This is a genomic window from Microbacterium sp. NPDC055442 (assembly GCF_053644215.1).
In genome coordinates this window covers 483304-540974 of sequence record NZ_JBSHLF010000001.1, presented here as the reverse complement: position 1 = coordinate 540974, position 57671 = coordinate 483304, and the positions used below count along the sequence as shown (strand labels likewise).

The window sequence follows — 57671 nt, the reverse complement described above, 5'->3', positions numbered from 1 at the left end:
CGAGGGTCTCGCTCTTCGGCATCCGTCTGAGGGTGGAGAGGTGGATGCTGTGCCAGTCGAACGTCGCGACCGAGACGACGATCATCACCGCGACCAGCGCGGCCATCGGGATGATGGCGACGATGTCGCCGAGGACGAGCACGAGGATCAGCAGGAAGACACCCGCGAGGAACGTCGAGATGCGGGTGCGGGCGCCGGATGCCTTCACGTTGATCATCGTCTGGCCGATCATGGCGCAGCCGCCCATGCCGCCGAACGCGCCGGAGAGGACGTTCGCGACACCCTGGCCCCACGCCTCGCGCGTCTTTCGGGAGTGCGTGTCGGTGATGTCGTCGACGAGCTTCGCCGTCATGAGCGACTCGAGCAGGCCGACCACGGCCATCGCGGCGGAGAAGGGGAAGATGATGCTGAGCGTCTCCCACGTGAGAGGAACGTTCGGGATGAAGAGCTCGGGCAGACGCTGGGGGAGTTCGCCCTGATCGCCGACAGTCGGCACGTTGAGCCCGAAGACGACGGTCGCGCCCGTGAGAAGGACGATCGCGACGAGAGGTGCGGGGATCACCTTCGTCACGAGCGGCATCAGGTACATGATGAGCAGGCCCGCCACGACGAGGGGGTAGACGAGCCACGGCACGTCGATGAGCTGCGGGAACTGAGCTGCGAAGACCAGGATGGCGAGCGCGTTGACGAAGCCCACCATGACGCTGCGCGGGATGAACCGCATGAGCTTCGCGACGCCGAGGACGGCCAGGACGATCTGGATGACGCCGCCGAAGATGACCGTCGCGATGAAGTAGTCCATGCCGTACTCGCGCGCGACGGGCGCGATGACGAGGGCGACCGCGCCCGTCGCCGCAGTGATCATGGCGGGCCGGCCCCCGAGGAACGCGATCGCCACGGCCATCACGAACGAGGAGAACAGGCCCAGGCGAGGATCGACGCCCGCGATGATCGAGAACGCGATGGCCTCGGGGATCAGTGCGATCGCGACGACGAGGCCGGCCAGCACCTCGCGGGTGAGGATGCGGGGGCTGCGCAGGGCCTGCAGCACGGTCGGTTCGATCCGGTAGCGGCTCGCGGGGTCCTGCGCAGGGGCGACAGCAGTCATGCGGGCTCCGTTCGGTGCGGCCGAGACGAGATTCACTGGGTGGAGCGCACCCTTGCGCATGTTCTGGGTGGTTCTGCTGAGGGGCAGATGGCGGCCGGCTCGGTGCGGCCGAATGGACTCTACCGTCAAGCTATCCGGCCGGAGCGACGGCGGGGCGTGCGCTATCGACCGAGTGGTACCATATCCGGTACGGCTTTGAGGAGGCGCCATGGCAATCACGACGAGCGAAGCGCGGCGGGACCTGTTCGGCCTCATTGAACGCGTCAACCTGGACCACAGCGAGGTGGAGATCATCTCGAAGCGCGGCTCCGCGGTACTGATCTCCAAAGATCAGTACGACTCGCTGGTGGAAACCAGCTACCTGCTGCGTTCACCGGAGAACGCCCGCCGACTGCTGAACGCGATGGAGAGCGCTCGCTCGGGTGAGGTGGCAGAGCGCGAGCTGCTCGAGCCGTGACCGAGCGCAAACTCGTGTGGACGTCCGAAGGCTGGGAGGACTACCTCTACTGGCAGACTCAGGACCGAAAGACGCTGAGACGCATAAACACACTGATCGGCGACATCCTTCGAGACGACCCCTTCGAGGGGATCGGTAAGCCCGAACCCCTCAAGTACGCGCTGGCCGGCGCTTGGTCGCGACGAATCGATGAAAGCAATCGGCTCGTTTACGTCGCCGACGAGCAGCACGTCACGATCTTGCAGGCCCGGTACCACTACTGAGGCCTGCGTCGCGACTCATCACACTGGCGGAGGATAGGGGATTCGAACCCCTGAGGGCTTGCACCCAACACGCTTTCCAAGCGTGCGCCATAGGCCACTAGGCGAATCCTCCAGGGCCCCGGAGGGCCACGGGCTATCCTACCCTGCGCGCGCGACCCCTGATGCGTACACGCTCCCCGGCCGCACGACGAGCGATCGCGGGGCCACGGCGGCGAGCAGCCGCCGCGACGGGGGCGCAGCCGCGAGCAGCGCCGCGCGGACGGCGGCGGCGGCCTCGGTCACCTCATCGCCGTGCCAATAGCCGGCGACGCGAGCGGGCGCGTAGCTCGCCCGCTCGATCGCACGCACGAGCACCTCGATGGCATCGGCGGGGGCGCCGTACTCCGCGACGAGTCGCGCGGCGAACGCGCGCGGCGACTCGCTCGCCGGAACGGGCGCGCCGACGTCGATCGCGGCATCCTGCATCATCGCCCACGCCGCGGCGGTGTCACCCGCGCGCGAGGCGGCGACCAGCCGACGACGGCGCACTTCGCGTGCGAGAGCGGGCATCGCGAGGAGGAGCAGCACGCCGAACACGACGACGACCGTCGGGACAGTGCCGGCCGCCCCGGTGCCCGCCCCGGGCAGCGCTTCGTCGCGCGGGTCCAAGCGCGAATCGGGGGCGGGTGTCGTCGACGCGCTCGCCGACGCCGACGGCCGCGGCTCCGCCTCGTCGTCGGCGTCGACACCGGTCGGACTCGACGCGGACGACAGGAACGCCGTGGGGGAGCCGAGACCGCTCGTCGGCTCGAACCCGATCCACCCGATGCCGTCGAAGTACACCTCGGGCCACGCGTGCAGCAACGAACTCGACACCGAATACACCGTCTCGTCGTCCTCGACGTCATCGGTCGCGGCGCCCGGCAGGTAGCCGACGACGATGCGGCTCGGCATGTCGAGCGTGCGTGCCATCAGGGCGAACGCCGACGAGAAGTGGATGCAGTAGCCCCGCCGCACCTCGAGGAACCGCTCGACGGCCTCGACCCCCGTGCCGTCGAAGCCGTCCTCGACGGGAGCATCGAGCGAGTAGCGGAAGTCGGGTCCGCGGAACCAGCGCTGCAGGGCGATGAGCGCGTCGTAGTCGTTCGTCGCGCCCGCCGTGATCTCGGCGGCGAGTTCGGCGACGACGGGGGGCACGTCGCCCGGCAGCGCCTGGGCGTCTTCGAAGGCTTCGCCCGACCCCGTCGACCGCGCGCGGATCTGCTCGAGCGTGGGGCGCGGCACGCTCGCGACGACCTCATACCGCTGCCCCTGCGTCGACCCGGTCTGCGCCACGACGGTGCGGTTGTAGGGCACAGCGGCCCACTCGCCCTCGAGCCCGTTCACCTCGACCGCCGGGAACGTGATCGGCGCCCACACCGACGCGAGGTTCACGACCTCGACATTCGCCGTCGTCTCGACCATGCGGATGTCCTCCCCGACGCCGAGTGCGCCCAGACCGAACGCACTGTCCAGCGGCACGGTCCGCACGCGGTCGGGCAGCCACACGTCGCCGTCGAAGCGGGACAGCGTCGTGGCGCGCAGGTACGGCGCGGTGGATTCCGTCGAACGCATCCGCAGCACCTCGATCTCCTGCGGCCGGCGCAGGTCGTCGCCCAGCTGCAGGCTCGCGTCGATGCCCGGTCCGCCGCCCAGGCCGCCGCCGGTCTGCACCGCGGGCGTCGGCAGCAGGGGAGCCGCGACGACGGCGACGACGAGGGCCACGGCGGCGATGCTGAACGCCGTCGCGGGCACACCGGCCCGTCGCTCGACGACGCGCTCGGCCGGCGCCTCGCGCGAACGGGTTTCGGCGCGCAGCAGGAACAGCACCGCCGCCCCCAGCAGCACGAAGGCCGTGACATCGATGCGGCCCGGCACGGCGATCGCCGGAATGAGCGAGACCGCGATGATCCCGATGGATGCCAGCAGCGGCATACGCGCCGTGAGCACGACGTGATCCACGAGCACCGTGAGCAGCCCCAGGGCGCCCACGATGAGGAACGAGAGCGCAGGCGTCGCCGGGAGCGGAGCGGCACCGACGGCGATCTCCTCGAACGCCTGCGCGACGAGCGAGGGCACGACCCCGATCGTGTCGGGCGTGGGGATGACCCACAGGAAGGCCGTGTCGCGCAGGAAGAGTCCCGTGAGGCAGAGCACCCAGACAACGGCCTCGATGAGCGACACGGCGACGGCGGGCAGGCCACGTCGCCGTGCGACGTGCCCCGCGCCGAGCACGATGACGGCGACCCCGACGGATGCCGCGAGCCACCAGCTGCCCTGCACCATGGGCAGCACGGGCACGAGCGCGGCGGTGAGCGCGGTGAGCAGCGCGACCGTGGTGAGCAGGTCGCCGCGGCCGACGGGTCGTGCCTCAGCCGACACGGCCGGCTCCTCGTCCGACGGCGGCGCGCCACGGGTCGGTGACGTCTCCACCCGCCTCGAGCGCGCCCGTGTGCCAGCCCGCGTCGGCGGTCCGCTCGAGGGCGTCTCCGACCGGCGCCGTCGTGAGCAGCACGGGAAGCGCGCTGTGGTGGGCGACGGCGGCCAGGGCCGTGGCATCCGCGGGATCGAGGCGTCCGACGATGACGACGACGGGCCCCGTCATGACCCCCGCGAACAGCTGCGCGACGCGCGGGAGATGGTCGTCGCGCCGGGCCATGATCGTCGCGAAGCGCGTGAGCAGTTCCTCGATGTCGGAGGGGTCCGCATCATCGAGCCGCTCGATGAGCACGGCGCCGTCGGAATCGAGCACATCGACGGCATAACCGTCGCGCACGAGTCGGGCGACGACCGAGACGCACGCCGACACGCCGGTCTCGAAGCCCGGGTCCGCTCCCGTCTCGACGAGCGCATCTGCCGACCAGCGCAGCACGCTCCGGTCGAGCACGACGGTCGCCTCGGGGGTCGATTCCTGCTCCTCCTGCCGCACCATGAGCTCGTCGCGGTGGGCCGTCGCACGCCAGTGGATGCGCCGCATCGAATCGCCCGGCGCGTAGGGCCGCGCGATGAGGTTGTCGGCGCCCTGCCCGAGCTGGTCGACCGCGGTGTGCAGCATCCCGCCCGATTCACCGGCGAGGTCGGTCAGCGCCGGCAGATCGACGAGGGCCGGTGCCACCGTCACGACGGTGCGCTCGCGCAGACGGATGCTGCGCCGGGCCAGCCCGAACGGGTCGCTGCAGCGCAGCGTCAGCGGTCCGATCGAATGGATGCCGCGCCGCGCGCCCGTCGCGACATACGTCAGCTCCAGGGTGCGGTTGCCGCCGTGCACGCCGCCGATGAGTCCCGAGCCGAGCGCCGCGAAAGCCCCCTCTGCGGGACCCGTGAGCCCGGCCGGAAGCTCGTCGCGCCAGGTTCCCGCCGGCGTCGGGACGACGCTGCGCAGCCCGACGCGCACGTCGACGTGCGTCTGGGTGCCCACCGTCACGACGTCGGGGTGCAGCGAGCGCGCGACGGCGTCGGTGCGGCGCAGCAGGTGCAGGCTGCCGACGCTCGCGACGAGCACCGCGATGAGCAGCATCCCGAAGTACTGCAGCTCGGTCACGCCCAGTTCGCTCGCGAGCACGAAGCACGCGATCGCGAGCACGAGCGCGCCCGTTCCCCGAGGGGTGAGCGGCCACAGGCGTCTCATGGTCTCGCCGTCACTGCCGCGCCGCGATCGGCACCCGCACGGTCGCCGCGATGCGCTCGAGCACGGCGGTCACGGTCTCGGTCGCGTTGCGCGCTCGTCCGGCCGACCGCGCCGGGATGAGGCGGTGCGCGAAGACGGGAGCGAGGAGGTCGGTGAGATCGTCGGGGATGACATAGCTGCGTGAATCCAGCGCCGCCCACACCTTGGCGGCGCGCACGAGCTGCAGCGTCGCGCGCGGGCTCGCGCCGAGGCGGAGGTCGGCGTGGCCACGGGTTGCGTGGGCGAGCCCGACGGCGTACTCCTCCATCGCGGGGGCGACGTGCACGGCCCGCGCCGACGCGATGAGCTGTGCGACGGTCGCGCTCGAGGTGACCGGAGCGAGCGCGTCGAGCGGGTTGGCCGTCTCTCTCTGGCGCAGCATGAGCGCTTCGGCGCGGGCATCGGGGTAGCCCATCGAGATGCGCATCATGAAGCGGTCGCGCTGCGCTTCGGGGAGCGCATACGTGCCCTCCATCTCGAGCGGGTTCTGCGTCGCGACGACGAGGAACGGGTGGGGGACGAGGTGCGTGCGACCGTCGACGGTGACCTGGCGCTCCTCCATCGCCTCGAGCAGCGCCGACTGCGTCTTGGGGGAGGACCGGTTGATCTCGTCGGCGATGACGATGTTGGCGAAGATCGCGCCCTGCTTGAACTCGAACTCGCGCTCGATCGGGTTGAAGACGCTCACGCCGGTGACGTCTCCGGGGAGCAGATCGGGCGTGAACTGGATGCGGCGCACGCTCGCGTCGACGGATGCCGCGAGGGCGCGGGCGAGCATCGTCTTGCCGACGCCGGGCACGTCCTCGATGAGCAGGTGCCCCTCGGCGAGCAGGCACACCAGCGCCGAGCGCACGGCCTCGGGCTTGCCGTCGATCACGGTCGTCACCGACGACACGACGGCGTCGGTGATGCGCGTGAACTCGTCGCCCGTGAGGACCTCGGCATCGGGCATGCGACCCCCTGGGATGCGGTGAAGCGGGCCGCGGCGCCCGCACAACGATGGTAACCGCGCAGACCCGGGGGCGGGCCTGCGCGGCGAACGCCGGATTTTGCGGCACCATGAGCGCATGAGCGAAGAAAGCGCACCGGCCCCGACGCCGGGCCGCGGCCCGCGTGCCGCCCTCATCACCCTCCTCGTGCTCGTCGGGGTCGTCGTGGTGATCGCCCTCGTCACCGTGCTGCTGCGCGGCGGTCCCACGGCGCTGGACGAGACCTCGCCCGAGGGCGTGGCGCAGCGCTACACGCAGGCGCTCATCGACGGCGACGTCGAGGCCGCCGTCGAGCTGCTCGCTCCGGGCGACGACGACTGCGGCTACTTCATGCCCGACGGAACGGAGTACCGCGTCACTCTGGCGGGAACCACCGTCGACGGCGACACGGCCCGAGTGCGCGTCGTGGTCACCTACTCGTACAGCGGCGGCCTCTTCGGCGGGGGCGAGTCGCAGTCCGAGGAGGTCTTCCGGCTCACCCGCACCGACGGGGACTGGCTCATCGTGTCCGCGCCCTGGCCCTTCGTCGAGTGCATGCGGAGCGCGCAATGAGAGGTCAGACGGTGGTTCGCCGCGTCATCGTCTTCTTCGTCCTGTTCTCGCTCGTCACCGTCGCCGCGATCGGTCTGAGCGGCCTTCTCGCCCGGCTGCTCGACGTGGGCACGGTCGTCGTCGATGTCGGCGGAGGCGACATCGCCCGCTCGCTCGCCTTCACCCTCATCGCGACCCCGCTCGCCGTGGCGCTGTGGTGGTGGGAAGCACGTCGGCTGCGCACCGATCCCGAGGAACGCTCCTCCATCGGGTGGGGCCTGTACCTGCTCGTCGTCACGCTGACGTCGCTCATCGTCGCCACGGTGGGGATGGGGGATGCCGCGGCCGCCGCACTCGCCGGTCAGTGGCGTCCGGGGGCGTTCGCGACCGGCGTCGTCTGGGCGGCGGTGTGGGTGCTCCACCGCGCCCTTCATCGCAGCCCGTCGTTGTCGCCGACACGGCTCGGGATCCCGACCGTGTCGCTGTCGGCGGTGTGGGGTCTCGTCGTGGGAGCGTCCGGCGCGATCGCGGCGCTCGCGGCGCTCGTTTCCGACGCGCTCGATGGCGCGTCGGTGCTCGTGGCGACCAACGGAACCGCCGTCGCCGTTCTGCAGGGACTCGTCTGGGCATTCCTCGGCGCCGCGGCGTGGGCATGGCACACCTACGGTGAGGGCGCACGTACGGCAAGAGGCGGCTTCGCCGAGATCGTCCTCGTGGCCGTCACCGCCGGCTTCGCGGCCCTCGCGCTCGTCGGCGCGGGGGTGCTGCTGCAGAGCATCCTGCGCCTCCTGTTCGGAGACGGGGATGCACGCGTCGTGCTGACGTCGGTCGATGTCGCCCTCGCCGCGGCGCTCGTCGCCGGCATCATCAGCACCTATCACGGGGGTATCGCGCATCGGGCCTCATCGAGGGTCCGGCAGGCGACGAGGCTCGCCGTGGCGGGGATCGCCGTCATCGGCGCCGCGAGCGGATTCGGTGTCGTGGTGAACGCCCTCCTGGCCTCGCTGACGGCGCCGATCGTGGCGACCGCGCCCCTCACCCTGCTGCTCGGCGGACTCAGCGCCCTCGTCATCGGCGCCCCGGTGTGGTGGCTCGCGTGGCGGCCCGCCCATCCGAGCCCACCGGCCGTCGCTCCGCCCGCCGACGCACCCGTCGACGATCGCGCGCGCCGCGTCTACCTCGTCATCGTGTTCGGGACGAGCGCGATCGTCGCGATCATCGCGCTGCTGATGATCGGGTCGCGGCTGCTCGCGCTCGTCTTCGACGCGTCTTCTGCCGGCGGCGCCATCGACGTCCTGCGCGCACCGCTGGGCGTGGTCGTCGCGACGGGACTGGTCTTCGCCTACCACTTCGCGGTGTGGCGGCGCACGCGCGGCACCGCCGCCGACACTCCGAAAGCGACGATCGGGAGGATCCTCCTCGTCGCGGGCGGTCCGGAAGGGGAGTCGCTGGCGGCGGGGATCCGAACCGGTCTGGGGGTGCCCGTCACGCTGTGGCGCACCGCCGATGCGGCCCCCTCGGAGCACCCGGCCGCGTTCTCCGATGGCGCGCTGTCCGAGCTCGTGCAGTCGCTCCGCGGCATCGTCGCGCAGCGTGTGCTCGTCATCGCGGATGCCGCGGGCCCGCGGATCATCCCGTTGGCGGAGTGAGCGCCCGAGGCGGGTACACTGGAGCCAGCTCTCCGCGAGGCGGCATCCAGGCCAACTCCCCCAGGACGGAAACGTAGCAAGGGTAACCAGGCTCTGCCGGGTTCGCGGAGAGTCTTACTTTTCCCCGGTGGATCCGGTGCGCGCCTAGGGTGGACGAGTGGCGCAGAGCATCTACATCACGTCGGCCGAAGGTCACTCGGGTAAATCCACGATCGCCTTGGGCGTTCTGGATGCCATGAGCCGGGCGACTCCCCGGGTCGGGGTCTTCCGCGCGATCGCCCGCTCGACGGACGAACCGGACTACGTGCTGCAGATGCTGCTCGATCACGACGGCGTCGATCTGCCCTATGAGGACTGCGTCGGCGTGACGTACGACGACGTGCGACTCGATCCGGATGCCGCCCTCGCCACGATCGTCGAGCGGTTCAAGGCCGTCGAGGCGCGGTGCGATGCGGTCGTCATCGTCGGGTCGGATTACACCGATGTCGCCAGTCCCGCCGAGCTCGCCTACAACGCTCGCATCGCCGCGAACCTCGGCGCACCCGTGCTGCTCGTGCTGAGCGGCCGCGCCGGCCAGGGCGAGCAACTCGGCGCGTCGACGGCGCGGACACCCGAGCAGGTCGGGCAGATCGCGTCGCTCGCGCTCACCGAGCTCGCGCACGGGCGAGCGGGTCTGCTCGCCGTGATCGCGAACCGCGTCGACCCCGACCGCCTCGCCGAGACCGTCGAGGCCGTGAAGGCCGTCGTCGAGACGGCGCCGCACGCCGGACGCGCCAGCGCCGAGCACCCGACTGCCGTCTGGGCGCTGCCCGAGGACCGGTTTCTCATCGCGCCGTCGGTGCGCGGCGTGCTCCGGTCGGTCGAGGGCCGGTTCGTCAAGGGCGACCCCGACCTGCTGACGCGCGAAGTGCTGAGCGTCGTCGTGGCGGGCATGTCGATGGTCAACGTGCTGCCGCGCCTGGAAGAGGGCGCGATCGTCGTGGTCGCCGCCGACCGCACCGAGGTGCTGCTGGCGACGCTGCTCGCGAACGCCTCGGGCACCTTCCCCTCGCTCGCCGGCATCGTGCTGAACGGCCCGTTCCCGCTGCCCGACCCGATCAACCGGCTCATCGACGGCCTCGCCTCGTCGCTGCCGATCATCACGACCGACCTCGGGACGTACGAGACCGCGCTTCGCGTCATGCGCACGCGCGGGCGGCTCGCCGCCGACTCGCAGCGGCGTTACGACACGGCGCTGGCGATGTTCGAGACGCACGTCGACACGGCCGAACTGACCGAATCGCTCGGCCTCGCGCGATCCACGGTCGTGACGCCGCTCATGTTCGGGTACGAGCTCGTCCAACGCGCTCGCAGTCACCGCAAGCGCATCGTGCTGCCCGAAGGCGGCGACGACCGCGTGCTGCGAGCGGCGGCGCGCGTGCTCTCGAGAGGCATCGCAGACCTCACGATCCTCGGCGACGAGACCGAGGTGCGCTCGCGGGCCATCGAGCTCGGGGTCGACATCGAGCAGGCGCACGTCCTGTCGCCCTTCGACCCGGGCCACGTGGACATGTTCGCGCGCGAATACGAGCGCCTGCGCGCGCACAAGGGCGTGACGTACGCGAAAGCTGCCGACACGGTGACCGACGTGTCGTACTTCGGCACGCTCATGGTGCATCTGGGCCTCGCTGACGGCATGGTCTCGGGCGCCGCCCACACGACGGCGCACACGATCCGGCCGGCGTTCGAGATCATCAAGACGCGGCCCGACGTCTCGGTCGTCTCGAGCGTGTTCCTCATGGCGCTCGCCGACCGCGTGCTCGTCTACGGCGACTGCGCCGTCATCCCCGATCCGACGATGGAGCAGCTCGCCGACATCGCGGTGTCGTCGGCCGCCACCGCGTCGCAGTTCGGGATCGACCCGCGCATCGCGATGCTGTCGTACTCGACGGGGGAGTCCGGTTCGGGAGCCGACGTCGAGAAGGTGCGCGGCGCGACGCGACTCGTGCGCGAACGCGCGCCCCAGCTGCTCGTCGAGGGCCCCATCCAGTACGATGCCGCGGCCGACGTCGCCGTCGCGGCGGCCAAGATGCCCGGCTCGCAGGTCGCCGGCCGTGCGACGGTCTTCGTCTTCCCCGACCTGAACACGGGCAACAACACCTATAAGGCCGTGCAGCGCTCCGCGGGGGCGATCGCGATCGGCCCCGTGCTGCAGGGGCTCAACAAGCCCATCAACGACCTCTCGCGCGGCGCGCTCGTCGAGGACATCGTCAACACGATCGCGATCACGGCGATCCAGGCGCAGGGAGAGGATGCCGTATGAGCACGGTGCTCGTCGTCAACAGCGGGTCCTCGTCGTTCAAGTACCAGCTGATCGACATGCAGACCGAGTCGGTTCTCGCCTCGGGCCTCGTCGAGCGGATCGGCGAGGCCGTCGGCCGCGCGGTGCACACGGTCGAAGCAGCCGCGCTGGCCGACCCTCGCGGTCCCGCACCGACCGTCGTCGAGGCGACGTACGAACGCGAACTCGCCATCCCCGACCACACCGCCGGTTTCGCCGTCATGCTCGACGCGTTCGCCGAGCACGGGCCCTCGCTCGACGAGCGGCCGCCGGTCGCCGTCGGTCACCGGGTCGTGCACGGGGGCGCGCGCTTCTTCGAGCCCACCATCATCACGCCGCTCGTCGAGATCAACATCGACGAGCTGTCCATGCTCGCGCCGCTGCACAACCCCGGGGCGCTGCAGGGCATCCGCGCCGCCAGACTCGCGTTCGCCGACATCCCGCACGTCGCGGTCTTCGACACGGCGTTCCATCAGACCCTCGCGCCCGCCGCCTACACCTACGCGATCGATCGCGAACTGGCCGCCGAGCACCGCATCCGCCGCTACGGCTTCCACGGCACGTCGCACAAGTTCGTCTCCGAAGCCGCGGCGGCCTTCGTCGGCCGCCCGCTCGGCGATCTCACCCAGATCGTGTTCCACCTCGGCAACGGTGCATCCGTCACGGCGATCGACGGCGGACGCTCCGTCGACACGTCGATGGGCATGACACCGCTCGAAGGCCTCGTGATGGGCACGCGATCGGGTGACATCGACCCGGCGGTGCTGCTGCAGCTGGGGCGTCGCGCGGGCATGTCGATCGACGATCTCGACACCCTGCTGAACAAGCGCTCCGGCCTGCGCGGTCTCGCCGGCGTGTCCGACATGCGCGACGTCGTGCAGCGTATGGAGAAGGGGGATGCCGCGGCGACCCTGGCGTTCGAGGTGTATCTGCATCGCCTGCGCGGTTACGCCGGTGCATACCTGGCGCAGCTCGGCGGCGTCGATGTCATCTCGTTCACGGCCGGTGTCGGCGAGAACTCCGCCCTTGTGCGGGCGGGCGCCCTCGCGACACTCGGCTTCGCCGGCGTCGAGATCGACCCCGCCCGGAACGAAGAGCGGGCACGGGGGACCCGTCGCATCTCGACCGACGCGTCGCGTGTGACCGTGCTCGTCGTGCCGACCGATGAAGAGCTCGAGATCGCGCGTCAGACGCTGCAGGCGACGGAAGCCTGACGGCGGGTGTCGCTCGCGGCGCGCGCCGATTACGCTTGCATGACGGCGCGAAGGTGGGCCGAGCCCGTCTGCCGTTCCTCCGTCGAAGGGAACCCGTGACCACCGAGCCGCACCCCGATCTCTCCGCGTACGACGCCGTCCTGTTCGATCTCGACGGCGTGCTCACCCCCACCGCCGACGTGCACATGCACGCCTGGCGGACGATGTTCGAAGAGCTGTTCGCGCAGTGGAACATCGAGCCGCCGTACAGCGACGCCGACTACTTCGCATCGCTCGACGGCAAGAAGAGGTACGACGGCGTCGCGAGCCTGCTGCGCTCGCGCGATGTCGAGGTGCCCTGGGGAGACCCGTCCGACCCCGTCGAAGCCGACACCGTGTGCGGCATCGGCAACCGGAAGAACGTCGTGTTCGAGCGTGTCCTGCGCGAAGACGGCATCGCGCCCTACCCGGGCTCGGTCGCCGTGCTCGACGTGCTCGACGCCGCCGGCACACCGGTCGCGGTCGTCTCGAGCTCGAAGAACGCCGAAGAGGTTCTGAACGTCGCCGGCATCCGCGGGCGATTCCCCGTCGTGATGGACGGCGTGATCGCCGAACGCGACCATCTCGCCTCCAAGCCCGCGCCCGACGTCTTCATCGAAGCGGCCCGGATGCTGGGGGTCGATCCCGCCCGTTCGGTCGCCGTCGAAGACGCCATCAGCGGCGTCCAGTCCGCCGTCGCCGGCGGCTTCGCCCTCGTCATCGGCGTCGACCGCGGCGTCGGCGCATCCGCTCTCACCGACGCCGGGGCCCACGTCGTCGTCGCCGACCTGCAGGAGCTCGTCCCGTGATCGATCGCGACCGCTTCCCCGTCGACCCGTGGCGTCTCGTCGAGAGCTCGTACTCCGACGAAGACGCGGGCGTGACCGAGACGCTGTTCTCGCTCGCCAACGGCTACCTCGGACTGCGCGGCAATCACGCGGAGGGGCTGCACGCGCAGGAGGACGGCACCTATATCAACGGGTTCCACGAGACCTTCCAGATCCGTCATGCCGAGCAGGCGTACGGTTTCGCCGAGGTCGGTCAGACGATCGTGAACGCCCCCGACGCGAAGGTCATGCGGGTCTACGTCGACGACCAGCCGCTCACGCTCGACATCGCCGATCTGCGCGAGTACGAGCGCAGCCTCGATCTGCGCGACGGCGTGCTGCGCCGGTCGTTGCTGTGGGTCACGCCGTCGGGCAAAGAGGTACGGGTCGAAGACGAGCGGCTCGTCTCGTTCGACCAGAAGCACCTCGCGGTGCTGCGCTTGGATGTCACGGTGCTCAACGACGACGCTCCCGTCACGATCAGCTGCCAGGTGATCAATCGCCAGGACGGCGAGAACGTGTACGGCGGCAATCCGATCGTCACGAAGAAGGCCGGCTTCGATCCGCGCAAGACCGAGAAGCTCGAGGAGCGCGTCCTGCAGCCGCAGGAGTACTGGCAGGAGGAAGACCGCTCGGGCCTGTCGTATCGCGTGAGCGAGTCGGGCATGACGATCGCCGTCGTCGCCGATCACATCGTCGAGACCGCGAACGAGTTCGAGACGCGACGCCTCGTCGACGCCGACATCGCCAAGAACGTCTATCGCGTCCACGCGAAGGCGGGCGTGCCGATCCGCATCACGAAGCTCGTCGGCTACCACACGTCGCGCGGCGTGCCCGCGCGCGAGCTCGTCGACCGATCGCGTCGTACGGTCGACCGCGCCCTCGCTCTCGGCGTCGACACGATCTTCGCCGACCAGAGGACGTGGCTCGACCGGTTCTGGGAGCGTTCGGACGTGCGCATCGGCGGACACGACGACCTGCAGCAGGCGACGCGCTGGTGTCTCTTCCAGCTCGCACAGGCCGCCGCTCGGGCCGACGCCCACGGCGTGCCGGCGAAGGGCATGACCGGCTCCGGATACAGCGGGCACTACTTCTGGGACACCGAGATCTACGTGCTCCCGTTCCTCGCCTACACGACGCCGTTGTGGGCGCGCAACGCACTGCGGATGCGCTACCTCATGCTCCCCGCGGCACGGCGTCGCGCCTTCCAGCTGAACGAGGCGGGCGCGCTGTTCCCGTGGCGCACGATCAACGGCGAAGAGGCCTCGGCCTATTACGCCGCCGGCACGGCGCAGTTCCATATCAACGCCGACGTCAGCTACGCGCTGGCGAAGTACATCCGAGCGACGGGCGACATGGACTTCCTCCACCGCGAGGGCGTCGACATCGCGGTCGAGACGGCGCGCCTGTGGGCGACCCTCGGGTTCTGGCGCGTCAGCGACGGCAGCATCGACGTCGAGTCGTTCCACATCCACGGCGTGACCGGTCCCGACGAGTACACGACGGTCGTCAACGACAACCTCTTCACGAACGTCATGGCGCGCTTCAATCTGCGCTTCGCGGCGCGGACGGTCCGCGAGATGCAGCAGAACGCTCCCGAGGCCTACCGGCTCATGGCCGAGCGCCTCGATCTCGAGCCCGACGAGGCCGAGGCGTGGGATCGTGCCGCCGAGGCGATGCACATCCCGTTCAGCCCGGCCCTGGGCATCCATCCTCAGGACCATGTGTTCCTCGAACGCGAGATCTGGGATCTCGAGAGCACGCCTCCCGAGAAGCGCCCGCTGCTGCTGCACTTCCACCCGCTCGTCATCTACCGCTACCAGGTGCTCAAGCAGGCCGACGTCGTGCTCGCGCTGTTCCTGCAGGGCAATCACTTCTCGGCCGAGGACAAACTCGCCGACTTCGAGTACTACGACCCGCTGACGACGGGCGACTCGACGCTCTCGGCGATCGTGCAGGCGGTTCTCGCGGCCGAGGTCGGCTATCAGGACCTCGCGCTGGAGTACTTCCGCCAGGCGCTGTTCGTCGATCTGGCCGACCTGCACGCCAATACCGCGGACGGCGTGCACGTCGCGTCGGCCGGGGGAGTGTGGACCGCGCTCGTGTCCGGTTTCGGCGGCATGCGCGACCATTTCGGCGAGCTGACCTTCGACCCGCGGCTTCCGGTCTCGTGGCCTTCGCTCGAGTACGTGCTGCACTGGCACGGCACGCGCCTCGAGGTGAAGGTCACGCGCGACGAACTGCGCGTGCGCGCGTCGGACGGCGACCCGGTCGGATTCAGCGTGCGCGGCACGGGATACGTCGTCGGATCGGACGAAGAGGTCGTCGTCCCGCTGCGCGGGCAGGGCCCCGTCATCGCCGGCCGGCCGTCGCTGCAGGAGCTCGGCGAAGCGCGGCGGGAGGACGGCTCGATCCTGTCGGCCTCGGTGCCGACGGTCACCGCCTCGATCCCGGTCATCGGGATGGCGGCCGACGTCGAGCACGGCGTCGACGCGTGAGATCGGATGCCGGTGCCGCACCGGCTCCGGTGTCCGAGGCACGCCGTAGGCTAGGCGGGTGACCACAGCCCTCTATCGTCGGTACCGACCCGAGTCCTTCGGCGAGATGATCGGGCAGGCGCAGGTCACCGATCCGCTCATGACGGCGCTGCGCGGCGACCGCGTCGGTCACGCCTACCTCTTCTCGGGGCCGCGCGGCTGCGGCAAGACGACATCGGCTCGCATCCTCGCGCGCTGTCTGAACTGCGCGCAGGGGCCGACCGACACCCCGTGCGGCACGTGCGACAGCTGCGTCGAGCTCGGTCGGGGCGGGGGCGGGTCGCTCGACGTCGTCGAGATCGACGCCGCGAGCCACAACGGCGTCGACGATGCGCGTGATCTGCGCGAGCGCGCGATCTTCGCGCCCGCGCGCGACCGGTTCAAGATCTTCATCCTCGACGAGGCGCACATGGTGACGCCGCAGGGCTTCAACGCGCTGCTCAAGCTCGTCGAAGAGCCCCCCGATCACGTCAAGTTCATCTTCGCGACGACCGAGCCCGAAAAGGTCATCGGCACGATCCGCTCGCGCACGCACCACTACCCCTTCCGGCTGGTGCCGCCCGCCGCGATGCTCGACTACGTGCAAGAGCTGTGCACGAGCGAGGGCGTCGAGGTCGAAGCCGGTGTTCTGCCGCTCGTCGTGCGCGCCGGGGGCGGCTCTCCGCGTGACACGCTCTCGCTGCTCGATCAGCTCATCGCCGGCTCCGATCCTTCGACGGGCTCAGGAACCGATCCTTCGACGGGCTCAGGAACCGGTGCAGCCAGTGTGATCGTGCGGTACGAGCGCGCCGTCTCGCTGCTGGGCTACACCCACGCCGAGCTTCTCGACGAGGTCGTCGACGCCTTCTCGGCGAACGACGCCGCCGGGGCGTTCGCGGCGATCGACCGCGTCGTGCAGACGGGGCAGGATCCGCGACGCTTCGTCGACGACCTGCTCGAACGGCTGCGCGACCTCATCATCATTGCGGCGACGGGCCAGGGCGCTTCCGCCGTGCTGCGCGGTCTCTCCGAAGAAGACCTCGCACGCATGACCCGTCAGGCCGATGCGTTCGGCCCGGCACGGCTGTCGCGCACGGCCGACATCGTCATCGCGACGCTCGACGACATGACGGGTGCGACCTCGCCGCGCCTGCAGCTCGAGCTCATGGTCGCACGCGTCCTCGCGAGCGGACCGGCGGTGGCCGAGTCGCCACGGGCGACGACCGAAGCACGCACCCCGGTTCCCACCGCTGGCGCTCCCGCGCCCGCTGCTCAGGCACCGGCCGCTCCCGTCGCTTCCGCGCCGGCACCCGCTGCTTCCGTGCCGGCTCCGGCTGCTTCCGCGCCGGCACCCGCTGCGCCGGCTCCCGTCGCTTCCGCGCCGGCACCCGTTGCGCCGGCTCCCGTCGCTTCCGCGCCGGCACCCGCCGCGCCGGCACCTGCATCTCCTGTGTCGGCACCGGCGGCCGAGCCCGTCGCCACGGGTCCGGTCACGCTGCAGCGCATTCAGGATGCGTGGCCCGAAGTGCTCTCGCGCCTCGAGCAGATGCGGCGCTCGTCGTGGCTGCTCGCCTCCGCGACGCGCGTCATCGAGCTCGACGGCGACCCCGCGGCGCCGAACATCACGCTCGCGTTCCGCAGCGCGAGCGACCTCGAGCGGTTCAAGCCGCGTGCCATGGGCGGCACCGACGCCCATGTCGACGTGCGTCAGGCGATCGCCGACACCCTCGGCGTCCAGGTGCGCTTCCGGACGCGGCTCGACGGCCCGCCGCCGGCGGGACGTGACGAGGCACCGCCGCCGTCCGACGACCCGCCGCCGCCCGACGACGACCCTTCCGATCGCCCCGGTCCCTCGCGCCCAGCTCCCGCATCCGGCCTCTCGCCCGACCCGGTGCCGCGCTCGCCGGCGCCCGAACGCACGGCGCCCGCTCCCGGGCGCGCATCGCCGTCGGCCTCGCCCGTCACCGAATGGGCCGTCGCACCTATTCCGGCGACTCCCGACGCGCCGGCGGCCCCCGATGCGCCGGCACCGGGGGCGGCCTCCGCACGGGGGACAGGCGTTGTGGCGGCATCCCTCGCCGTCGACGACGAACCCGAGGATGCGGCATCCGCTCACTCCCGCACGATGACCCTCGCGCACGACGGCGCCGTGCTGCCTCCGGCCGATGTGACGCCGTCGATCGAGCCGGTCGATGACGACGAGATCGATGCCGAGCAGCTCGACCCCGTGCCGGTGCCGCCCGTCGTGGCGCCGCGGATCGCACCCCCGCGTCGCGCCGACGGCGTGCAGCGCTACGGCGAGGCGGTCGTGCGTCAGATGCTCGGCGCGACGTTCGTGCGAGAAGAGCCCTACACGCCCGCGACGAAGTTCGGATAGACCATGTACGACGGCATCGTCCAAGACCTCATCGACGAGTTCGGCCGGCTTCCCGGCATCGGCCCGAAATCGGCGCAGCGCATCACGTTCCACATCCTGCAGTCGCCGTCGTTCGATGTCTCGCGCCTGGCCCAGCTGCTCAGCGAGGTGCGTGAGAAGGTGCGCTTCTGCGATGTGTGCGGCAACGTCTCCGAGCAGGACCGCTGCAGCATCTGCCGCGATCCGCGACGCAACGCGACGCTCATCTGCGTCGTCGAAGACGCCAAAGACGTCGCGGCGATCGAGCGCACGCGAGAGTTCCGCGGTCTCTACCACGTGCTGGGCGGCGCCATCAGCCCGATCGCCGGCGTCGGCCCCGACGACCTGCGCATCACGCAGCTCATGCAGCGACTCGCCGACGGCACGGTGCAAGAGGTCATCCTCGCGACGAACCCCAACCTCGAGGGCGAGGCGACCGCGACGTATCTGAGCAGACTGCTGCACACGCTCGAGATCGCCGTGACCCGGCTCGCGTCGGGTCTGCCCGTGGGCGGCGACCTCGAGTACGCCGACGAGGTCACGCTCGGTCGCGCGTTCGAAGGGCGCCGGTCGGTCGGATGACCGCCGTACTCCAGCGGTTCACTCCGCGAGCCTGGGTGCTGTTCGGTGCGATGTGCCTGCTGTGGGGCATGCCCTACCTCTTCATCAAGCAGGCGGTCGACTCGTACTCACCGGCATCCGTCGTCGCCGGGCGCACGCTCATCGCGGCCCTCATCCTGCTGCCGTTCGCGATGCGGCAGGGAGCGCTGCGGCCCGCGTGGAAGAAGCTCGGCTGGGTGCTCGTGTTCGGGGCCGTCGAGATGGCCGGGCCCTTCCTGCTCCTGAGCCACGCCGAGCAGACGCTGCCCTCGGGGCTCACGGGACTCCTCGTCGCGACGGTGCCGCTGTTCGCCGCGATCGTCGCCTTCACGGCGGGGGACCGGTCGGTCCTGAAGCCGTCGAGGGTGATCGGACTCGCGATCGGCTTCGGCGGGGTCGCCGTCATCGTCGCCGGTCCGGGCCTGGCCGTCGGCGGTCCGGGCGCCCTCATCGCCATCGGAGAGCTGCTGCTCGTCGCCATCGGGTACGCGATCGCGCCGTTCATCGTCGCGCACAAGCTCAAGGGCATCCCCGCGCTCGGGACCATCACGATCTCGCTCGCCGCCGTCGGCATCTTCTATCTGCCGATCGCCCTGCTCACGCAGCACGAGATGCCGACGCTCGAGAGCACGACGGCGCTCGTCCTGCTCGCGGTCGTGTGCACCGCGGTCGCCTTCATCGTCTTCTTCGCGCTGATCGATCTCGTCGGGCCGTCGCGCGCGCCGCTGTTCACCTACGTCAACCCCGTCGTGGCGATCATCCTCGGCGTCATCATCCTCGGCGAGCAGATCACGCCGGGGCTGATCGTGGGCTTCCCGCTCGTGATCCTCGGATGCTGGCTCGCGGCGACCGGCGGCGCGCTTCGCGCCAAGAAGCCGCCGGGCGACATCCCACCCGTCGCACTCGGCTGAGCCGCCCTCGACCGCGCCGCTCAGCGCAGCACTTCGACCAGCGCGACCCAGGAGACGAGGATCGCGCCGACGATCGCGAGGAGGGCGCCGGCGGCGGCCACCGCAAGAGCGGCCGGCTGCGCCGCGAGCGCGAGCACACCCGCGGCGAGATAGGCGACCGCGGGAACGAACCCGAGGAGCGACTTCGCCCATCGTGCGCCGTCGCGCGGATCCCGGTCGGCGGCGAGCACCCGCGCCGTGGCGATCTGGAATCCCAGTGCGATGAGGGCTGCCGCCACGACGAGACCGCCGAACCACAGCCCGTCGATGCCGGGCACGAGCCCCAGGGCCGAGGCGATGAGCGCCACGACGAGCATCACGATCGCCGACCCGAGCCGAGCCGTCAGGGGGCGGGAGGCGACGATGTCGCCGATGTTGACGCTCGCCGCGACGATGACCAGGCCCGCCAGAGCGGCCGTGGCTCCCGTCATCGCGACGTTGAACTCGCTCCACTCCTGCAGGAACCCGCTCATGACGTGCACTCTAGCGACGTCGTCACATGAGCGGGAGGGCATGGCCGGCTCCGTAAGATGGAGGTCTGTGTGCGGCATCCGTCCGTGCATCCGGGGAGTTCCATCGTGGCGCTGATCGTCCAGAAATACGGCGGGTCGTCTGTCGCGGATGCCGAGGGCGTCAAGCGCGTGGCGAAGCGCATCGTCGATACCCGCCGCGCCGGCCACGACGTCGTCGTCGCCGTGAGCGCCATGGGCGACACGACCGACGAACTGCTCGAACTCGCGACCGAGGTCGCGCCCATCCCCGCCCCGCGCGAGCTCGACATGCTGCTCTCGAGCGGCGAGCGCATCTCGATGGCGCTGCTGGCGATGGCGATCCATTCGATGGGCTTCGAGGCGCGATCCTTCACGGGCAGCCAGGCGGGCATGATCACCGATGCCACGCACGGCGCGGCGCGGATCGTCGATGTGACGCCCGTGCGCCTGCGCGAGGCGCTCGACGAGGGCGCCATCGTCATCGTCGCGGGCTTCCAGGGGTTCAACCGCGACACGCGCGACATCACGACGCTCGGCCGCGGGGGCACCGACACGACAGCCGTCGCGCTCGCCGCGGCACTGGATGCCGACGCCTGCGAGATCTACAGCGACGTCGACGGTGTGTTCACCGCCGATCCGCGCGTCGTGCCGAAGGCGCGCAAGCTGCGGGTGGTCACGAGCGAAGAGATGCTCGAGCTGTCGGCAAACGGTGCGAAGGTGCTGTACATCCGCGCCGTCGAATACGCGCGTCGGCACGGCGTGCTCATCCACGCGCGCTCGACCTTCAGCTCGGGCGTCGGGACCTACGTGCTGGGACCGGGAATGACGCTTCCCGACGGCGAAAAGGGAGAACAGATGGAAGAGCCGATCGTCGCGGGAGTCGCGACGGACCTCAGCCAGGCCAAGGTCACCGTCGTCGGCGTTCCCGACGTGCCGGGCAAGGCCGCCGAGATCTTCAAGGTCGTCGCCAAATCCGGCGCCAACGTCGACATGATCGTGCAGAACGTGTCCGCGGCGACCACCGGACGCACCGACATCTCGTTCACGGTCCCCAAGATCGAGGCGAGCGTCGCGCTGCGCGCCCTCGCCGCGGAGCAGGCCGAGGTCGGATTCGAGAACCTGCTGCACGACGACCAGATCGGAAAGCTCTCGGTCGTCGGCGCCGGCATGCGCACGCACTCGGGCGTCTCGGCGACGCTGTTCGAGGCGCTGTCGATCGCCGGTATCAACATCGAGATGATCTCGACGTCCGAGATCCGCATCTCGGTCGTCGTCAGCGGCGACGACCTGGCCGAGGCCGCTCGCGCCGTGCACACCGCCTACGACCTCGACGGCGAGATCGAAGCGATCGTCCACGCCGGAACCGGTCGCTGAGCCACCCGAGAGGACCCGACACCATGACCCGCATCTCCGACTCCGGAGTATCCCTCGCCATCGTCGGCGCCACCGGACAGGTCGGCACCGTCATGCGCGAGATCCTCGTCGAGCGCGACTTCCCGATCCGCGAACTGCGCCTGTTCGCCACGGCCCGCTCTGCGGGCACGTCGATCGACTTCGGCGGCACGACCGTCATCATCGAAGATGTCGCGACCGCCGACCCCGCAGGCATCGACATCGCGCTGTTCTCGGCGGGCGCGACGGGCAGCCGCGCGCACGCCCCGCGCTTCGCGGAAGCCGGCGCGGTCGTCATCGACAACTCCAGCGCGTGGCGTCTCGACCCCGACGTTCCGCTCGTGGTGAGCGAGGTCAATCCGCACGCGATCGCCGAAGCCACGCGCGGCATCATCGCCAACCCGAACTGCACGACGATGGCCGCCATGCCGGTGCTGAAGGCCCTGCACGCCGAGGCCGGGCTCGAGCGCCTCATCGTCAGCACGTATCAGGCCGTCAGCGGCTCGGGTCTCGCGGGTGCGCAAGAGCTGCTCGGCCAGGTCGAGGGCGTCCTCGCGCAGGGCGATACGCTCCGGCTCGTGCACGACGGGTCTGCCGTCGACTTCCCCCAGCCGGAGAAGTACGTCGCCCCCATCGCGTTCGACGTCATCCCGCTCGCCGGTTCGATCGTCGACGACGGCGAAGACGAGACCGACGAAGAGAAGAAGCTGCGAAACGAGAGCCGCAAGATCCTCGAGCTGCCCGAGCTGCGTGTGGCGGGCACGTGCGTGCGCGTTCCGGTGTTCACGGGGCACTCGCTGAGCATCAACGCCGAGTTCGCGCGCGACATCTCGCCCGAGCGCGCCCGCGCCGTTCTCGCCGAGGCGCCCGGTGTCGCGCTCGACGAGGTGCCCACGCCGCTGCAGGCCGCCGGCAAGGACCCCAGCTTCGTCGGCCGGATCCGCGCCGATCAGTCCGCGCCCGAGGGCAAGGGGCTTGCGCTGTTCATCAGCAACGACAACCTGCGCAAGGGCGCCGCGCTCAACACCGTGCAGATCGCCGAACTCGTCGCCGCGTCGCTCCGCGACGGCGTCGGAGTCTGAGCGGTCGGGGCGTGCACGCGGGCGCGCCTAGAATCGTATGGTGACCGAACCCGTGGATGTCGTTCTCGTCGGCGGTGGCATCATGAGTGCCACCCTGGGCACGCTGCTGTCCGAGCTGCAGCCTGACTGGAAGATCGTCGTCGTCGAACGACTCGGCGACGTCGCCCTCGAGAGCTCGAACGCGTGGAACAACGCCGGCACGGGCCACGCCGCGCTGTGCGAGCTGAACTACATGCCCGAAGGGCCCGACGGCACCGTCGACCCCGCCAAGGCGATCGCGATCAACGAGCAGTTCCAGCAGAGCCGGCAGTTCTGGTCGACGCTCGTCGATGAGGGCGTGCTCGATGCCCCCTCGACGTTCATCAATCCCGCGCCGCACATGACGTTCGTGCGGGGCGAGAAGGATGTCGCCTACCTCAAGAAGCGCTACGAGGCGCTCAAGGATCAGCCGCTGTTCGCGGGGATCGAGTACAGCGAGGATTCCCGCGTCATCAACACGTGGGCTCCGCTGCTCATGGACAAGCGCGTCGCCGGCGAGCCGTTCGCCGCGACCCGCGTGCCCGCCGGCACGGATGTGGACTTCGGCGCGCTCACCCGTCAGCTCTTCGACCACCTCCGCGACCGCGGCGTCGATGTCGTCACGAATCACGAGGTGCGCAGCATCCGTCGCCGGAAGGACGGCACGTGGCGCCTGAACTGGCGCAACACGATCGGTCACACGCCGGGCTTCACCGATGCGCGCTTCGTGTTCGTCGGGGCGGGCGGCTGGGCGCTGAAACTGCTGCAGTCCTCGGGCATTCCCGAGATCTCGGGATACGGCGTCTTCCCGATCGGCGGACAGTTCCTCAAGACCACGAACCCCGCGATCGTCGCGCAGCACAAGGCCAAGGTGTACTCGCAGGCCTCGGTCGGTGCGCCCCCCATGTCGGTGCCGCACCTGGACACGCGTGTCGTCGACGGCGAGGCATCGCTCCTGTTCGGCCCCTTCGCGACCTTCAGCCCCAAGTTCCTCAAGAACGGCCGCATCACCGACATCGTGGCGCAGGTGCGCCCCGGCAACCTCTGGCCCATGATGAAGGTCGCGATCGACAACCCCTCGCTCATCACCTATCTCGTCGGCGAGCTGATGAAGGACCACGCGAAGAAGGTCGACAGCCTGCGCACCTTCATGCCCACCGCGAAGGACGAGGACTGGACGCTCATCCAGGCCGGCCAGCGCGCACAGGTCATGAAGAAGGACCCGAAGAAGGGTGGCGTCCTGCAGTTCGGCACCGAGGTCATCACGGGCGCGGACGGCACGATCGCGGGTCTGCTCGGGGCGTCGCCCGGAGCGTCGACGGCCGTCTCGATCATGCTCGGACTGCTCAAGACCTGCTTCCCCGAGCAGCTGCCCGCGTGGGAGGGCCGCCTGCGCGAGCTCGTGCCCAGTTACGGCGAGACCCTCAACACGCGACCCGACGTGGCCGAGGCATCGATCGCCGAGACGGCCGAAACGCTCTCCATCCTGGCCTGACACCCGCACCGTGAGGCTCTGGTCGCTGCACCCCGAGATGCTCGACCGGGTCGGCCTCGTCGCGTGCTGGCGTGAGGCGCTTCTCGCACAGAAGGTGCTCACCGGCGCGACGGTCGGCTACACGCGGCATCCGCAGCTCGAGCGCTTCCACGCGTGCGCCGAGCCGATCGATGCGATCGGCCACTTCCTGCAGGCGCTGTGGGCCGAGGCGACCGCCCGCGGATACTCGTTCGACCGCACGCGGATCCTGCGCCCGGATGCCGCCACGCCCGGCATCACCGTGACCGACGGCCAGCTCGCCTATGAACACGGGCACCTGCGTGCGAAGGTCGCGATGCGGGATGCCGCGTGGCTGCCGCGCGTCGGAGAGGTGCCGCGCCCCGCGCCGAGCTTCCGCGAGGTGCGCGGGGGCATCGCGTCGTGGGAGCGCCCGTAGGGGATCCCTGCGTCGACCGTCGCGTCGCGAGGCGACCTCGGCGCGACTACGCTCGGCACGTGGCGAAACTGTACTTCCGATACGGGGCGATGAACTCCGGCAAGTCGACCGCACTGCTGCAGGCGGCGTACAACTACGAAGAGCGCGGTCAGCGCGTGCTGCTGGCCAAGCCCGCGATCGACACGAAGGACGCCGACCACGTCTCGTCGCGCCTGGGGATGTCCCGGCCCGTCGACTTCCTCATCCGTCCCGACGACGACCTCCGGGCGCTGTTCGCCGCTCATCGCTCGCGGCTGCGCCATGACGCGGTGGAGACGCTCATCCCCGATGCGTCGATGTCGGGCCGCGCGGCCGATGTCGCGTGCCTCCTGGTCGACGAGGCGCAGTTCCTCACGGCCGCGCAGGTCGACGATCTGCTGCGGATCGTCGTGCTCGACGGCATCCCGGTGCTCGCGTACGGGATCCGCACCGACTTCCGCACCGAAGCGTTTCCGGGCTCCCTGCGGCTGCTCGAACTCGCGCACAGTCTCGAAGAGCTCAAGACCATCTGCCGCTGCGGACGAAAGGCGCTCTTCAACGCGCGGCTCGTCGGCGGGCGGTTCGTGTTCGACGGCGACCAGGTCGCGATCGACGAGCTGTCGAGCGACCGGGTGACCTACGAGTCGATGTGCGCCGAGTGCTATCTGAGCGAGTCGGGAGGACGGCTCGGCTGACGGGGCAGGAGATGTCGACACGCCGCCTCCGCCGGCTACTCGATCCAGATCCGGGCCGCCTCCACGCTGCTTCGCAGCACGGACACGACCCGCATCTAGGCTAGGGGGATGCGCGTTCTCCTCGCCGGCGGAGCCGGCTACATCGGAACCCACACGGCGGTCGCCCTGCTCGATGCCGGCCACGATGTCGTGCTGCTCGACGACCTGTCCGGAACGAGTGCCGTCGCCGCCGAGCGCGTCGCCGAGATCTCGGGCCGTGCCGTGCCTCTCGTGGTGGGGGATGCCGCCGACGATGTCGCCGTCGAGCAGGTGTTCGCCGACCACGGCCCGATCGACGCGATCGTGCACCTCGCGGCGTTCAAGGCCGTGGGGGAGTCGACGCAGAAGCCGCTGGAGTACTACTCGAACAACCTCGACACGACCTTCGCGCTGCTGCGCGCGGGCCTCGCCCACGGTATCCGCTCGTTCGTCTTCTCGAGCACGGGCACGGTGTACTCCGACCCGGCCGATCTGCCCTTCACCGAGCAGTCGGCGACGAGCGTAGACCTGTCGAACGCGTACAGCAAGTCCAAGCGCATGAACGAGGTCGTGCTCGCCGACGTCGCGCGGGTGCATCCCGAGCTGAACGTCACGGTGCTGCGGTACTTCAACCCGGTGGGGGCGCACCCGTCGGGACTCATCGGCGAGGATCCCGCCGGCATCCCCAACAACCTCATGCCGTTCGTGTCGCGCGTCGCGATCGGCTCGCTCGATCGCATCGGCGTGTTCGGAGACGACTACGACACACCCGACGGCACCGGGCTGCGCGACTACATCCACGTCGTGGATCTCGCCGAAGGGCACGTCGCGGCTCTCGAGAAGGCTGAGCCGGGCTTCGCCGTGTTCAACCTCGGCACGGGCGTGCCCGTGAGCGTCCTCGAGCTGATCACGTCGTTCGAGGCGGCGGTGGGTCGCGAGCTGCCTCGCGTCATCCTGGAGCGTCGCCCGGGCGACGTCGCGGCGACGTACTGCGACCCGACGAAGGCTCGCAGCGAGCTGGGCTGGCAGACGCGGCTCACGATCGACGATGCCTGCCGCGACTACTGGAATTGGCAGACGAAGAACCCGCAGGGGTACGCGTCGGTCTGAGCCGTCATGCGGGCCGCGCGACGGGTTTGCGCGCCTTCGCGGGCTTCTTCTTGGGCGCCTTCTTCGAGGACGCGGCGGGCTTGCGCGGCGGGAGCGGCACGAGCATCGAGGTCGTGCGCTTGTACTCCGCGTACGCGGGGTACTTGGAGGCCGAGATCGATTCTGTGAACATCGTCGAGCCGATGAAGAGCACCGTGAGCAGCAGTGCGCCCACGATCGTCCCGTTGACCGCACCTCCCCACAAGCCCAGACCGGATGCCACGGCCGCGGTGGCGCCCATCGCATAGACCATCCACCACTGGGCCTGTTCGGCGAAGAAGTTCGGGTGGCGGCTCCAGCGGAACAGGCCGGCCGTCAGGAACCCGGGCTCGAGGTGGCCGCCCGCGCGCTTCTTCCGCGCGTGGAAGGCCCACTGCTGCTGGTCGGCGACCGTCTCGAACACGAGGAAGCCCGCGAACGCGACGGCGAAGACGCCGTCCCAGATCGTGAACGGCGCCGGATGCTGCCACGCGATGTATGCGGGCAGCGTGATGAGCACGAGCAGCGCGTTCTGGTAGAGCACGATGAAGAAGAGGTTGAACAGCTGGAACTGCCAGGGACGCATCCGCGCGCGCAGGATCGCCCAGCGGTAGTCCTCCATGCCGGTGTACCCGCCCTTGCGCGCGAAGTTGAACGTCAGCCGGGCACCCCATGCCGTCACGAGCACCGCCATGACGATCAGGCGCGCGGCGTCCTCTCCCGCGGCGATGGCCGCCCCGGCGAAGATCCACACGTAGACGACCGGCACGATCGACCAGAGCCGGTCGACCCACGAGGTGTCCTTCGTGATGAGCGAGGCGATCCAGCAGAAGGCGCATACGGCGCCGGCGACGATGAGCGTGACGACGAGCGGATCCATGGCTGACACTTTAGGGCTTGCATGTGGTCTGACCACGCGCTAGCGTGGTCAGACCACAAACGCAACGGAGCTCCGCATGTCCTCGTCCCCGACCACGCCGGCACTTCCCGCCGCACGCGCGTGGCGGCTCGTTCTCGAGACGATCGAGTCCGATCTGCTCGAGGGCCGTCTGCATCCGGGGGATCGTCTTCCGCCCGAGCGCGAGCTCGCGGCATCCCTCGGAGTCGGTCGATCGAGCGTCCGTGAGGCGCTGCGCGTGCTCGAGGTGATGGGACTCCTGCGCACGGCGAGGGGCTCGGGGCCGACGGCCGGTGCCATCATCACGGCGACGCCGAAGGGCGGCATGTCGGTGCTGCTGCGCCTGCAGGTCGCGGCGCACGGATTTCCGCTCGATGACGTCGTCGCGACGCGTCTCGTGCTCGAGGCCGCCGTCGTCGAGGCGCTCGCGTCCGCTCCCGATCGCTCGCTCGCCGAGGCGCACGAGATCCTCGACGCGATGGAGTCCGCGGATCTGACCCCGGCCGAGTTCCTCGCGCTCGACGCTCAACTGCACCTCGCGCTCGCCGAGGCCTCGGGCAATCAGGTCATCGCCGCCACGATGGCGGGGCTGCGCACCGCGATCGAATCGTACGTGCAGCAAGGCGCCGAGCAGATCCTCGACTGGGATGCCACGGCGGCGCGCCTGCGCGACGAGCATCGGGCCATCCTCACCGCTGTCGATGCCGGGGATGCCCCGCTCGCGCGAACACTCGTCCACGACCACATCACCGGTTACTACGCTCACGCGGGCTTGGCCCGCACGAGCCCCTGAAAGGCGCACCATGGTGAAACGCCAGCTTCCGCGGCCCAGCGAGCTGCTCGAGCTCATGCAGTTCAAAAAGCCCGAGCTCGACGGACGCAAGCGCCGGCTCGACGCCGCGCTCACGATCGCCGATCTGCGCACGATCGCCAAGCGCCGCACGCCGAAGGCCGCCTTCGACTACACCGACGGCGCGGCAGAGGGGGAGTTCTCGCTCTCACGGGCACGGCAGGCGTTCGAGGACGTCGAGTTCCACCCCGACATCCTGCGCCCCGCCGCCGAGGTCGACATGTCGACCGAGATCCTCGGCGGTCCCTCGGCGCTGCCCTTCGGCATCGCGCCGACCGGCTTCACCCGCCTCATGCAGACCGAGGGCGAGACGGCCGGAGCGGGGGCGGCCGGGGCCGCCGGCATCCCGTTCACGCTGTCGACCCTCGGCACGACGTCGATCGAAGACGTCGCCAAGGCGAATCCCCACGGTCGCAACTGGTTCCAGCTGTACGTCATGCGCGATCGCGAGATCTCGTACGGTCTCGTGCGCCGCGCCGCCGAGGCCGGGTTCGACACGCTGCAGTTCACCGTCGACACCCCCGTCGCGGGTGCTCGTCTGCGGGACAAGCGCAACGGCTTCTCGATCCCGCCGCAGCTCACGATCGGCACGATCATCAACGCCATCCCGCGTCCGTGGTGGTGGATCGACTTCCTCACGACGCCGAAGCTCGAGTTCGCGTCTCTGTCGACGACGGGCGGAACGGTCGGCGAACTGCTCGATGCCGCCATGGACCCGACGATCAGCTACGACGACCTCGCGGTCATCCGCGACCTCTGGCCCGGAAAGATCGTGATCAAGGGCGTGCAGAACGTCGAGGACTCGAAGCGACTCATCGACGCCGGCGTCGACGGGATCATCCTCTCCAACCACGGCGGGCGCCAGCTGGACCGGGCTCCCGTGCCGTTCCACCTGCTGCCCGAGGTCGTGCGCGAAGTCGGCGCCGACGCGACCGTCATGATCGACACGGGCATCATGAACGGCGCCGACATCGTCGCCGCGATCGCGATGGGCGCGAAGTTCACGCTCATCGGCCGCGCGTATCTGTACGGGCTCATGGCGGGCGGACGCGCGGGCGTCGACCGGACGATCGCGATCCTGCGCGACGAGATCGAGCGCACGATGAAGCTCTTGGGCGTCTCGTCGCTCGCCGAGCTCGAGCCGCGGCACGTGACGCAGCTCACGCGGCTGCTGCCGCTGGCCGGCGGTCCCGCGGCAGCCGAGGCCGGGGGCGCACCGCGTGTGCGCGCCGCCTCGCACGAGGCCAAGACCCCGGCCTGACGCTCGCAGGCGGGGACGCCGATGTTGATGCGTCGCGCTGCGCCGGCGTAGCTCGGGTCGCGTTACCCGGCGTAGTTCGGGTCGCGCTCCCGAAATCTGCGCGCGCTACCGATGTGGCGGGTCGCGCCGCCGCGCAGAGTTCGGGTCGCGCTACCGAATCCTGCGTACGCTCCCGATGTGGTGGGTCGCGCTACCGAAACCTGCGTGCGCTCCCGATGCGGTGGGTTGCACTGCGCGGCAGAGTTCGGGTCGCGCTACCGAAACCTGCGCGCGCTACCGATGTGGTGGGTCGCGCTGCGCGGCAGAGTTCGGGTCGCGCTACCGAATCCTGCGTACGCTCCCGATCTGAGTGGTCGCGCTACCGAAACCTGCGCGCGCTACCGAGAGAACGATCGCGGCGGCAGGTTTTGGTAGCGCGACGGTGGCAGGGGAGCGCGACGGTCGCGGGGTAGCGCGACGGTGGCGGGGTAGCGCGACGGTGGTGGGCAGCGCGCGGCTGAGTGGGCAGCGCGCTGCTGACGCGCCGCGCGCGCGAGAAGTGAGCGGCGCGTCAGCGCGGGGGCAGTGTGGGGATCAGCTCGTCGAGCAGCGCCGCGGTGTCTTCCCAGCCCTCGACGGCGCGGCACTCGACGCCCATTGCGAGGACGGGGTAGTCGTTGCCGTCGGGGTCCAGGCGATCGCCGACGAAGAGCATGTCCTCGAGCGGGATGCCGGTCTGCTCGGCCAGCTGCCGCATGCCATAGGCCTTGTCGATCCCGCGATGCGTGATGTCGACCGACGTCGAACCGCCCGAGCGCACTTCGAGATCGGACAGGCGCTCGGCGACGGCGGCGCGCAGCGTGTTCTTCTTCTCGCCGGTCGGATCCCATGCCGTCTTGGCCTCGAGGGGAGCGCGCTGCCCGAGCGCCGAGAACGTGATCTGCGATCCGCGGTCTTCGAGGATGTCTCCCCAGGGGTCGGGTTCCCACAGGCCCAGGCGGCGTGCTTCGGATTCGACCGCGGCGAGTGCGCGGGTCTTCTCGTCGTCGGTCAGCGCGTGGGCGTAGACCGTCACGACGCCCTCCGGCGCGAGCCGGTAGTACTGCGTGCCGCACGTGGGCAGCAGGTGGAAGGCGTCGAGGCAGCGATTCGCGGCATCCGGCAGTCGATCGATGACCTGGGCCGTGAACTGGGCGAGCTGGCCACCCGAGATGATCGCCACCTCGACGCGCTCGGCGAGAGCGACGAGCAGGTCGCCGATGCGCGGATCGATCGCGCTCTTGGACGGTGCGAGGGTGTCATCGAGGTCGAAGGCGACGAGACGGACGGTCACTGCATCCTCCGAGAAAGATCTGGTCGGGGTGACAGGATTTGAACCTGCGGCCTCTTCGTCCCGAACGAAGCGCGCTACCAAGCTGCGCCACACCCCGTCGCCGCTCGCACGGCAACCCCACGAGTCTACCCGATCGGCGAGAGTGCTTCGAACGCCGTCAGCCGCGCGGCAGAAGCGTGAGCAGCGACGCTTCGGGACGGCACGCGAATCGCACGGGAGCGTAGATCGAATGCCCCAGGCCCGCGCTCACGTTGAGGGGAACGACGCGTCCGTCGTGCGCCCAGGCACTGAGCCCGCGCGCCTGATCGAGGGGGATGTCGCAGTTGGCGACGAGGGCGCCGACTCCGGGCAACCGCACCTGCCCGCCGTGCGTGTGCCCCGCGAAGAGCATGTCGGCACCGAGATCGGTGAACGCGTCGAGCACGCGGCGATAGGGAGCGTGCGTCACGCCGATCGTGAGATCGGCCGTGCCGTCCGCGCGCAGTTCGTCGAGGCGTGGAGGCAGGGCGCCGAGCCGGTCCCAGGAGCGGTGGGCATCACGCACGCCGAAGGCGTCGATGCGCAGATCGCCGGCATGCAGAGATCCGGCGTCGTTGTTCAGGTCGAGCCAGCCGAGGTCGTCGCGCAGATAGGCATCGAGCGCCGCGGTGTCGAGGTCGACCTCGGTGCGCGTGATCTTCGAGGGGCCGCTGAAGTACTTGAACGGGTTGCGCGGGCTCGGCGCCGTGTGGTCGTTCGAGCCGTGCACGAAGACACCCGGCACGCCGCGGAGCGGGTCATAGGCACGGCGGATGCCGCGCAGCCCGTCGGCGTGCCCGAGGTTGTCGCCCGTGTCGACGACGAGATGGGGTTCGAGCTCGGCGAGCCGGGCGATCCACTGCTGCTTGCGATGCTGCCAGGGCGCCATGTGGGCGTCCGAGATGTGCAGGATGCGAAGGGGTGCGGCATCCGGCGGAAGCAGCCGCAGTTCGTGGGTGCGCAGCGTGAACAGGTACCGCTCGATGCCGATGCCCCACACTGCGGCTCCGGCGCCGAGCGCCCCCACGATCCCGAGGGTCGCGAGAGCGCTCGAGCGGGCCGAGCCGATCAGCACTTGCGGGCGGCGTAGTTCACGGAGACGGCCGAGTTGCGGTTCAGGACGGTGCCGGCGGCGGGGTCGGTGGCCGTCACGCGTCGTCCGTCGCCGTCGATGTCGCCGTTCTCGGTGCACGTGCCGTCGGAGACGTTGCCGAAGCCCGCATCACGCAGTCTTCCCTTGGCTTCGTTCAGTGATGCTCCGCTGACGTCGGGCACGGCGACACCCTGCCCGTTGCTGGGTCGGATCGTGACCGTCGTGCCGGCGGGTACCCGGCCTGCACCGGGGTCCTGCTGGGCGACGGTGCCTGATGCCTCGGTGCCGTCGACGGGGTCGCCGACGTTGACCGAGAAGCCTGCTCCTTCGAGCTCGGCGCGGGCCTGATCGACCGACATGCCCACGACGTTCGGGAGGTCGCGCAGCACCTGGCGCGTCAGCTCGCCGTATTCACGCGAGAACTGGTCGCCGCCGTAGAGCTGGTTGGCAGCGAACTGGGTCTGCCGCGCCAGGGGGTAGCGCATGTCGGACAGGCGGTAGCCGTTGGCGTACTTGCGGAAGATGTCGCCAAGGCCGTCGCTGTTGCCGACCCACGCCGCCGTCGAGACGCGCGTCGAGGACTCGACCATCCAGGACTGGACTTCTTGGTGCGTACCGGTCTTGCCGAGCACGGGGGCGTTGCGCGGGTTCGCGCCCGAGCCCGTGCCGCCGTTCATGACGCCAGCGAGGGCAAGGGCCGCGGTCGAGGCGACCGCCGGCTCGAGCACGGTCGTGCACGTGCGCTCGGGGATCGGCAGTTCGACGCCGTCGAAGTCGACGACGCGGTCGATGACCTTGGGCTGGCAGTAGACGCCGTTGTTGGCGACCGTGCCGTACGCACCGGCCATCGCGACGGGCGAGATGTTGTCGTCGCCGATGACCTTGTTGGCGCCCGACATCGTGATCGGTTGCCCGTTACCGGTCTGCACGCCCATCTTGGTCGCGATCTTGGCGATGTCGCACAGGTCGAGCTGCTCGGCCATCGCGAGGTAGCCGGAGTTGAGCGACGTCGACGTGAACCGCATCGGCGTGCCGACCCAGCCGCCGGCATTGCCGAAGTTGCCGATCTTGTGGCGCTCCATGTTGACCCAGTCGCCTGTGCACGAGTTCGTCATGCGCGGGAAGACGCGGTTGACGCCGTTGATCGTCTCGTTGACCGACTTGCCCGCCTCGAGCCAGCCGAGGAGCGTGAAGATCTTGAACGTCGACCCCGCGTTGAAGCCGCCGGACTTGCCGGTCACGTGGTCGCCGGCGTACACGAGCGACGAGAAGTTCGGGTCACCCACGACGTTGGCCGCCTCGCTGAACACCGTGTTCTGGGCGATCGAGAGGATGCGGCCGGTCGTGTTGTCGATGCTGACGGTCGATGAGCCCAGCATTCCGGTCTGGGGGTTGACCCAGCCCTCGACCGAGCTCGGCACGATCTCACGCATCGTCTGCTCCGCGGCGGCTTGCATGCGCGGGTCCATCGTGATGTAGACCTTGAGGCCACCGCGCTGCAGCGTGCGCATGCGGTCGTCGGGGGTCTCGCCGAACGCTTCGTCGGCGAGAATCGTGTTCTTGACGTACTGGCAGAAGTACGCGGCGCCGCCAGCCGCGGCGCATCCGATCGTCGGTTCGTGGATGTTCGGCGTGATCGGCTCGATGACGGCGGCGACATAGTCGTCGTACGTGATCTTGCCGTCGCCGAGCAGGCGGCTGAGCACGTACAGCTGGCGGCCCTTCGTCGCGCTGTAGGGGTCGGCCGCCGCGACGTACTGCTCTTCGGTGATCGTGCCGTCGTTGAGGAGGGCCTTGAGTGGGCCGAACTGCCCCTCGTCGATGTCGTCGATGATGCCGTCGGCCGCCTTGTTGTAAGCGTTGCCGTCGCGGTCGAAGATCGATCCGGCGGGCCTGTCGATGCGGTACGTGTTGGGGTTCTGCACGATGCCGGCGAGCGTCGCCGACTGTGACACGTTGAGGTCAGCTGCCGAGACGCCGAAGTAGAAGCGCGCGGCGGCGTCGATGCCGTAGGTGGTGCCGCCGAAGTTGGCGATGTTGAGGTAGCCGAGCAGGATGTCGTTCTTGGAGTACTTCTGCTCGAGCGAGATGGCGTAGCGCATCTCCTGCAGCTTGCGCTGGATGCCCTCGGCTCCCTGTGCCGTCGTGGCATCCGTCCAGCAGTCCGTGAGCACTTCTTCGCGAGACTTCTCTTCGGTCGCGGTGGCGTTGGCCTCGCAGCGCTGCACGAGCACGTTCTTGACGTACTGCTGGCTGATCGACGAGCCGCCCTGCGTCTCGCCGCCGCCCTGCACGTTCGACAGCACGGCGCGCGTCGTGCCGATGAGGTCCACACCGCCGTGCTGGTAGTAGCGCGGGTCTTCCGACGAGAGGATCGCGTCGTAGAAGACGGTCGCGACCTCGTTGAACTCGACGGGGGAGCGGTTCTGGTCGTAGAACTTCGCGAACTCCTGCTCCTCGCCCGTCTCGGGGTTGGTGACGATGAGCGTCGAGGGGAGCATGAGCTTCTCGATGTCCAGAACGCTCGGCAGGTTGTCGAACATGTCGAGCGCACTCGATGCCGCAGCGCCGCTGACGGCGATGGCCGGGGTGACGGTGGCGGTCACGAGAAGGCCCGCGACAGCGCTCAGACCGACCAGACCCGCGAGGCCGCCGAGCACACCGGTGGCCGTTCGTTTCGTTCCAGGCATAGGGTTGATCGTAAGGGAGCTACCTGAGGTTTCCCCCGACGGCGCGTGCGCTTTTGCCGCTGCGATCCGGTCTTCCACCGCTGTTCTTCTGCCATCGAGGAGTCCGTATGACGACGTGGGAGTACCTCACGACGCCCCTGCTCATCCACAACACCGCTGCGATCCTCAACAACTGGGGCAAGCAGGGCTGGGAGCTCGTGCAGGTCGTGCCGGGTCCCGAGGGCGGTCTCGTCGCCTACTTCAAGCGTCCCACCGGCGGCGGCGCCGCCAATGCGGGACTGGATGCCGCGGCCGCCGCCGCGACGCAGTTCGAGGGAGCCTGACCATGACTGTTTCCACCCGACTCACCGAGCTCGGCATCGACCTGCCCGAGGTCGTCCCGCCCGTCGCGGCGTACGTCCCCGCCAAGGCGCACGGCGACCTCGTCTACACGGCCGGTCAGCTGCCGATCGTCGCGGGGTCGCTGCTGGCGACCGGCAAGGTCGGAGAGGGTGCCGGCCTGGTGGCGGCATCCGATGCTCAGGGCTACGCGCGTCAGTGCGCGCTCAACGCGATCGCGGCGGCCGCGGCCGCCGTCGGCGGCGTCGACCGCCTCTCGGGCGTCGTCAAGGTGACCGGCTTCGTCGCCTCGGTGCCCGAGTTCACCGGCCAGCCCGGCGTCATCAACGGCGCGAGCGAGCTGCTCGCCGAGGTCTTCGGTGACACGGGCGCTCACGCCCGCTCGGCCGTCGGCGTGTCGGCCCTGCCGCTGGACGCTCCCGTCGAGGTCGAGGTCGTCTTCTCCGTCGCCTGACCCCCTGACCCTCTGACCGCGAGACTGCAACGGGGCGCCGAAACCGCGGGGTTACCCCGCTGTCTCGGCGCCCCGTTGCAGTCTCGGCGTCAGTGGCGAGGGGACGCCGGGGGTCAGCGCACCTGAGCGCTGATGACCGACATCACGGCGGTGTCGGCGAGGGTCGTCGTGTCGCCGACCTCGCGGCCCTCGGCGACGTCGCGCAGCAGGCGCCGCATGATCTTGCCCGAGCGGGTCTTGGGCAGCTCGTCGACGACGTACACGTCGCGCGGTCGCGCGATCGGGCCGATCTGCTCGCCGACCCACTGCCGCAGCAACTGCGCGAGGCCCTCGGGTGCATGCTCGGCGAGGTAGCTCTGCTTGATGATGACGAACGCCGCCACGGCCTGACCGGTCGTCTCGTCGGCCGCCCCGACGACGGCGGCCTCGGCAACGGCCTCGTTGCCCACGAGGGCCGACTCGATCTCGGTCGTCGACAGGCGGTGGCCGGACACGTTCATGACGTCGTCGACGCGTCCGAGCAGCCACACGTCACCGTCGTCGTCGAGACGCGCCCCGTCGCCGGCGAAATAGTAGCCCTGGTCCTGGAACTTCGACCAGTACGTCTCGACGAATCGGTCGGGGTCGCCCCAGATGCCGCGCAGCATGCTCGGCCAGGGTTCGGTGACCACGAGCAGTCCGCCGTTGCCGTTGCCGACGTGCGAGCCGTCCTCGTCGACGACGTCGATCGAGATGCCGGGGATCGGCACTTGCGCCGACCCCGGCTTGGTCTCGGTGATGCCCGGCAGCGCCGAGATCATCGTCGCGCCCGTCTCGGTCTGCCACCACGTGTCGATGATGGGCGCCGCCTTGCCTCCGATGACCTTGCGGTACCACATCCACGCCTCGGGGTTGATGGGTTCGCCGACCGAGCCGAGCAGGCGGATCGACGAGAGGTCGTACTTCTTGGGCACGGAGCGCCCGATCTTCATGAACGAGCGGATGGCCGTGGGAGCGGTGTAGAAGATCGTGACGCCGTACTTCTCGATGATCTCCCACCACCGGCCGGGGTGCGGCGTGTCGGGCGTGCCTTCGTAGAGCACCTGTGTCGCGCCGTTGGCGAGCGGCCCGTACGTCACGTACGTGTGACCGGTGACCCAGCCGATGTCGGCGGTGCACCAGAACACATCGGTCTCGGGGTGGATGTCGTGCACGACCTTGTTGGTGAAGGCGGCCTGCGTGAGGTAGCCGCCCGACGTGTGCAGGATGCCCTTGGGCTTTCCGGTCGTGCCCGAGGTGTACAGGATGAACAGAGGGTTCTCGGACGGGAAGCCCTGAGCCTCGTGCTCGGCCGGAGCCTGCGGCACGACGTCGTGCCACCACAGGTCGCGGCCCTCGGTCCAGTCCACGTCGTTCTCGCCGCGGCGCACGACGAGGACGTGCTCGACGGTCTCCTGCACGCCCGACCCGTTGCGGTCGGCGAGGGCCTGGTCGACGGCGGGCTTGAGCGGCGAGACCTTGCCCTTGCGATATCCGCCGTCGGCGGTGATGACGAGCTTGGCGCCCGCGTCGTCGATGCGCGAGCGCAGGCTGTCGGCCGAGAACCCGCCGAAGACGACGGAGTGGATCGCGCCGATCCGCGCGACGGCGAGCATCGCGGCGATCGCCTCGGGGATCATCGGCAGGTAGATGGCGACGCGATCGCCCGCGCCGACGCCGAGGTCGCCGAGCACGTTCGCGAGGCGCTTGACCTCGTCGGTGAGCTCCGCATACGTCACGGTGCGGGAATCGCCCGGCTCGCCCTCCCAGTGCAGTGCGACGCGGTCGCCGTTGCCGGCCTCGACGTGCCGGTCGAGGCAGTTGTACGCGACATTCAGCTCACCGTCGTCGAACCACTTCGCGAACGGCGGGTTCGACCAGTCGAGCACGTCGGTGAACGGCTTGTGCCAGTGCAGTTCGCGCGCCCGTGCCGCCCAGAAGGCGTCGCGGTCGGCGGCGGCCTCGTCGTACAGCGACCGTGTCGCGACGGCGTCGGCGGCGAACGCCTCGGAGGGGGCGAATCGGCGCGTCTCGTTCAGCAGGTGGTCGATCTGGCTGCCCGTGGTGATGTCGCTCATCGGTCGCGCTCCTTTGCTGCGGTGGGGGTCGTTCCGGACACCGGTGACCTCGACGAGGCAATCTACCGGCGGTGCTGCGGACCCACTACCTCCGATAGTGGGTGGCGGACACGACCGATATATCACTCTGAATACTTCTCCAGGTGTTGGGTGCGGCCCGACGCGTCGCTTATGCTCGGGACCGGCCGAACATTCGATTCTGGCATTCGACACCGCACATCCCCCGACGAGCGGTGTCTGGGGTGGCGGCATCCCATTCCCCCCATGGGATGCCGCCACTCCGTCTCTCCGGCTCCTCCACAGACGTGGGAGCCGGTGAGACTGTCCACGGATGCCGCCACCACGGGCCGCGGCGCCGCTCCGCGCTCGTAGCGTCGATGCATGCCGCAGGCCTTCGTCGTCCAGCCGCGATCGCACGTCGCGGTCGACGACGGAGCACGCGAGCGGCCGGTCGCCCGGCGTGCCGCGGCACGGGCGCAGCATCCCGTTCTCGCTCCTTTCGCGCCGTACCTCGACGATCCGGATGTGACCGACCTGTTCGTCAACGGTGCGGCGGGGCTCTTCGTCGACCGGGGCGACGGCCCCGTCGCGGTGGGCGGTTGGCGCGCCGCCGAAGAAGACGTGCGCGAACTCGCCGTCTCTCTCATCGGCCTCGGGGGCCGCCACATCGACGACGCGACGCCGTGCGTCGACGTGCGGCTCGGTGACGGCCTGCGGGTGCACGCCGTCCTGCCGCCCGTGGCCGAAGGCACGACGATCTCGATCCGGGTGCCGCGCGTCGAGGATCCGACCCTGCCGTCGCTCGAAGCGCGCGGCATGTTCGACGCCGTGGGCCGTGCGCTGCTCGAGTCGCTCGTCACACGGCGCGAGAACGTGCTCGTGACGGGGGCCGCGGGCGCCGGCAAGACGACGCTCCTCGCCGCGCTGCTGGCCGGTGCCCCGGCGACCGAGCGCATCGTCACGGTCGAAGACGTCGCCGAGCTGCGCTTCGCGCATCCGCACCACGTGCGGCTCGAGGCACGGCAGCCCAATCTCGAGGGCGCCGGCGGTGTCGACCTCGCACGTCTCGTGCGCGAAGCGCTGCGGATGCGCCCCGACCGACTCGTCGTGGGGGAGTGCCGCGGGGCCGAAGTGCGCGAGCTGCTGTCGGCGCTCAACACGGGCCACGACGGCGGAGCGGGCACGCTCCACGCGAACAGCCTGGCCGACGTGCCTGCCCGTCTCGAAGCGCTCGGCGCTCTGGCGGGCCTGGGCGATGAGGCGCTGGCGCGTCAAGTGGCCAGCGCCATCGGCGTCGTGCTGCACGTGACGCGCCGCGCCGACGGCACGAGAGTGCTCGCGGGGGCGGGGCGCCCCGTCGTCGCCGACGGACGTCTCGCGATCACGATGATGGAGCTGACGTGAAGGGCGCGGATGCCGCGGCGGTCGCCGACACGGTGCTGCGGCTCGCCGTGCTGCTGCAGGCCGGCGTCGCCCCCGCCCGCGCGTGGGGCCATCTCGCCGAGGCGGGCGACCCGCACGCGCTGTCGGTCCATCGTGCGCTCGAGCACGCCGCGTCGCCGGCGGCGGCGATCGCGGCGGCGGGCGAGACGCCGCCCGAGCCGCGTCGGCGGTTTGCTCGGCGGCATCCGTCCGCGTCCGGGGCGGCACGCGCGTGGCGAGACGTCGCTGCGGCGTGGACCATCGCGACGACGGTCGGAGCGCCGCTGGCCGAGACCCTGCGCGGGCTCGCGGTGGCGTTGCGCGATGCGCAGGAGGCCGCCGACGACGTGCGCGTCGCGCTGGCCGAGCCCACCGGCACGGCGAAGCTCATGGCCTGGTTGCCGCTCGTCGCCGTCGTGCTCGGCGTCGCCCTCGGGTTCGACACCGTCGCGACGCTCGCGACGAACCCGTTCGGTATCGGATGCCTCGTCGCGGGCGTCGTCCTGATGGTGATCGCCCACCGCTGGAGCGGGGCACTCGTTCGGGCGGCCGGCGGGGCGGACGGCATTCCCGGGCTCGACGCCGATCTGCTCGCGATCGCGCTGAGCGGCGGCGTCTCGATCGAGCGGGGGCGCCGGCTCGTCGAGCGCGCGTCGGGCGAGCCGACGGCGGCGACGACCGAGGGCATCCTCGCGCTGTCCGCGTCGGCGGGTGTTCCCGCCGTCGAGCTCCTGCGGGCGTCCGCGGCGCTCGCACGGCATCGCGCGCGGGTCGAGGGGCGCCTGCGCTCGGCTCGGCTGTCGATGCGGCTGCTGCTCCCGCTCGGCGTCTGCACCCTGCCCGCCTTCCTTCTGCTCGGCGTCGCGCCGATGCTCCTGAGCGTCGGCTCGGCGCTGCCGCTCAGTCTCTGATCGTGCCCACCGTCCGCCTCGAGAAAGCAGAGTCGTCATGACCTCCACCCGAATCGCCCGTCCGCCCCGCCTCACTCGCCGTCGTGCCGCGCGGCTCTTCGCCGACGACACGGGCGCGGCGACCGCGGAGTATGCGATCGCGACGATGGCCGCTGTCGCGTTCGCGGGACTGCTCGTCGTCATCATGCGCAGCGACGAAGTCCGCGGCATCCTGACCGATCTCGTGCGACGTGCGCTGACCGTGGCATGAGGGCGCGCGCGATCCGTGACGACACGGGCGCGGTCGCGGCCGAGTTCGCCGTCGCGCTTCCGGCGATCGTGCTCGTGCTGCTGCTCGCGGCGGGCGCCCTGGGTGCCGCGTCGCGGCACGTGCGACTGCAGGATGCCGCCGCCGACGCCGCGCGGATCCTCGCGCGCGGCGACCCCGCCTCGCGCGCGACTTCGGCCGTCGCGTCGGCGGTGCCGGGTGCGGGGGTCGCCGTGCACGAGGACGGTGATGTCGTCTGCGTCACGGCGACGGCGCCCGCCCTGCTCGCCCTCACGCTGACGGCGACGGGCTGCGCCCTGGCGGGCGGTCGCTGATGGCGGCGGTCCCCGCCGTCGTCGGGGTCGTCGCGGCCGTCGCGTTGCTCGCGACGGGGCTCGCCGCGGCCGGGGGAGCTGCGGTGTTCGGGCAGCGCCTGGCGGGTGCGGCGGATGCCGCGGCGCTCGCGGCTGCGGATGCGGCATCCGGTGCTGCGGCGGGCGTTCCGTGCGAACGGGCCGCACAGCTCGCGGCTCTCGGCGGCGCGATGCTGGCGACGTGCGATGTCGACGGGCTCATCGCGACGGTGTCGGTCACGGGGCGCTTCGGCGTGTTCACCGGCACCGCCGCGGCGCGCGCGGGGCCTCCTTCCCAGAGCCCGTGACGCGCGGCTCCCAGCGTGCACTGGGTATTGCGGCGTGTATGGTGTGCGACGTAGAAAGGACGGCTGCATTGGCACAAGGCAAGAAGCTCGTCATCGTCGAGTCCCCGACCAAGATGCGGTCGATCCAGGGATACCTCGGCGACGATTATGAGGTGCTCAGCTCGGTAGGGCACATCCGCGACCTGGCGGATCGCAAAGCCATTCCGGCCGAGCTCAAGAAGACGTCGGTCGGCAAGTACTCGATCGACATCGAGAACGGGTTCACCCCTTTCTATGTGGAGTCCGAGCGCGGCAAGAAGACCGTCGCCGAACTCAAGCGCGCTCTGAAGGGCGCCGACGAGCTCCTGCTCGCCACCGATGAGGACCGCGAAGGCGAAGCCATCGCGTGGCATCTGCTCGAGACGCTCAAGCCCAAGGTTCCCGTCAAGCGCATGGTCTTCCACGAGATCACGAAAGATGCCATCCGCGCAGCCGTCGACAACACCCGCGAACTCGATGTCGCGCTCGTCGACGCGCAGGAGACGCGCCGTATCCTCGACCGCCTCTACGGCTGGGATGTCTCCGACGTCACCCGTCGCAAGGTCGGCCAGGGAACCTCGGCCGGCCGGGTCCAGTCCGCCGCGACGCGTCTGGTCGTCGACCGGGAGCGCGAGCGCATGGCGTTCATCTCGGCCTCGTACTGGGACCTCGAGGCGCTCGCCGCCATCAACGAGCCGCAGGGGGCGTCGTTCACGACGCGTCTGGCCCGCCTCGGTGGTGCGGCGCTGGCGCGCGGCACCGACTTCGACGACCGGGGTGAGCTGAAGAAGGCCGTCGTCGTCCTCGACGAGGCCCGCGCCCGTTCGCTCGCCGAAGCCGTGGCCGCTGTGGGTGCGGCATCCGTGTCGAACCTCGAAGCCAAGCCGGGAACGCGCAGCCCCAAGCCCCCCTTCACGACCTCGACGATGCAGCAGGAAGCCGGTCGCAAGCTCTCGATGAGCGCGAAGCACGCCATGAGCGTCGCGCAGCGCCTGTACGAAAAGGGCTTCATCACCTATATGCGCACCGACTCGACGGCGCTCGGCGCGCAGGCCGTGCAGGCTGCGCGCGCGCAGGCCGTCGCCCTGTATGGCGAGAAGGCCGTGCCGCTGAACCCGCGCGTCTACCGCAGCAAGAGCAAGAACGCGCAGGAGGCGCACGAGGCGATCCGTCCCTCGGGCGATGACTTCCGCACGCCGTCGTCGGTGTCCGCGCAGCTCGATCGCGATGAGCAACGCCTGTACGACCTCATCTGGAAGCGCACGATGGCCAGCCAGATGGCTGACGCGAAGTACGAGACGACGACCGTGACGCTCACGGTCGACGCCGCGGGCGAGCAGGCCGAGTTCACGGCGTCGGGCACCGTCTACACGTTCAAGGGCTTCCTCGAGGCGTATGAAGAGGGGCGCGACGAGAAGCGCGCCGACGCCCACAAGGCCGACGACCAATCGCTGCCCGTCATGGCGGTCGGTGACACGCTGCGGCTGAAGGACGTCGAGCCCAAGGGCCACGCGACGAGCCCCAAGCCGCGCTACACCGAGGCGAGCCTCGTCAAGGCGCTCGAAGAGAAGGGCATCGGTCGCCCCTCGACGTTCGCGAGCATCATCGATGTCATCCTCGACCGCGGCTACGTCACCAAGCGCGGCCAGGCTCTCGTGCCCAGCTGGCTCGCGTTCAGCATCGTGCGTCTGCTCGAGCAGCACTTCGCCGACCTCGTCGACTACGACTTCACGGCGGCGCTCGAAGACGACCTCGACGCGATCGCGCGCGGTGAGCAGAAGCGGGCGGAGTGGCTGCACTCGTTCTACTTCGGCTCGGAGTCCCACACGGGCCTGCGCAAGATCATCGACAACCTCGGCGAGATCGACGCGCGTGAGCTGAATGCGACGAAGATCACGGATGCCGCAACCGTGCGGTTCGGCCGCTACGGGCCGTACCTCGATGTGATCGACCCCGAGAACCCCGAGGCCGATCCGCGCCGGGTCAACCTGCCCGACGACCTCGCCCCCGACGAGTTGACACCCGAGAAGGCGCAGGAGCTCATCGACGCTCCCGTCGCGGGCAACCGCGTGCTCGGCGAGAATCCCGAGAACGGCCGGCTCATCGTCGTCAAGGACGGCCGCTTCGGTCCGTACCTCGAAGAGGAGATCCCCGAGCCCGAGGTCGCCGTCGATGAGGCGACGGGCGAGGTCACGGCTCCGAAGAAGAAGACGACCAAGAAGGATGCCGCGCCCAAGCCGCGCCGCGCGTCGCTGTTCAAGTCGATGTCTCCCGAGACGATCGAGCTCGACACGGCGCTCCAGCTGCTCGCGCTGCCGCGCGTCGTCGGCACCGATCCCGAGTCGGGCGACGTCATCACGGCGCAGAACGGTCCGTACGGCCCGTACCTCAAGAAGGGCACCGACTCGCGCACGATCGACAGCGAGGAGCTCATCTTCGACATGACGCTCGAGCAGGCTCTGGCGATCTACGCGCAGCCGAAGTACGGTGCGCGTCGCGCCTCGAGCGCCCTCAAGGAGTTCGAGAACGATCCGGTCAGCGGCAAGCCGATCCGCATCCGCGACGGCCGGTTCGGCGCGTACGTCACCGACGGTGAGACGAACGTGACGATTCCGCGTGGTCAGATGCCCGACGACATCACGTACGAGATCGCGGTGCAGATGATCGCGGACAAGCGCGCGAAGGGCCCCGCGCCGAAGCGCAAGACGACGACGCGCAAGGCGCCGGCGAAGAAGAAGTGACCCTTCGGCAAGCTCAGGGACCGGGGGGCGAGGCTCCGGGACCGGGACCGGGACCGACCGCACGGGGCCTGTTCGTCACGCTCGAGGGCGGTGACGGCGTCGGCAAGACGACGCAGGCGGCGCTGCTGGAGGAATGGCTCGCGCAGCGCGGTCGCACCATCGTGCGCACACGCGAACCGGGCGGGACCGAGGTGGGCGTGCTCGTGCGCGACATCGTCCTGCACCACCGGGGCGAGATCGCGCCGCGCGCCGAGGCGCTGCTGTACGCCGCCGACCGCGCGCATCACATCGAGACGCTCGTTCGTCCCGCGCTGGATCGTGGCGACGTCGTCATCCAGGACCGCTACCTCGACTCGTCGGTCGCGTATCAGGGCGCCGGCAGGGTGCTCGGGCGCGACGAGGTGCGCGACCTTTCGCTGTGGGCGACGGGGGGTCTGCTGCCCGATCTCACGGTGCTGCTCGACCTCGATCCCGAGGTCGCCCGGGCGCGACTCGTCGCCGACGACAAGCCCTTCGATCGGCTCGAAGCCGAGAAGCACGCCTTCCACGCCCGCGTGCGCGAGGAGTTCCTCGCCCTCGCGGCGGCCGAACCCGAGCGCTTCCTCGTCGTCGATGCGGCTCTCGCCCCCGACGAGATCGCGCGGTTCGTCCGTGAGCGCGTCGAGGCGCTGCTCGCGTGAGCGTTGTCCGGACGAGTCCCGTCGGAACCCCCGGTTAGGCTGACTGCATGGATGCCACGGCGATCGCGACCGCCGCGAGCGATGTCCCCTGGGGTGCGGTGTGGGGCCAGGATGATGCCCTCGCGGCGCTGCGAGCGGCGGCATCCGATCCGGCCGACATGACCCACGCGTGGCTCATCACGGGTCCGCCGGGCTCGGGGCGTTCGACGCTCGCGTACGCCTTCGCGGCGGCGCTCATCGCCGAGCCGGGCGACGAGCAGGCCATGCGGCAGGTGCTTGCGGGAACGCATCCCGACCTGACGACGCTGCGCACCGAGGGCGTCATCATCTCGATCAAAGACGCCCGTGCGCTCGTCGAGCGCTCGTACTTCGCGCCGTCGCTCGGCCGGTATCGCGTCATCGTGATGGAGGATGCCGATCGGATGGCCGAGCGCACGTCGAACGTGCTGCTGAAGGCCCTCGAAGAGCCGCCCGAGCGCACCGTCTGGGTGCTGTGCGCGCCGAGCGATGCCGACCTGCTTCCCACGATCCGCTCGCGCGTGCGCACGCTGCGTCTGCGCGACCCCGACATCGCCGACGTCGCGCGGCTCATCGCCCAGCGCACGGGCGCCGACGCGGAGCTCGCCGAGCAGTCGGCACGCCACGCGCAACGGCACATCGGCATGGCGCAGCGTCTGGCGACGGATGCTGCCGCGCGCGAGCGGCGCGACGAGACGCTGCGGTCCGTGCTCGCGGTGCGCGGGGTCGGCGACGCCGTCGAGGTGGCCGGCCGCGTCGTGCAGCTCGCGACCGACGACGCCAAGGCGCTCACGGTCGAGCGCGACGAGGCCGAGCGCGAGGGGTTGCGACGCACGCTCGGCATCGCGCCGGGCGCGAGCGTGCCCCCGGCCGTGCGCGCGCAGCTGTCGGCGCTCGAGGACGAGCAGAAGCGCCGCGCGACGCGGAGCCTCCGCGACGGCATCGATCGGGTGCTCACCGATCTGCAGTCGCTCTTCCGCGACGTGCTCATGATCCAGTACGCGCGCACCGACGACCTCGTCAACCGTGAACTCGTCGACGACCTGCACGCGCTCGCCCGGGCGTGGTCGATCGAGCGGACGCTCGTCGTGCTCGACCGGATCTCCGAGACGCGCCGCAATCTCCAACAGAACGTCGCCCCCGCCCTCGCCCTCGAGAGCATGCTCGTGACCGTCGCGAGCGGAAGGACCCCGTGACCCGCACCGCCCCCGCCCGCCTCCGTCGAGCCCTGACCGTCGTCTCCGTCGTGGTCGCGGCATCCCTCGCTCTGTCGGGCTGTCTGTACAGCGCGATCCCCGAGCAGGGAGCCCGCCCCACGACGAGCCTGTCGCCGGACACGCAGGGCATCGCCCCCGAACTGCTGCCGTTCTATGAGCAGACGCTGACGTGGACCGACTGCGGCGGGGCGCTGGACTGCACGACGGTGACGGCGCCGCTGGACTGGCAGAACCCCGAGGCTGCCGAGATCGAGCTGTCCGTCATCCGCCAGCGTGCGACGGGCGGCGACGAGCCCCTCGGGTCGCTCCTGACGAATCCGGGCGGTCCCGGGGCGAGCGGTGTCGCGCTCGTGCGCGACGCGGTGTCCTACGCGGTCGGCAACGACCTGGCGGCGGCGTACGACGTCATCGGGTTCGACCCGCGCGGCGTGGGGGAGTCCACCGCCGTGACGTGCTTCGATGCGTCCGAGATGGACGAGTACCTGTTCGGCATCACGCCGGGCGCGCGCGGATCGGCCGAGTGGGAGGCAGCTCTGGCGCAGTCCAACGCGCGCTTCGCCGACGCGTGCGAGGCCAACAGCGACGGCATCCTCGAGTTCATCACGACCGACAATTCGGCGCGCGACATGGATCTGCTGCGCGCGGTCCTCGGCGATCGCACTCTCAACTACCTCGGCTATTCGTACGGCACGTTCCTCGGTGCGACGTACGCGAAGCTGTTCCCCGACCGGGTCGGGCGACTCGTGCTCGACGGAGCGATCGACCCGGCGGTGTCGGGTCTCGACGTCTCGACGACGCAGGCTCTCGGTTTCGAATCGGCGCTGCGGGCCTACATGGCCGACTGCCTGGAGGGCGGGGACTGCCCGTTCCGGGGGACGCTGGATGAGGCGATGACAGATCTCGGAACGCTGCTGGCGAGCGCCGACCGGCGGCCGATCGAGAACGCCGACGGTCGCATGCTCGGCGCGGATTCGCTCATGACGGCGATCATCGCCGCGCTGTACTCCGCCGATTCGTGGCCGTTCCTGACGCAGGCGCTCACGGCTGCGCTCGAGGGTGACGCGCAGACGGCGTTCCTGCTCGCGGACTTCTACTACAACCGCGAGGCCGGGGAGTATCTGGACAACCAGACCGAGGCGTTCTCGACGTACAACTGCATGGACTATCCCGATGACACGACCGAGGCCGAGGCGGACGCCTCGAAGGCCCGCATCGCGGCGGATGCACCGACCATCGCGCCGTACTGGTCGGGTCCGGACCCGTGCGCCACGTGGCCGTATGCCCCGACGGGCGTGCGCGAACCGATTGCGGCCGAGGGCGCCGCGCCCATCCTCGTGATCGGCACGACCAACGATCCGGCGACTCCGTACGAGTGGTCGGTGTCGCTGGCCGAGCAGCTGTCGTCGGGCGTACTCATCACGCGCGTCGGCGAGGGGCACACGGGCTTCAACAAGGGCAGCGCGTGCGTGGACGATGCCGTTCTGGCGTACTTCCTCGACGGCACGGTGCCGGCGTCCGACGTGCGCTGCGAGTAGTCAGCGCCGCAGCACGCGGCGCGCGAGGGCGTTGCCGAGGAACTGCACGCCCTGCACGATGACGACGATGACGACGACGGCGGCCCAGGTCACCCACGGGTTGAACTGGCGGAACCCGTTCACGATCGCGAACTGGCCGAGCCCGCCGGCGGCGACGACGCCCGCCATCGCGGTCATGTCGACCAGCGCGACGACGATGAACGTGTAGCCGAGGATGAGCGGGCCGAGCGCTTCGCGCGGCACGAGGCGGAAGAGGATGCGGGATCTGCTCGCGCCCGCGGCGCGTGCGGCCTCGATGACACCGGGGCGCACCGTGACGAGGTTCTGCTCGACGATGCGGCCGATCGCGAACATCGACGCGAGCGAGATCGCGAAGACGCCGAATTCGATGCCGATCCCGCGGATGCCCAGGCCGCGCGCGAGGGGCTGCACGGCGGCGAGCAGGATGATGAACGGGATCGGGCGGAATGTGTTCACGACGACGTTGAGCACGCCGAACACCGCCCGATTCGGGAAGAGGCTTCCCGCGCGCGTCGCGTACAGCGCGAGGCCCAGGAGGAGCCCCGCGATGCCGCCGAAGACGAGGCTCAGCGTCACCATGTAGAGCGTCTCGGCCGTCGCAGACCACAACTGCGGCAGCAGTTCGATGAGCCTATCCACGGACGTCCTCCTCGATCAGCGGTGCGAAGGCGGATGCCGCGGCGATCGCCCGTTCGACGGCGTCCTGTTCCCCCGTGAGGGTCAGGGTGAGGTGTCCGAACACGCGGCCCCTGATGTCGTTGATGCCGCCGTGGATGAGTTCGAAGCGCACGCCGTGCGCGGCCAGGGCGGCGAAGACGTCGGACTGCGTGACGTCGCCGTCGCGGATCGTGAACGTCACGATCCTGCCCGGGTGGCGCTGACGCAGCGTCTGCAACTGGTCTCCGCGGGGTACGTCGTCGATGATGCTCGACACGAAGCGTCGCGTGGCCGCGTGCTGCGGTGCCGACAGCACGTCGAAGACCTCGCCCTGTTCGATGATGCGCCCGCGTTCCATGACGATGACGCGGTCGGCGAGAGTGCGGATGACGTCCATCTCGTGCGTGATGACGAGGATCGTGACTCCGAGTTCGCGGTTGACCCGGCCGAGCAGGTCGAGCACTTCGGCCGTCGTGTCGGGGTCCAGCGCGCTGGTGGCTTCGTCAGCGAGCAGGATGCGCGGGCTCGTCGCGAGCGCTCGGGCGATGCCCACGCGCTGGCGCTGTCCGCCCGAGAGCTGCTCGGGGTGATTGCGCGCCTTGTCGGAGAGTCCGACGAAGTCGAGCATCTCGGCGACGCGCGCCGCGATCTCGCCCCGGGGACGGCGGGCGATCTCGAGCGGGTACGCCACGTTCCCGGCCACCGTGCGCGAGTCGAAGAGGTTGAACTGCTGGAAGATCATCCCGATGTCGCCGCGCAGGTCGCGCAGCTCCCGCTCGCGGAGGCGCGTGATGTCGCGTCCGTCGATCTCGACCGTGCCCGACGTCGGGGTCTCGAGGGCGTTCACGAGGCGCAGCACGGTGCTCTTGCCCGCGCCCGAGTAGCCGACGATTCCGCACACTTCGCCCGCCGCGATCTCGAGGTCTACACCGTCGACGGCGGCCACCGGCGGTGCGTTCTTGGCGGCGGCGGGAAAGGTCTTCGAGACCTGCGTGAGTCGGATGAGCGTCATGGGCTTTTCCTCGTGGACGGCGCGCGTGTGCGGCCCGTCCGAGAACGGGCCGCACACGCGGGAAGGTCACTGGTTGGCGCGGATGTCTTCCTCGACCGTGACGAGCGATTCGGCGAGGTCTGCGAGAGGCGTCTTCAGCAGCACGGCGGTGTTCCCCGATGCCTCCTGCACGCCGTCGAGGACCGCCTGGGTGTTCTGGTAGATCTCGACGAGCTTGAGGTAGGTCGGGTTGTCGACGTCGGCCGCGCGCGCCGCGAAGACGTTGACGTAGGGCAGGGCGTTCGGGTCGGCCGGGTCGTCCTGCGCGATCGCATCCGAGAACTGCAGCCCCGCGTCTTCGACGAAGTCGTTGTTCACGATCGCGGCGGCGACATCGGGGAGCGACGTGGGCGTGAGGGCGGCATCGAGTGCTTCGACGACGACCTTCGAGTCGGGCTCGACGTCGGCGACCGTCGAGAAGATCGACCCGCCGCCCTTGAGCTCGATGAGGCCGGCCGACTGCAGCACGAGCAGGCCGCGGGCCTGGTTGCTCTCGTCGTCGGGCACGATGACGGTCGAGCCCTCGGGGATGTCGGCGACGGAGTCGTACTGCGTCGAGTAGAGCCCGAGGGGATAGATCGCGGTCGCACCGATGGGCTGGAGGTCGTCGTCCGCGTTGACGTTGTAGGTGGCGAGATAGACGATGTGCTGGAACTGGTTGAGGTCCAGCTCACCGGCCGACAGGGCCGGGTTCGGCTGCGTGTACTCGGTGAAGTCGACGATCTCGACCTCGATGCCCTCCGCGGCGGCCGCTTCGGCGTATGTCTGCCAGTACGGGTCGCCGGCACCCACGACGCCGATGCGCACGACGCCGCCGTCCTCGGTGGCGGTGCCGGAGCCCGCGTCGGCGGTGTCGGACGTGCCGGATGCGCAGGCTGTGAGCAGCAGCGCGATCGGAAGGGCGAGTGCGGCCGCGGTGACGAATCTGTTGGACATGCGAGTGGCTCCTTGGTGTCAGGCGCCGCGGGGGCGTGCTGACCGCAAGCGCGGAGCCGTTACCGCGCTCGCCTCACCGCGGAACGCCTCCGACTGTACGTCCGCCGGGTCGCGGCATCCGATTCCGTCGTAACACGCCGTCATGCGGGCCGTGTCCGCGAGGAGCTCGACGACCCTGTAGGATTGTTGATCGTGCATCGCGTACGCGAAGCACGCGCCACCTTAGCTCAGACGGCAGAGCGATTCACTCGTAATGAATAGGTCAAGGGTTCGATTCCCTTAGGTGGCTCCGAGAGCGAAGGCCCTCGATCCGGTGGGAACACGGGGTCGAGGGCCTTCGTCGTCGTTCGGAGTGCTCCACTAGCCTGAGATCGTGAACGAGCGCGCGATAGATGCCATCGCCGAGATCTTCACGTGGGTCGGCTTCGGGGCAGCGGTCGTGCTGGCTCTTGCGACCCTCGTCGTCTGGCTCGCCGACGGCTCGTGGTCACTCACTCAGGTCGTCCTCGCCGACGAGCAGGGTCAGCGGAGTGCTCGATGGTTCGGCAGCAGCGGACGAGTCGGACACGCGTGGCTGACCCCCGACCAGCAGGTCGCGCTCGACGGCCGCGACACGGCAGAGGTCTACGTTCGTGTCGGCAGTGATGACCGGGTGCGCCTCACGAAAGGGTCGCCCACGGTGCGGTTTCTGGGATGGCTCACGGTCGGGTTCTTCGCCCTCGGCGTGGTCGCGACGGCGGCATCCATCGTCTTTTTGATGTCCCGGTGAACACGCGTCGGCATTTTGCTAGATAAGCTAGCTATATGTCTTCGCCCCATCATGCGAAATTCTCTCCGTCACGTTGGCTCCGCATCGGTATTCCGGTGCTTCTCGTCCTTCTCTGGACCGTCGGTGGGGCGATAGGCGGTCCCTACTTCGGCAAGGTCGACGAAGTCTCCACGAACGACCGGTCCAGCTTCCTTCCCAGCAGCGCCGATGCTACGCAGGTCAACGAGCGCCTCTCGGAGTTCCTGGGCGGGGACACCATCCCGGCCGTCGTGATCGTCGAGTCGAACGAGGCGCTCACCGACGACCAGTTCGCCGATCTGCAGACGCTCGCCGACGACATCGCCGCGCTCAGCGGCGTGCAGGACGAGATCTCGCCGCCGATCCCCTCCGAAGACGGGGATGCTGCGCAGATCTTCGTGCCGATCGACTCGTCCGCCGACATCGGTGAGACCGTCGCCGAGATGCGCGCGGTCCTGGCCGAGGGCCTGCCCGACGGCCTCGAAGGATGGGTGACCGGGCCGGCCGGCTTCACCGCCGACCTCGTCGAGGGCTTCCTCGGCATCGACGGACTGCTGCTCGCGGTGGCGCTCATCGCCGTCTTCATCATCCTCATCATCGTCTACCGTTCGCCGCTGCTTCCGGTCGTCGTGCTCTTGACGAGCGTGTTCGCGCTGTGCGTCGCGCTGCTCACGGTGTGGTGGCTCGCGTTCGCCGGCATCGTCGTGCTGAACGGCCAGGTGCAAGGCATTCTGTTCATCCTCGTGATCGGCGCGGCCACGGACTATGCGCTGCTCTATGTCGCGAGGTATCGAGAAGCCGTTGCCGAGGGTGCGAAGCGATGGGATGCCACGATCCGAGCCTGGCGCGGCGCCTGGGAGCCGATCCTCGCTTCGGGTGGAACGGTCATCGCCGGGCTCATGTGCCTGTTGCTGTCCGACCTCGCCACGAACCGCGCGCTCGGTCCGATCGCCTCGATCGGCATCGCGTTCTCGATGCTGTCCGCGCTCACGTTCCTTCCCGCCTTGCTCGCGCTCATCGGTCGAGCGGCCTTCTGGCCGTTCGCGCCGAAGGAGGCTCTCGTGATGGTTCCCGACGATCTCAGCAAGCCCGTCAAGGGGATCTGGCCGCGTCAGGCGCGCTTCGTCGCTCGCCATGCGCGGATCGTGTGGATCGTGTCGACGCTCGTGTTGCTCGCCGGTGCTTTCGGCCTGACGCAGCTCAAGGCCGACGGCGTCGCCTCGAGCGACCTCGTGCTGGGTGAGTCGCAGGCTCGAGACGGTCAGGTCGCGCTCGCAGAGCACTTCCCGGCAGGATCGGGGAGCCCCGTATACGTCATCGCGCCCGACGGCGACCTCGCCGAAGTGATCGGACTGCTCGAAGACAACGCGGGCATCGACTCGGTCTCGGCGGCGTCGGAGGATTCGCCGACCGGACAGGCGTCGGTCTCGCTCGAGGACGGCGAGGTCGTCTTCGCCGCGGCGGGCCCTCCCGGCACGCCCGTGCCGGAGCCGACGATTGCCGGCGGCGATGTGCTCATCATCGCGACGCTCACCGATTCGGCTGACTCGGTCGAGGCTGAAGACACCGTCCGCGAGATCCGCGTCGCGCTGAACGACGCGCTCGGAGAGGGTGCCGCCGTCGTCGGAGGCGAGACCGCGACAGACATCGACACGAACGACACGTCGATTCGCGACCGGACGCTCATCATCCCCGTGATCCTGTTGGTCGTGCTGGGGATCCTGATCCTGCTGCTGCGGTCGATCCTGGCGCCCGTGCTGCTCATGGCCACGGTGGTGCTGTCGTTCGGTACGGCGCTGGGTGTCAGTGCGCTCGTCTTCAACGGCATCTTCGACTTCCCCGGCGCGGATCCGGCGGTGCCGCTGTTCGGATTCGTGTTCCTGGTCGCCCTCGGGATCGACTACAACATCTTCTTGATGTCGAGGGTGCGCGAGGAGTCTCTCGTGCATGGGACACGGCGAGGCATCCTGCGCGGGCTGGTGGCGACCGGTGGCGTCATCACCTCAGCCGGGCTCGTGCTCGCGGCGACGTTCGCGGCGCTCGGGGTCATCCCGATCCTGTTCCTCGCGCAGATCGCGTTCATCGTGGCATTCGGTGTGCTGATCGACACCTTCATCGTGCGCTCGCTGCTCGTGCCCGCCCTGTCGTACGACATCGGGCCGGCGATCTGGTGGCCGTCGAAGCTGTCGCGCAAGCCGGAGCCCGTGGGCGTCGGCGGGTCGGGAGCAGCGTCGGTCGATGCCGAGCAGGCGGGTGACGAACTCGTGGGCGATGACGGGCATGCCCTGACACGCGAGGAGTACCGGCGTACGCTCGACTCATGAGCAAGGCGCTGTTCATCGTCGACGTTCAGAACGACTTCACGGAGGGAGGCGCCCTCGGCGTGACCGGTGGTGACGCCGTCGCCGAGGGCATCTCCCGACATCTCGCCGCACACGCGGGGGAGTACGCCCTGATCGTCGCCTCGCGCGATTGGCACGATGCCGACAGCGACAACGGGGGTCACTTCGGAGCCGAACCCGACTTCGTCGACTCGTGGCCGGTGCACTGCGTGGCGGACACGGCGGGTGCGGACTATGACCCCGGGCTGACGACGGATGCTGTCACCCACCACGTCAAGAAGGGGCAGGGCCGCCCGGCCTACAGCCTTTTCGAGGGCGAGACCGAGGACGGCCACACCGTCGCGCGGTTGCTGGAGGAGCACGGTGTGCTCGAGGTGGATGTCACGGGGATCGCGACGGATCACTGCGTGCGGGCCTCTGCGCTGGACGCGATCGCCGTCGGGCGCCGCGTACGGATCTTCACCGATCTCGTCGCGGGCGTCGCGCCGGAATCGACCGAAGCCGCGCTCGCGGAGCTTGCGCACGCGGGGGCTGAGCTCGCCGAATCGGGCGCGTGACGCGCGGGCCGGCGCGCTCAGCGGCTGGTCTTCGGGAGGCTCGGGGGTCGGCTCTCGGCAGGCTCGGGGAGCGACCCTTCGGCAGCTCGGGGAGCGACCCTTCGGCGGGTTCAGGGGCCGACCCTTCGGCAGGCTCAGGGGCCGGCCGTTCGGCAGGCTGAGGGGCCGACCCTTCGGCAGGCTCAGGGGCCGACCCTTCGGCAGGCTCGGGGGCCGACCCTTCGGCAGGCTCGGGGGCCGACCCTTCGGCAGGCTCGGGGACCGACCCTTCGGCAGGCTCGGGGGTCGTGCGTTAGAAGGGGGCGGGTTCGTTGTTCGGGTGGAAGGTGGGGGTGCGTCGTTCGGGTTCGACGAGGTATTTTCGGCCGGTGGGTGAGGTCCACTCGATGGTCCCGTTGCACCTCTGGGTGAGGGCCCATCGGCCGTGGTGCTTGATGGTGTGGTGGCCGGTGCATAGGGGGGCGAGGTTGGTCAGGGCGGTGGTTCCGCCGTGTTCCCAAGCGATGGAGTGGTCGATCTGGCATCGCCAGGCGGGGATCCCGCATCCGGGGGCCATGCAGCGGTCCGCTCGCCACGCGGCCAGCTTCCGCAGTGATTTCGGGGGCCGGTATTGCCGGCGACCGACGGAGAGCACCATGCCCGTCTCGGGGTGGGTGAGGACCCGCATCCACCCGTCCGCGCTCCCGCACAGTTCGCGTGCCCGCTCGATCGGGATCGGCCCGATTCCCTCCACGGTCGCCGGGACGCTGTCCTCCCCGGTGCCCAGCAGCGCCAACGCCGGGACGGTCACCACGACGGTGGGCCGGATCCCGCGGGCACTGTCGGGGTGGGTGGTGGTGTCCCCGTCGATGAGGAGGTCGCACAGCGCATCGGCGCGGCGCTCATCCAGGGACCGGTCATCGTTATCACCGCCCAGGGTCTTGGCGATCGCGGTGACCCGCCCGTGGATGGCGTGGGCCTCGACGGCGGGAAGGTACGCGGTCAACCACGCCATCCCGTCATCAACGGTCTCCACACGCACATGCCGTTGCCGCAGCGCGACCGTGTGCCGTTCGGTCAACGTGGTGTGCCGGTCGGTTTCGATGAGGTCACGGAGTTTGCGGCGAAACACCCCCACCGGCTGTGTTTCGGCCAGGGTGACCGCGCGGGCGGTGAGGGCCTCACGCAGGACAAGGTCGAGGGGATCGAGCAGGTCCACCAGCACCGCGGCATGCTGCTCGCTGATCCGGGCAGCCCCCAGAGAGGTCAACGCGGCCGGGTACCGGTGCACCAGGGCATCGGCACGGACCATGAGGCGCTCGGCGGCATGCTCGGTGATCCGCAACGCCGCGGCCAGCTCCAGACGCACCGAACGCTCCGCGACCCCGGCAAGACCGGCACCATACTGCGCAGCATCCGACATCGCCGCCACCCGCAACCGATCGATCACCACATAGCGCTCCGCGGTGAACACCGCGACCATCCCATCGACCTCGACCACCCGATCCACCCGATCCAGATGTACGAGCTCGGCTTCATCTTCCATGCGCCAACACTAGAACACACCTCCGACATCGGTCTGCGTCGAACCAAGCGGCAGGTGCATCCGGGGCGTTCGTCCGGGGGCCGTGTCGAAGCCCTCGACTATTCGCCGCCGGCCGCTTCGATGATCTCCCGCATGACCTCGATCGAGATCTCGTCGCGCTCACCGTCGACCCATTCGTGCACGGCGAAGGGCACCCCGAGTCCCTGCAGGTAGTCGAGGGCTTTCTCGAGCCGGGGCACGACGTGGATGTGGTCGTTGCCGAACAGGGCGGCGGTGTAGACCGGCTCGCCGTCGCGGATCGCTCGTCGCAGCTCGACGGTCGAACGCCCCGTGAGACGGTACAACGATTTCAGGATCTCGCTGCCGAAGTCGGGGGTGCCGACGATGGTCAGCGAGAGCGCGTTCTGGGGCATGTTCACGTGTCCATCACAGCACGTGCTGCCGTGCGCCGTGAGTCCAAACGGTCTCGCTGCGTCCCATTGTGTGCTCGCCGTGCCCGCAGGGCCGACAAGATCGCGACGAGATCGACGATCTCTTGCAGGAGGGCACCTGCCACCGCGGGCAGGTAGCCGAATGCGGCAACGAGCATCAGGCCGACCGAGATGATGATGCCCATCCAGATCGACTGCAACGCGATGTGCACGGTTCGGCGTGAGACATGGACGACGTCCGCCACGCGCGCGATCTCGTTGGAGGTGATCACCGCCGCTGCTGACTCGCTCGCGACGGTCGCCCCTCGGCCCGCCATGGCGATACCCACGTCAGCGGCTGCCAGCACGGGGGCATCATTGATCCCATCGCCGACCATGAGCACGGGCCGCGGTCGCATGGCCTGGATGATCTCGACCTTGGTCTGTGGCGTCGTCTCAGCGTGAACCGAGTCGATGCCCACCGTATGAGCGACGGACTCCGCCGTCGCCGCGACATCGCCGGTCACCATCGCGATCTCTGTCACACCGCCGTCGCGAAGACGAGACACGGTCTCTGCCGCGTGCGGTCGAATCGGGTCGGACAAGATGATGACCCCCGCCAGTTCGGCTCCCACCGACACGTACACGGCGGTCTCCCCGGCCTGCAGCGTGGGGCGGACGACCGGCCCGGCGACCTCCTCGATGAACGCCGGTTTCCCGACGCGCACCACGCTGCCGTCGGCCAGGGAAGCGAGCACACCGTTCGTCGCCACCTCGTCGGCGTCCGCCACTTCAGGCAGATCGAGCTGCTGTGCTTTCGCCGCTGCCACGATCGGGTCAGCGAACACGTGCACGGAGTACTGCTCAGCGGCAGCTGCGAGCCGAAGCGTCTCGCGCGCCGTGTGGGATGCCGGGTGGATATCCACCACGTCTGCATTGCCTTGCGTCAGCGTGCCGGTCTTGTCGAACGCGGCCGAACGGACTCGGGCGAGCACCTCTAGGACTCCACCGTCTTTGATGATGACGTTCAGCTTTGCGGCCGAGCTCATGCCGCCCATGAATGCGACCGGGGTGGCGATGAGCAGCGGGCACGGTGTCGCCACCACGAGCACTTCGGCGAATCGCACCGGGTCCCCGCTGAGGAACCAGGCGATGCCCGCGATGAGCAGCGAGACGATGGTGAACGGGACCGCGTACCGGTCGGCGAGCCGCACCATCGGCGCGCGGGAGTCCACGGCTTCTTCGACCAGTCGCACGATCGAGGCGTAGTTCGAGTCGGCCGCCACCTTCTGCGCGCGCATCGTGAAACTCGCGGTGCCGTTCACCGTGCCTGAGAGCACGGGGTCCCCCGAGCGATAGCTCACCGGGATCGGCTCACCCGTCACCGACGATTCATCGATCGTGGCGTGATCGGACAACAGCACCCCGTCAACGGGGAGGATCTCCGAGGAGCGCACCAGCAGCTCGTCGCCGACCTCGACCTCTTCGACCGCGACGCGTGCGACTTCGCCGGTGCGGGGGTCGATTCGCCCTGCGAACGCGGGGGCTCGGTTCAGCAGCTGGTCCAGTTCACGGCTTGCGCGGCGCGCGGCCAGGTCTTCCAGTGCTTCGCCTCCTGTGAGCATCAACGCGATGATGAGCCCCGCGACATACTCCTGCACCGCAAGGGTGGCGATCATGGCGATGACCGCGAGGATGTCGAGCCCCCATCGCCCGCGCATCAGATGGCGGACCATGTCGACCGCAGTGATGGCGATCACGATGCCGAGCACCAGGTAGGCGGTGACGGCGAGCGCTGTCGTCAGGCCGGCCACCCAGAGCACCACCCCGGTGGTCAATCCGATCATCACGAAGATCATGAGCTTGCGACTGCGCAGGAACGCCAGTGTCAGTGAAGCTGCACGCGGCGATTCTCGGGTGGGCGGGCTGACGGTCTGTGCGGGCACGGAAACGCCCTCAGTCCTTCTTCGTGAGCGTGGACAGTGCGCTGAGCGCCGTCACGTCAGAGATCGTGATCGGACCCCGATCCTGCTGCGAGATCACACCGGCGTCGGTGAGTCTGCGAAGCTGCCGGCTGAGCGACTCCGGGGTGGTGGACAGAAGCGAGGCGATGTCCTTCTTCGCCAGGGGCAGTGTGACCTCGATGGTGCCTCGCGGCCCTGGCTTCGCAGGTAGCGACAGCAGGTAGTCCGCCAGGCGGGAACCGACATTCCCCGATATGACGGATGCGAGCCGTGCTTCCGTGTCATCCAAGCGCTTGCTCACCCCCTGCAGCATCCGCAGTCCGATACTCGGATGCTTCTCGACGAGGCGACCGAGGTCGGCATGACGAAAGACGCAGAGTTCGGTGCCCACGAGCGCTTGTGCTGAATGGTCCGGCGAAGCTCCGGTGAGGAACGCCGATTCTCCGATGAACTCCCCGGGACCGAGCACGCGAATCACCTGCTCGTGCCCCGCCGCACTCGTGCGGGAGACCTTGACCTCACCCGTGTGGACGACCATCAGCTGCGACACGTCGGAACCTGCCGCGTAGGCCTGCTCGCCAGCATCCAGTCGGAGCGTGCGTGCAAAAGCCGCGACCTCCACCTGCTGGGCATGGGTCAATCCGTGAAACAGCGGGACACGCGTC

At 69.7% G+C, this 57671-nt stretch carries 50 protein-coding genes, 3 tRNA genes and 1 other RNA gene (2 of these 54 only partly in view); 35 read left to right on the top strand and 19 right to left on the bottom strand.

The window, feature by feature from the left end:
* Positions 1-1108 carry the 5' portion of a SulP family inorganic anion transporter gene (locus tag ACWIBS_RS02635; RefSeq protein ID WP_376125549.1) on the bottom strand. It extends 410 nt beyond the left edge of the window, so 1108 of the gene's 1518 nt are visible here — the first part of the coding sequence; the start codon lies at positions 1106-1108; the stop codon falls past the left edge of the window.
* A 208-nt stretch (positions 1109-1316) separates the two neighbouring features.
* Here ACWIBS_RS02635 and ACWIBS_RS02630 point away from each other — a divergent pair, with 208 nt between their 5' ends.
* The gene (locus ACWIBS_RS02630) at positions 1317-1565 is read left to right on the top strand and encodes a type II toxin-antitoxin system Phd/YefM family antitoxin (RefSeq protein WP_376125551.1); all 249 of its coding nucleotides are present in this window, start codon (positions 1317-1319) and stop codon (positions 1563-1565) included.
* On the top strand, positions 1562-1828 hold the full coding sequence (locus tag ACWIBS_RS02625; RefSeq protein ID WP_376125554.1) for a Txe/YoeB family addiction module toxin: 267 nt from the start codon (positions 1562-1564) through the stop codon (positions 1826-1828). Before ACWIBS_RS02630 ends, ACWIBS_RS02625 begins: the two co-directional genes overlap by 4 nt.
* A 24-nt stretch (positions 1829-1852) precedes the next feature.
* Here the strand turns inward: ACWIBS_RS02625 and ACWIBS_RS02620 are convergent.
* The 4 genes from ACWIBS_RS02620 to ACWIBS_RS02605 all read right to left on the bottom strand — a co-directional run bounded on the left by ACWIBS_RS02620 (position 1853) and on the right by ACWIBS_RS02605 (position 6465).
* Positions 1853-1940: transfer RNA gene (locus tag ACWIBS_RS02620), tRNA-Ser, on the bottom strand.
* A gap of 26 nt (positions 1941-1966) precedes the next feature.
* Entirely contained in the window at positions 1967-4228 is a 2262-nt protein-coding gene (locus ACWIBS_RS02615; RefSeq protein ID WP_376125557.1) for a transglutaminase TgpA family protein, read from the bottom strand.
* Positions 4218-5474, bottom strand: a complete 1257-nt coding sequence (locus ACWIBS_RS02610; RefSeq protein ID WP_376125558.1) for a DUF58 domain-containing protein — start codon at positions 5472-5474, stop codon at positions 4218-4220. Before ACWIBS_RS02610 ends, ACWIBS_RS02615 begins: the two co-directional genes overlap by 11 nt.
* A 10-nt stretch (positions 5475-5484) precedes the next feature.
* A complete protein-coding gene (locus ACWIBS_RS02605) occupies positions 5485-6465 on the bottom strand; it encodes an AAA family ATPase (protein ID WP_376125560.1) in 981 nt (326 codons plus the stop codon).
* 115 nt (positions 6466-6580) lie between these two features.
* Between ACWIBS_RS02605 and ACWIBS_RS02600 the strand changes: the two genes are divergently transcribed.
* The 10 genes from ACWIBS_RS02600 (at position 6581) to ACWIBS_RS02555 (ending at position 19483) form a co-directional block, all read left to right on the top strand.
* Positions 6581-7054 (top strand): nuclear transport factor 2 family protein, encoded by a 474-nt coding sequence (locus tag ACWIBS_RS02600; protein ID WP_376125562.1) that lies wholly within the window; start codon positions 6581-6583, stop codon positions 7052-7054.
* The gene (locus ACWIBS_RS02595) at positions 7051-8682 is read left to right on the top strand and encodes a DUF5671 domain-containing protein (protein WP_376125565.1); all 1632 of its coding nucleotides are present in this window, start codon (positions 7051-7053) and stop codon (positions 8680-8682) included. The genes ACWIBS_RS02600 and ACWIBS_RS02595 overlap by 4 nt, the downstream gene beginning before the upstream one ends.
* Before the next feature lie 23 nt (positions 8683-8705).
* Positions 8706-8802: signal recognition particle sRNA small type (gene ffs, locus ACWIBS_RS02590), an RNA gene on the top strand.
* 37 nt (positions 8803-8839) lie between these two features.
* On the top strand, positions 8840-10984 hold the full coding sequence (gene pta / locus ACWIBS_RS02585) for a phosphate acetyltransferase (RefSeq protein ID WP_376125567.1): 2145 nt from the start codon (positions 8840-8842) through the stop codon (positions 10982-10984).
* On the top strand, positions 10981-12216 hold the full coding sequence (locus tag ACWIBS_RS02580) for an acetate/propionate family kinase (protein ID WP_376125570.1): 1236 nt from the start codon (positions 10981-10983) through the stop codon (positions 12214-12216). The genes pta and ACWIBS_RS02580 overlap by 4 nt, the downstream gene beginning before the upstream one ends.
* A 95-nt stretch (positions 12217-12311) precedes the next feature.
* A complete protein-coding gene (locus ACWIBS_RS02575; RefSeq protein WP_376125573.1) occupies positions 12312-13043 on the top strand; it encodes an HAD family hydrolase in 732 nt (243 codons plus the stop codon).
* On the top strand, positions 13040-15559 hold the full coding sequence (locus ACWIBS_RS02570; RefSeq protein ID WP_376125577.1) for a glycoside hydrolase family 65 protein: 2520 nt from the start codon (positions 13040-13042) through the stop codon (positions 15557-15559). Before ACWIBS_RS02575 ends, ACWIBS_RS02570 begins: the two co-directional genes overlap by 4 nt.
* A 58-nt stretch (positions 15560-15617) precedes the next feature.
* Positions 15618-17954: a DNA polymerase III subunit gamma and tau gene (locus tag ACWIBS_RS02565; protein WP_376125580.1), complete on the top strand. Its 2337-nt coding sequence runs from the start codon at positions 15618-15620 to the stop codon at positions 17952-17954.
* A gap of 3 nt (positions 17955-17957) precedes the next feature.
* Positions 17958-18554, top strand: a complete 597-nt coding sequence (gene recR / locus ACWIBS_RS02560; RefSeq protein WP_376125583.1) for a recombination mediator RecR — start codon at positions 17958-17960, stop codon at positions 18552-18554.
* Positions 18551-19483 carry a DMT family transporter gene (locus ACWIBS_RS02555; protein WP_376125586.1) on the top strand — a complete coding sequence of 311 codons (933 nt, stop codon included), beginning with the start codon at positions 18551-18553 and terminating at the stop codon, positions 19481-19483. The genes recR and ACWIBS_RS02555 overlap by 4 nt, the downstream gene beginning before the upstream one ends.
* Positions 19484-19503: 20 nt before the next feature.
* Here the strand turns inward: ACWIBS_RS02555 and ACWIBS_RS02550 are convergent, their stop codons facing one another.
* Positions 19504-19995 carry a hypothetical protein gene (locus ACWIBS_RS02550; protein ID WP_376125589.1) on the bottom strand — a complete coding sequence of 164 codons (492 nt, stop codon included), beginning with the start codon at positions 19993-19995 and terminating at the stop codon, positions 19504-19506.
* A 105-nt stretch (positions 19996-20100) separates the two neighbouring features.
* On the opposite strand from ACWIBS_RS02550, the gene ACWIBS_RS02545 reads away from it, so the two are divergent.
* The 6 genes from ACWIBS_RS02545 to galE all read left to right on the top strand — a co-directional run bounded on the left by ACWIBS_RS02545 (position 20101) and on the right by galE (position 26277).
* The gene (locus tag ACWIBS_RS02545) at positions 20101-21387 is read left to right on the top strand and encodes an aspartate kinase (RefSeq protein ID WP_376125591.1); all 1287 of its coding nucleotides are present in this window, start codon (positions 20101-20103) and stop codon (positions 21385-21387) included.
* Between the two features lie 23 nt (positions 21388-21410).
* Positions 21411-22487 (top strand): aspartate-semialdehyde dehydrogenase, encoded by a 1077-nt coding sequence (locus tag ACWIBS_RS02540; protein WP_376125594.1) that lies wholly within the window; start codon positions 21411-21413, stop codon positions 22485-22487.
* Between the two features lie 37 nt (positions 22488-22524).
* Positions 22525-24000, top strand: a complete 1476-nt coding sequence (locus tag ACWIBS_RS02535) for a malate:quinone oxidoreductase (RefSeq protein ID WP_376125596.1) — start codon at positions 22525-22527, stop codon at positions 23998-24000.
* 10 nt (positions 24001-24010) lie between these two features.
* Positions 24011-24436 carry a pyrimidine dimer DNA glycosylase/endonuclease V gene (locus tag ACWIBS_RS02530; protein WP_376125599.1) on the top strand — a complete coding sequence of 142 codons (426 nt, stop codon included), beginning with the start codon at positions 24011-24013 and terminating at the stop codon, positions 24434-24436.
* 59 nt (positions 24437-24495) lie between these two features.
* A complete protein-coding gene (locus ACWIBS_RS02525; RefSeq protein WP_376125602.1) occupies positions 24496-25149 on the top strand; it encodes a thymidine kinase in 654 nt (217 codons plus the stop codon).
* Between the two features lie 108 nt (positions 25150-25257).
* Positions 25258-26277 carry a UDP-glucose 4-epimerase GalE gene (galE, locus tag ACWIBS_RS02520; RefSeq protein ID WP_376125605.1) on the top strand — a complete coding sequence of 340 codons (1020 nt, stop codon included), beginning with the start codon at positions 25258-25260 and terminating at the stop codon, positions 26275-26277.
* A 4-nt stretch (positions 26278-26281) separates the two neighbouring features.
* Here the strand turns inward: galE and ACWIBS_RS02515 are convergent, their stop codons facing one another.
* Positions 26282-27175 (bottom strand): DUF1295 domain-containing protein, encoded by an 894-nt coding sequence (locus tag ACWIBS_RS02515; RefSeq protein WP_376125608.1) that lies wholly within the window; start codon positions 27173-27175, stop codon positions 26282-26284.
* Between the two features lie 76 nt (positions 27176-27251).
* On the opposite strand from ACWIBS_RS02515, the gene ACWIBS_RS02510 reads away from it, so the two are divergent.
* Together ACWIBS_RS02510 and ACWIBS_RS02505 are read left to right on the top strand one after the other, a co-directional pair.
* Complete coding sequence (locus ACWIBS_RS02510; protein WP_376131330.1) at positions 27252-27986, top strand: FadR/GntR family transcriptional regulator; 735 nt, start codon at positions 27252-27254, stop codon at positions 27984-27986.
* 10 nt (positions 27987-27996) lie between these two features.
* On the top strand, positions 27997-29304 hold the full coding sequence (locus tag ACWIBS_RS02505; RefSeq protein WP_376131333.1) for an alpha-hydroxy acid oxidase: 1308 nt from the start codon (positions 27997-27999) through the stop codon (positions 29302-29304).
* Positions 29305-29854: 550 nt separating this feature from the next.
* On the opposite strand, the gene ACWIBS_RS02500 is transcribed toward ACWIBS_RS02505, so the two are convergent.
* The 4 genes from ACWIBS_RS02500 to ACWIBS_RS02485 form a co-directional block, all read right to left on the bottom strand.
* Entirely contained in the window at positions 29855-30616 is a 762-nt protein-coding gene (locus tag ACWIBS_RS02500; RefSeq protein ID WP_376131336.1) for an HAD-IIB family hydrolase, read from the bottom strand.
* 20 nt (positions 30617-30636) lie between these two features.
* A tRNA-Pro gene (locus ACWIBS_RS02495) sits at positions 30637-30713 on the bottom strand.
* A 60-nt stretch (positions 30714-30773) separates the two neighbouring features.
* A complete protein-coding gene (locus ACWIBS_RS02490; protein ID WP_376131348.1) occupies positions 30774-31703 on the bottom strand; it encodes a metallophosphoesterase in 930 nt (309 codons plus the stop codon).
* Positions 31703-34417: a transglycosylase domain-containing protein gene (locus ACWIBS_RS02485; RefSeq protein WP_376131339.1), complete on the bottom strand. Its 2715-nt coding sequence runs from the start codon at positions 34415-34417 to the stop codon at positions 31703-31705. Before ACWIBS_RS02485 ends, ACWIBS_RS02490 begins: the two co-directional genes overlap by 1 nt.
* 107 nt (positions 34418-34524) lie before the next feature.
* On the opposite strand from ACWIBS_RS02485, the gene ACWIBS_RS02480 reads away from it, so the two are divergent.
* Positions 34525-34740: a hypothetical protein gene (locus ACWIBS_RS02480; protein WP_376131342.1), complete on the top strand. Its 216-nt coding sequence runs from the start codon at positions 34525-34527 to the stop codon at positions 34738-34740.
* A gap of 2 nt (positions 34741-34742) precedes the next feature.
* Positions 34743-35210 carry a RidA family protein gene (locus ACWIBS_RS02475; RefSeq protein ID WP_376131345.1) on the top strand — a complete coding sequence of 156 codons (468 nt, stop codon included), beginning with the start codon at positions 34743-34745 and terminating at the stop codon, positions 35208-35210.
* A gap of 113 nt (positions 35211-35323) precedes the next feature.
* Here the strand turns inward: ACWIBS_RS02475 and acs are convergent, their stop codons facing one another.
* The gene (gene acs, locus ACWIBS_RS02470; RefSeq protein ID WP_376128535.1) at positions 35324-37306 is read right to left on the bottom strand and encodes an acetate--CoA ligase; all 1983 of its coding nucleotides are present in this window, start codon (positions 37304-37306) and stop codon (positions 35324-35326) included.
* A gap of 381 nt (positions 37307-37687) precedes the next feature.
* Between acs and ACWIBS_RS02465 the strand changes: the two genes are divergently transcribed.
* The 9 genes from ACWIBS_RS02465 (at position 37688) to ACWIBS_RS02425 (ending at position 46756) form a co-directional block, all read left to right on the top strand.
* On the top strand, positions 37688-38710 hold the full coding sequence (locus ACWIBS_RS02465) for a TadA family conjugal transfer-associated ATPase (RefSeq protein WP_376128537.1): 1023 nt from the start codon (positions 37688-37690) through the stop codon (positions 38708-38710).
* Positions 38707-39639, top strand: a complete 933-nt coding sequence (locus tag ACWIBS_RS02460; protein WP_376128539.1) for a type II secretion system F family protein — start codon at positions 38707-38709, stop codon at positions 39637-39639. The genes ACWIBS_RS02465 and ACWIBS_RS02460 overlap by 4 nt, the downstream gene beginning before the upstream one ends.
* Before the next feature lie 37 nt (positions 39640-39676).
* Entirely contained in the window at positions 39677-39889 is a 213-nt protein-coding gene (locus ACWIBS_RS02455; RefSeq protein ID WP_376128541.1) for a DUF4244 domain-containing protein, read from the top strand.
* On the top strand, positions 39886-40221 hold the full coding sequence (locus tag ACWIBS_RS02450; RefSeq protein ID WP_376128543.1) for a TadE family type IV pilus minor pilin: 336 nt from the start codon (positions 39886-39888) through the stop codon (positions 40219-40221). The genes ACWIBS_RS02455 and ACWIBS_RS02450 overlap by 4 nt, the downstream gene beginning before the upstream one ends.
* Positions 40221-40547 carry a helicase gene (locus ACWIBS_RS02445; protein ID WP_376128545.1) on the top strand — a complete coding sequence of 109 codons (327 nt, stop codon included), beginning with the start codon at positions 40221-40223 and terminating at the stop codon, positions 40545-40547. The genes ACWIBS_RS02450 and ACWIBS_RS02445 overlap by 1 nt, the downstream gene beginning before the upstream one ends.
* 68 nt (positions 40548-40615) lie before the next feature.
* Positions 40616-43306, top strand: a complete 2691-nt coding sequence (gene topA, locus ACWIBS_RS02440; RefSeq protein ID WP_376128547.1) for a type I DNA topoisomerase — start codon at positions 40616-40618, stop codon at positions 43304-43306.
* Positions 43307-43374: 68 nt separating this feature from the next.
* The gene (gene tmk / locus ACWIBS_RS02435) at positions 43375-43986 is read left to right on the top strand and encodes a dTMP kinase (RefSeq protein WP_376128651.1); all 612 of its coding nucleotides are present in this window, start codon (positions 43375-43377) and stop codon (positions 43984-43986) included.
* Between the two features lie 47 nt (positions 43987-44033).
* On the top strand, positions 44034-45200 hold the full coding sequence (locus ACWIBS_RS02430; protein WP_376128549.1) for a DNA polymerase III subunit delta': 1167 nt from the start codon (positions 44034-44036) through the stop codon (positions 45198-45200).
* Positions 45197-46756, top strand: a complete 1560-nt coding sequence (locus ACWIBS_RS02425; protein WP_376128551.1) for an alpha/beta hydrolase — start codon at positions 45197-45199, stop codon at positions 46754-46756. The genes ACWIBS_RS02430 and ACWIBS_RS02425 overlap by 4 nt, the downstream gene beginning before the upstream one ends.
* Here ACWIBS_RS02425 and ACWIBS_RS02420 read toward each other — a convergent pair whose 3' ends face one another.
* The 3 genes from ACWIBS_RS02420 to ACWIBS_RS02410 all read right to left on the bottom strand — a co-directional run bounded on the left by ACWIBS_RS02420 (position 46757) and on the right by ACWIBS_RS02410 (position 49421).
* Positions 46757-47416 carry a methionine ABC transporter permease gene (locus tag ACWIBS_RS02420; protein ID WP_376128553.1) on the bottom strand — a complete coding sequence of 220 codons (660 nt, stop codon included), beginning with the start codon at positions 47414-47416 and terminating at the stop codon, positions 46757-46759.
* The gene (locus ACWIBS_RS02415; protein WP_376128555.1) at positions 47409-48446 is read right to left on the bottom strand and encodes a methionine ABC transporter ATP-binding protein; all 1038 of its coding nucleotides are present in this window, start codon (positions 48444-48446) and stop codon (positions 47409-47411) included. Before ACWIBS_RS02415 ends, ACWIBS_RS02420 begins: the two co-directional genes overlap by 8 nt.
* A gap of 66 nt (positions 48447-48512) precedes the next feature.
* Positions 48513-49421 carry a MetQ/NlpA family ABC transporter substrate-binding protein gene (locus ACWIBS_RS02410; protein ID WP_376128557.1) on the bottom strand — a complete coding sequence of 303 codons (909 nt, stop codon included), beginning with the start codon at positions 49419-49421 and terminating at the stop codon, positions 48513-48515.
* Positions 49422-49637: 216 nt separating this feature from the next.
* Here ACWIBS_RS02410 and ACWIBS_RS02405 point away from each other — a divergent pair.
* The 4 genes from ACWIBS_RS02405 to ACWIBS_RS02390 all read left to right on the top strand — a co-directional run bounded on the left by ACWIBS_RS02405 (position 49638) and on the right by ACWIBS_RS02390 (position 53107).
* Positions 49638-49710 (top strand) — tRNA-Thr (locus tag ACWIBS_RS02405).
* Between the two features lie 84 nt (positions 49711-49794).
* Positions 49795-50190 carry a hypothetical protein gene (locus ACWIBS_RS02400; protein ID WP_376128559.1) on the top strand — a complete coding sequence of 132 codons (396 nt, stop codon included), beginning with the start codon at positions 49795-49797 and terminating at the stop codon, positions 50188-50190.
* Positions 50191-50225: 35 nt separating this feature from the next.
* Positions 50226-52532: an MMPL family transporter gene (locus ACWIBS_RS02395; protein ID WP_376128561.1), complete on the top strand. Its 2307-nt coding sequence runs from the start codon at positions 50226-50228 to the stop codon at positions 52530-52532.
* The gene (locus ACWIBS_RS02390; RefSeq protein WP_376128563.1) at positions 52529-53107 is read left to right on the top strand and encodes an isochorismatase family protein; all 579 of its coding nucleotides are present in this window, start codon (positions 52529-52531) and stop codon (positions 53105-53107) included. The genes ACWIBS_RS02395 and ACWIBS_RS02390 overlap by 4 nt, the downstream gene beginning before the upstream one ends.
* A gap of 292 nt (positions 53108-53399) precedes the next feature.
* Here the strand turns inward: ACWIBS_RS02390 and ACWIBS_RS02385 are convergent, their stop codons facing one another.
* The 4 genes from ACWIBS_RS02385 to ACWIBS_RS02370 form a co-directional block, all read right to left on the bottom strand.
* A complete protein-coding gene (locus ACWIBS_RS02385) occupies positions 53400-54632 on the bottom strand; it encodes an HNH endonuclease signature motif containing protein (protein ID WP_376128564.1) in 1233 nt (410 codons plus the stop codon).
* Positions 54633-54730: 98 nt separating this feature from the next.
* Entirely contained in the window at positions 54731-55045 is a 315-nt protein-coding gene (locus tag ACWIBS_RS02380) for a hypothetical protein (protein ID WP_376128653.1), read from the bottom strand.
* A 2-nt stretch (positions 55046-55047) separates the two neighbouring features.
* Entirely contained in the window at positions 55048-56988 is a 1941-nt protein-coding gene (locus tag ACWIBS_RS02375) for a heavy metal translocating P-type ATPase (RefSeq protein ID WP_376128566.1), read from the bottom strand.
* 10 nt (positions 56989-56998) lie between these two features.
* Positions 56999-57671: the 3' portion of a Crp/Fnr family transcriptional regulator gene (locus ACWIBS_RS02370; RefSeq protein ID WP_376128568.1), read on the bottom strand. The gene runs 53 nt beyond the window's last position; the window shows 673 of its 726 coding nt (coding positions 54-726); its start codon lies beyond the right edge, outside the window; the stop codon is at positions 56999-57001.

Bases quoted from the DNA above. Each gene is read 5' to 3' on its own strand.
- ACWIBS_RS02610 (WP_376125558.1), bottom strand. From the start codon at position 5,474: ATGAGACGCCTGTGGCCGCTCACCCCTCGGGGAACGGGCGCGCTCGTG.
- ACWIBS_RS02415 (WP_376128555.1), bottom strand. From the start codon at position 48,446: ATGACGCTCATCCGACTCACGCAGGTCTCGAAGACCTTTCCCGCCGCC.
- ACWIBS_RS02600 (WP_376125562.1), top strand. From the start codon at position 6,581: ATGAGCGAAGAAAGCGCACCGGCCCCGACGCCGGGCCGCGGCCCGCGT.
- ACWIBS_RS02410 (WP_376128557.1), bottom strand. From the start codon at position 49,421: ATGTCCAACAGATTCGTCACCGCGGCCGCACTCGCCCTTCCGATCGCG.
- ACWIBS_RS02450 (WP_376128543.1), top strand. From the start codon at position 39,886: ATGAGGGCGCGCGCGATCCGTGACGACACGGGCGCGGTCGCGGCCGAG.
- ACWIBS_RS02555 (WP_376125586.1), top strand. From the start codon at position 18,551: ATGACCGCCGTACTCCAGCGGTTCACTCCGCGAGCCTGGGTGCTGTTC.
- acs (WP_376128535.1), bottom strand. From the start codon at position 37,306: ATGAGCGACATCACCACGGGCAGCCAGATCGACCACCTGCTGAACGAG.
- ACWIBS_RS02475 (WP_376131345.1), top strand. From the start codon at position 34,743: ATGACTGTTTCCACCCGACTCACCGAGCTCGGCATCGACCTGCCCGAG.
- ACWIBS_RS02580 (WP_376125570.1), top strand. From the start codon at position 10,981: ATGAGCACGGTGCTCGTCGTCAACAGCGGGTCCTCGTCGTTCAAGTAC.
- ACWIBS_RS02515 (WP_376125608.1), bottom strand. From the start codon at position 27,175: ATGGATCCGCTCGTCGTCACGCTCATCGTCGCCGGCGCCGTATGCGCC.
- ACWIBS_RS02605 (WP_376125560.1), bottom strand. From the start codon at position 6,465: ATGCCCGATGCCGAGGTCCTCACGGGCGACGAGTTCACGCGCATCACC.
- ACWIBS_RS02510 (WP_376131330.1), top strand. From the start codon at position 27,252: ATGTCCTCGTCCCCGACCACGCCGGCACTTCCCGCCGCACGCGCGTGG.
- ACWIBS_RS02540 (WP_376125594.1), top strand. From the start codon at position 21,411: ATGACCCGCATCTCCGACTCCGGAGTATCCCTCGCCATCGTCGGCGCC.
- ACWIBS_RS02385 (WP_376128564.1), bottom strand. From the start codon at position 54,632: ATGGAAGATGAAGCCGAGCTCGTACATCTGGATCGGGTGGATCGGGTG.
- ACWIBS_RS02630 (WP_376125551.1), top strand. From the start codon at position 1,317: ATGGCAATCACGACGAGCGAAGCGCGGCGGGACCTGTTCGGCCTCATT.
- ACWIBS_RS02395 (WP_376128561.1), top strand. From the start codon at position 50,226: ATGTCTTCGCCCCATCATGCGAAATTCTCTCCGTCACGTTGGCTCCGC.
- recR (WP_376125583.1), top strand. From the start codon at position 17,958: ATGTACGACGGCATCGTCCAAGACCTCATCGACGAGTTCGGCCGGCTT.
- ACWIBS_RS02445 (WP_376128545.1), top strand. From the start codon at position 40,221: ATGGCGGCGGTCCCCGCCGTCGTCGGGGTCGTCGCGGCCGTCGCGTTG.
- ACWIBS_RS02535 (WP_376125596.1), top strand. From the start codon at position 22,525: ATGGTGACCGAACCCGTGGATGTCGTTCTCGTCGGCGGTGGCATCATG.
- ACWIBS_RS02465 (WP_376128537.1), top strand. From the start codon at position 37,688: ATGCCGCAGGCCTTCGTCGTCCAGCCGCGATCGCACGTCGCGGTCGAC.
- ACWIBS_RS02550 (WP_376125589.1), bottom strand. From the start codon at position 19,995: ATGAGCGGGTTCCTGCAGGAGTGGAGCGAGTTCAACGTCGCGATGACG.
- ACWIBS_RS02505 (WP_376131333.1), top strand. From the start codon at position 27,997: ATGGTGAAACGCCAGCTTCCGCGGCCCAGCGAGCTGCTCGAGCTCATG.
- galE (WP_376125605.1), top strand. From the start codon at position 25,258: ATGCGCGTTCTCCTCGCCGGCGGAGCCGGCTACATCGGAACCCACACG.
- ACWIBS_RS02390 (WP_376128563.1), top strand. From the start codon at position 52,529: ATGAGCAAGGCGCTGTTCATCGTCGACGTTCAGAACGACTTCACGGAG.
- ACWIBS_RS02595 (WP_376125565.1), top strand. From the start codon at position 7,051: ATGAGAGGTCAGACGGTGGTTCGCCGCGTCATCGTCTTCTTCGTCCTG.
- ACWIBS_RS02485 (WP_376131339.1), bottom strand. From the start codon at position 34,417: ATGCCTGGAACGAAACGAACGGCCACCGGTGTGCTCGGCGGCCTCGCG.
- ACWIBS_RS02380 (WP_376128653.1), bottom strand. From the start codon at position 55,045: ATGCCCCAGAACGCGCTCTCGCTGACCATCGTCGGCACCCCCGACTTC.
- ACWIBS_RS02480 (WP_376131342.1), top strand. From the start codon at position 34,525: ATGACGACGTGGGAGTACCTCACGACGCCCCTGCTCATCCACAACACC.
- ACWIBS_RS02430 (WP_376128549.1), top strand. From the start codon at position 44,034: ATGGATGCCACGGCGATCGCGACCGCCGCGAGCGATGTCCCCTGGGGT.
- ACWIBS_RS02455 (WP_376128541.1), top strand. From the start codon at position 39,677: ATGACCTCCACCCGAATCGCCCGTCCGCCCCGCCTCACTCGCCGTCGT.